The following is a 57,671-nucleotide window of genomic DNA, read 5'->3' on the forward strand; positions in this document are numbered from 1 at the left end:
CACAATTTAAAGCACCTGTCGTAGGTTCAGGCGGTACTTCAGGTGGTTTGAAACAATTTTGTAATGGTGTAGGCGATAACACAATTGATGTTGCAAACGCATCTCGTAAAATTAAAGGTACTGAATTGGCTGCATGTAAAAAAGCAGGCGTTAACCAAATCTTAGAAATTAAAGTTGGATATGACGGTATCGTATTTGCTTCAAATGCGAAAAAAGCGGCATTCAAACTTCGCCCACAGCACGTATTTGCTGCACTTGCTGCTGAATTACCTTCAAACGGTAAAATGGTTGCAAACCCATATACACGTTGGAACCAAATTGATCCAACTCTTCCTAACGAAGCAATTACATTGGTCATTCCAGCGTCAAATCACGGTACTCGTGAAGTATTCCAAGAGAAAATGGTAGATGCTGGCTGTGAAACTTACCAAGCATTTGCGAAGCTAGATAAAGATGCAAAGAAAAAGGCATGTTCTACATTCCGTAAAGATGGTCGTGTGATTGAAATCGCAGGCGACTATACAGAGACATTGGCACGCTTAAAAACTTCACCTAACGCTGTAGGTGTATTCGGTCTAGGTTTCTATGACCAAAACCGTGACAAGTTACGTGTAGCAACAGTGAATAATGTAGCGCCATCTGAGAAAACAATTCTGAATGGTTCTTACCCTGTATCACGTCCATTGTTCTTCTACGTGAAAGGTGAACATCTTAAATCCATCAAAGGCTTGAAAGAATTTACAGAATTCTTTGTAAGCAAAAAAGTATCTGGTAAAGGTTCTAAGCTAGAAAAAGCAGGCTTAATTTCAATGTCTGATAAAGAACGCGCTGCAGTTCTTGCAAACTTTAAAGCGGGTAAAGCTGTTAAATAAAGTATGGAAATAGCCAATGGCAGGGTCGACCTGCCATTGGTTTTTTTGCAAAGAAACAGTTTTTTCAAAATGTGTAATTGAAGAAACAGTGGAGATTACATGAATCTGCTACTTATTGGTGTGTTGCTCGCAATTATTGCAATCGCTTATCAAATTGGACTGACCAAAAGTCGCAAACTTGCAGGTAAAGGCAATAACTCAGCAATGTTGCATTCACGACCGGGTTATTATGGTGTTTTGGTCGCTTTATGGTGTGGGATTCCCGCTTTTTTAATCTTGATTGTTTGGAATTTAGTTGAACCAAGTATTTTTCAACACGTTATTTTAAATAATGTCCCAGAAAATATTCGTTTAGGTTTAGATCCTGCAAGCACAAGCGTAATGGTTGACCGCGTTCAAGCGATTGCTTCTGGTTTTGGAGTAAGTGATACGCCAGCTGCATATGAACTTGCAGCAGCAGAACAGTTAAAGAAAATTGAAAGCATCGGCTCATATGCAAAATTGGCCGTTGTGATTTGTGCGGCATTGATTGGTTTAGTCCTGGCTAAACGCCGCATCGCAGAAAAATATCGTGCACGTAACCAAGTCGAAAAAGTTATTAATATCGCATTGGCACTGTGTTCGGGGGTCGCAATCCTGACAACAGTTGGCATTGTGATGTCGATGTTCAGTGAAGCTATGCGTTTCTTTAGTTTTGTCAGTCCACTCGATTTCTTCTTGGGCACTGAATGGAACCCAGGTTTTAGTACATCAGGGAATGCCGAAGGTAGTTATGGTTTGCTGCCACTTCTTTGGGGCACACTCATGGTTAGTGGTATTGCACTACTGGTTGCTGTTCCAGTTGGTCTGATGATTGCGATTTATTTGGCTGAATATGCAAAGCCAAGTTTCCGTGCTTGGGCAAAACCTGCCATAGAAGTTCTCGCAGGTATTCCAACCATCGTTTATGGTGTATTTGCCTTAATGATTATTGGACCCTTTGCAAAACAGCTTGGCGCATATATTGGACTCGATATTAATGCAACCAGTGCTCTAACAGCAGGCTTTGTGATGGGGATTATGATTATCCCATTCGTTTCATCATTATCTGATGACATCATTACTCAAGTTCCTCGCGCGCTTCGTGACGGTTCACTCGGTTTGGGTGCAACAAAATCAGAAACTATTCGCCAAGTAGTGATACCTGCAGCTTTGCCGGGCATTATCGGTGCATTCTTATTGGCAGCATCTCGTGCAATTGGTGAAACCATGATTGTGGTACTTGCAGCAGGGAACAGTCCTTTACTACACATTAATCCGCTCGAAGCAGTGTCTACAGTCACCATTACCATCGTAAACCAATTAACAGGTGATACAGACTTTGCGAGTCCTCAAGCATTGGTTGCTTTTGCACTCGGTTTAACACTGTTTGTGATTACCTTAGGGCTGAATATTGTTGCACTGTATATTGTGCGTAAATACCGTGAGCAATACGAATGAGTACGACGAATACATCAAACATGAATCAAAAATTTGATTCACATGCAGCCGCTGAGCTTCGTGAAAAACGTAAGAAAATCATTGAAAACTCTTTGGCGAAAAGACATCGTAAAGAAAAGACCTTCCGTGTCTTGGGCTTTAGTGCAGTAGTGACTGGTTTATTTTTCGTCGTGCTATTGTTTGGCAGTATTTTAGCCAAAGGTTTACCTGCATTTTGGCAAAGCTCAATGACGGTACCTGTGTTTTTTGATCCAAACATTGTCAAAGTTGGTGCGAAACCAATTCAAAAAGAAGGTGAATCACCTGCACAGTTCCAAGAGCGTTACATTGCTTGGCAAACTGAAATGGGCATGGTGGATTGGGATGCGCTCATCGTAAATGGCATCATAGCAAAAGATCCAGCGATTGCCTCACAACGTGATGATCTCAACAGTTTATATACAAGTTCAGAAGCTTATCGCTTACGTGACATGGTAATGGCAGATCCGTCATTGATTGGTCAAAAACAAGATTTTAAAATCCTTGCAGATGCTAATGTCGATGTCTGGTTGGCTGGTAATATTGACCGCAGCTTGCCTGATGAACAGCAACAATTGAGCCCAGAAGTACGCCAAATTGCAGATAAACTTAAAGCTGATGGTGTTATTACTAACTCATTTAATACGGAAATATTTAAGAATCCAGACTCTCGTAGCTCACCTGCAACTTCAGGTTTAGCTGGGGCGTTTATGGGGTCGTTATTTATGATGCTGATCGTGATCATTATTTCGATTCCAATTGGTGTAGCATCTGCAATTTACTTAGAAGAGTTTGCACCTAAAAACTGGATTACCGATGTTGTCGAAGTCAATATTAACAATCTAGCAGCGGTTCCTTCGATTGTCTTTGGTTTGCTTGGTGCAGCGATCTTTATTGGTTGGATGCATATGCCACTTTCGGCTCCTGTGGTTGGTGGTTTAGTCTTAAGTTTGATGACTTTGCCAACGGTCATTATTACCACACGTGCTTCACTAAAAGCTGTTCCTCCATCGATCCGCCAAGCCGCTTTAGGTTTGGGTGCATCACGTTTACAAACTGTATTTCACCACGTCTTGCCACTGGCATTACCAGGTATCTTAACTGGTGCCATTATTGGTGTTGCGCAAGCCCTAGGTGAAACTGCTCCATTATTATTGATTGGTATGAGTGCCTTTGTAGCAAGTGTACCAGCCACTCCTTTAGATCAATCCACTGCATTACCTGTACAAATTTTCCTTTGGCAAGGTAATGAGCTACGTAACTTCTTTGAAGGACGTACCGCAGCAGCAATCATTGTACTTCTTGCTCTCATGATCGGCTTAAACAGTTTAGCCATCTGGTTACGTAAGAAATTTGAAGTACGCTGGTAATTGAGGGCATTATATGAATAGCGTCGTTACAACTGAAAAGAATTCCTTATATCAGGATAAGTCCGTGAATCCAGAACAAACACAATTTACCTCTGCTCAGGGCAGCCAAAAACAAACCAATACTGCGTTTGTGTCACAATTCGATACGCAATCTAGCGCGAAAAAAGATGCGAAATCGAGCAATGTGAAAATCAGTACCAATGATGTGCATGTGTACTATGGCGAATCTGAAGCGATCAAAGGCATTGATCTGAACATTTATGAAAATGAAGTGATCGCCTTTATTGGACCGTCTGGTTGTGGTAAGTCAACTTTCCTGCGTACGCTCAACCGTATGAATGACACGATTGATTCTTGTCGTGTGACAGGACAAGTGCTCATGGATAATCAAGACATCTATGATCCAAATCTTGATGTGGTATTACTGCGTGCTCAAGTTGGCATGGTATTCCAAAAACCAAACCCATTTCCAAAGTCAATTTTTGACAATGTCGCTTATGGTCCTAAACTGCATGGATTGGCGCGTGATAAATACGACATGGAGGAAATAGTTGAAAATAGCCTGCGTAAAGCGGGGCTTTGGGATGAAGTGAAAGACCGTTTGAACCAACCGGGTACGGGGCTTTCAGGTGGTCAGCAGCAACGTCTATGTATTGCGCGAACCATTGCAGTTAGTCCTGAAGTGATTTTGATGGATGAACCTTGTTCAGCACTCGATCCGATTGCAACTGCAAAAGTAGAAGAACTCATCACTGAACTCTCAGCGCAATATACCATTGCGATTGTGACACACTCGATGCAACAAGCAGCACGTGTATCTGACCGTACCGCATATTTCCATTTGGGAGATTTGATTGAAGTGAATTCCACTGAAAAAGTCTTTACCCAACCGGATCATCAATTGACTGAAGCGTATATTACCGGGCGTTTTGGCTAATCTAGTCTGTCTAAAAAAGAGCCGAAAGGCTCTTTTTTATGAAGTCAATAATTAGGTCAAAAAGTCTTGATAAAAATAAAATGCTCAATTTGGCTCAATGAGAATTATTTTCAAAAAATAGATTGAATTTTTGTGATGCAACCCACATGTTATACAACATAAATATGAATTAAATGAGTTTCAATTTTATGCTATTTCATAATCCCAAGTTGCCTGCGGAAATTCGTGTAAGTCACTTAAATGCACGTATTAATGAACAACGAAAAAAAATTGCGCAAACCACTGCATCTAAACTTGAGCTGCTGCAACTAAGCCAACAATTATCAAAAGAAGCGCGCGCACGTAAAAAGAATAACCAAAAAATTTATGTGATCGATTTTAATGGTGATACCGCTGCATCGGCGGTGACAAGCCTTCGTGAAGAAATTACCCTAATCTTAGCGACAGCAAAAGCTGGGCGCGACCGCGTGGTTTTACGTTTAGAGAGCCCAGGCGGGATGGTGCATGGCTATGGTTTAGCTGCTGCACAATTGGTACGTTTACGTGATGCTGGATTTAACTTAACCATTTGCGTGGACAAAGTTGCTGCAAGTGGTGGCTATATGATGGCCTGCATTGCAAATGAAATTGTTTCAGCTCCATTTGCAGTTGTGGGATCGATTGGCGTGGTTGCACAAGTGCCAAACTTTAACCGTTTATTGAAAGAAAAACATATCGATTTTGAACTGTATACAGCAGGTCAGTTCAAACGTACCGTCACTATGTTTGGTGAAAATACGGCTGAAGGTAAAGCCAAATTTGAAGAAGAGTTACAGCAAACGCATAACTTGTTTAAACACTTTGTTGAAAAATACCGTCCTCAGCTTAATGTCGATAAAGTTGCAACAGGTGAGCACTGGTATGGTCAAGATGCCATTGATCTTAATCTAGTCGATAAATTGCAAACGTCAGATGAATATCTGTTAAGTCTTATGCCACAACATGATGTATATATGATTGAAACCCGCAAAAAGCCAACACTTGGTGAGAAGTTGGGCTTACAAGCAGCACAAATTGCGGATTCATTGGTTCCTGCAGTCATGTCTAAAGTGATGGAGTCATTGAGCAAAGCCAATTCGAGTCTCGTGCAGTTGCGTGATCCTAAACTCTAAAATCGTTTTTGTTATGATGTCTTTAAAGCTCACTTCGGTGAGCTTTTTTTATTCTAAATGACACTACTTTGAAAATTGCAGCAAGCGCGGCTAATACACAGCAATCCTTTATAAATACTTAGATAATTTTGATTATCCAAACTTGGCTGAATCTAAAATATTAAAATGGATAGAACCATAGAAACCGCTGTTATTGGCGTAGAATTTAAGGTGGAAAATTAAATAAAAATAATTCTGATGAATTAACATCCAGAATGGTTTGTCTGTTCAGCACCAATTTGATAAGGTACTTAACTAATTATTTATTAGATGTTTATTACATAATAACACTGAGGGCGAAATGACAAAAATTGTCGTGATATCAAAGAAAGATCAAACGATTTTAAAAGAAACTCAGGCCACAAAAATACAAATATCTCAACCGTCCGTTATTCAGTTAGAACTTAAGCCAGCCGATATTCAGTCGATCCATAGGGTAGGTAATCAATGTGTGATTACCCTGAAAAATGGTCAAAAAATCGTGATTGATCATTTTTATACAGATGAATTTAGCTCTGATAATTCTTTGGTTTTACATAGTGGGCCAGAGCAATTTGAGCTAGTCGAAATGGATGTCGATGGCAAAACGGTGAGTTATCGTTCAGTGAATGAATTTGCGCAGCCTTTATCTGCATCGACACAGTTAAATCAGGCGACAACACCTGCTCAAGCTACGGAAGTTGCAAGTGAAGATGATGGTTCGCCATCTCTACTTAAAGCAGGATTGGCGATCTTAGGTGCAGAAGCGGTATATCTTCTAGCATTTGACAAAGAAGATGATAAATCCTCTAGCAATGACAAAACAGCGCCAAGTACGCCAACTGGAAGTTTTGATAGTGACGGAAAAGTCGTGTCCGGTAAGGCGGAAGTGGGTGCAACGGTTTATATCGTAGATGCGAAAGGCAATACGATTGGTCAATCTAAAGCAGATGCCGATGGCAACTATAAAATTACTTTAGATGACGCGATTACAGACGGCAATCGCGTGATTTTGTACGCTAAAGACAAGGCTGGAAATAGTTCTCAATCAATGATTTTAACGGGTAGCAAAGATACTATTGCTCCAGATGCTGCAAATGCACAAGTAGATGAAAGCGGTAAGTTTATCTCCGGTTTAGCGGAAGCGGGTTCAAAAGTAAATGTTTATGCTGCAGATGGCACAACGCTTTTAGGTGGGCCTGTGACTGCGGCAAGTGATGGCAATTTCTCCATTGCATTAAGTGATACTTTACAAGCAGGTGAGACGGCTAAAGTCATTGTAGAAGATAAAGCAGGCAACAAATCTGAAGCGCAGTCAGTTGAGATGGGCAAAGATACGCTTCGACCTGATCAACCTAAGATTGAAGTGAATAAAGCCGGAACTGAACTGGTTGGTACTGCCGAAGCCAATAGCACCATTCAAATATTAGATGCAAATTTACAAGTCATCGCCACCACTACGGTAGATGCCAATGGTCAATTTAAACTAACATTGTCCCCAGCACTGTCGGATAGTAATAAGACAACCATTATTGTGGTTGATGCGGCAGGCAATCAATCGATATCGTTAAATGTCACTGCCGGAACGGATAATACGGCACCCGTTGCACCAACAGCAACAATCAATACAGATGGTACAGAAGTGTCAGGAAGCGCTGAAATTGGTGCCAAAATTACTATTAAAAACAGTGCGGGAAATACACTTGGTACCGCAACTGTTGGTGACGATGGTCGCTATACTGTAAAATTAAGCAGCGCAATAACAGATAATAATATTGTTCAAGTGACTGCGACAGATGCCGCTGGCAATAGCTCAAAGAGCACGCAAGTGATTGGTACAAAGGACACCATTGCGCCATCCGCGCCGACATTGACGACTGTGTATGATGATCGCGAGACGACAAAGCTCACCATTAAACAGGGGGAGAGCACTCAAGATTCAACCCCAAGTTTTGAAGGCAAAGGTGAGGCAAATGCCACGATCACCATTTATAAAAATGGCGTCGCAGTGGCAACGGTCAAAGCAGATACCAGTGGAAAATGGTTGTATACACCAGAATCTGACTTAGCGGCAGGTAAGTATAGCTATAGTTTTACCCAAACGGATCTAGCTGGAAATACCAGTGCCAAAAGCTCAGCATTTGATTTTACCGTCGAAGCGATGACAGTTGCTAAAGCGAGTTTATTCTTGATCTCAGAAGAACAGGCTTCGAATGAATTACATGATCAAGCATCGCAGTTAGTAGATGATAATACTGTGTTTGATGTACTTGCGCAGCACAGTGTGTCGGGCTTTGGCTTAAACGAAATAAGCTCTTTTATTTCTGATGATCAAATCGATTTGAACAGCTTATTGAACAATCAAGAGCCAAACAATACTCTTGATGTAATATCAGATGATTCATCTTATTTAAATGCGTCCATCAATACGGTATCGGGTGGGACAGCAGTTTCGAATGCAGCGTTCCAAACAGCATGGGGCACATTAGATCCTTTAGATCAATCCTTAAATGTGCTACCACTCTATTAATTATTAATACATCCATTCATGAATATAGCGATAAAAAAGCACTCGGATGAGTGCTTTTTTATTTAAGATTTTTTCAGATTGAAATATAAAAGGCCGCCAGTGATCATCGCACCAAATGTTGCAAGCAGCATATCTTTATGCGCATCCCAAATATCACCTTGTTGCCCATTGTAATTTTCAGCGTCCTCTGGTGATAAGCCAATGGCAATCAGCCATTCGATCCATTCATAAAATAAACTGGTCGCCATGACGAATTGTATAACCAATAAAAAGAGTGTTCCGGCTTTTAATTGCGGTAGCCATATTTGAAATATGCGATAAAAGAACGGGTAGAGCAGCAAACCATAGGCAAGATGTACAAGCCGATCATACATATTCCGCGTCCATCCCATGCTTTGGTCAAGGTTGAAACCGAATAGAGCTTGTGTCCATTCAGCATAAGGCACATAAGAATATAAATAATGGGCACCTATGACATGAATCAGTAAAAAGCCAAGATACAGGCAAACTGTTGCGAAACTCAGTCCTATTTTATAGAGGAAAACGAGCAACACGATCAGCATAAACGCTGTGCCGATTTGATGGAGGATATACGCTTCCATTTCTAAAGGTTGGATACTGGCGATCACAATGGCAAGAGTTAATAATGCAAAAGCTAAGATGTGCTTAAGTTTTAATTTGAAATCAATCATGAAAAGACAAAGCTCAAAATTTTTATCGGTGTGCAGTGGTTATAATTCGCGGCAAGTATAGCCATAATGCGATGAAAAGTGTTTGTTAGACGGCGCTAGAATTTGTGCATTATTTTTTCAAATGTCATCAGTTCGCTACTAGGGATAAGTATTTTCAAAAAGATTGTATTAAACTCAGATGAATATCGATGTTTAAGTATTTGGAAGTAACTATGGCCGTTGTTGAGGCATTTATTGCGACTCAAAATTGTTATTTTAACTATGAGTTTGAAGAACTTAATTTAACAGATGATTTTCCAGAAGAGCTCTCTGTGTCTTTGCGCGGCATGATGTTTCGGCATGAGATTCAATATCTCGATGCCACATATTATGTTTATTATTCAGATGTTTTAACAGGCTGTGAATTACAACGGATGAAAGATGATTGGGCGAAATATTGCCCTGCAGAATAAAATTACGTTTAAATTTTCTATCTCCTTGCGGAGCATGCTCCTTATCTCAAAGAGAGAAGAAGTATTATAAATAAAAAACGAGGCATGATGCCTCGTTTTTTTGATCTATCTAAAATTAGATTTTAGAAATCAGATCTTTGAAATTAATTCAGCAATTTGTTTTGCTTGAGTTGCTGCATTACCTGTATATGTTGCAGGTGTCATTTCAGCAAGACGTGCACGGTCAGCAGCTGGAACAGCTTCTAACTCGTTACCATTTACGAAATCAACCATCATTTCGCGAGTCATTGCTTGACCACGAGTGAGGGCTTTAAGTTTTTCGTATGGTTTTTCAACTGCATAACGACGCATAACAGTTTGAATTGGTTCAGCAAGAACTTCTTGAGCATGGTCAAGGTCTTCAAGAATACGTTGAGCATTCAATTCAAGTTTGCCAATACCTTTAGAGCAAGCTTCAAATGCAATCAAACTTTGTGCAAAACCAACACCCATGTTACGAAGCACAGTTGAGTCAGTTAAGTCACGCTGCCAACGAGATACAGGAAGTTTTTCACCAAGGTGAGCCAATACCGCATTCGCAATACCCAAGTTACCTTCAGAGTTTTCGAAGTCAATTGGATTAACTTTATGTGGCATTGTTGAAGAACCAACTTCGCCTTCTTTCAAACGTTGTTTGAAGAAACCAAGTGAGATATAGCCCCAAACGTCACGGTTAAAGTCGATCAAAATCGTATTGAAACGACGTAGCGCATCAAAAAGTTCCGCCATGTAGTCATGTGGTTCGATTTGAGTGGTGTACGGGTTAAATTTTAAGCCTAAAGATTCAACAAATGCTTGTGAATGCGCAGGCCAGTTAATTTCAGGGTAAGCAGAGTAGTGCGCGTTGTAGTTACCTACTGCACCATTGATTTTACCAAGTAATTCAACTTGTTTAAATTGTTTGATTTGACGTGCAAGGCGGTAAGCCACGTTCGCCATTTCTTTACCCAAAGTTGTTGGGCTTGCAGTTTGACCGTGTGTACGAGACAACATTGGTTGTTCAGCGTGTTGTTCAGCCAAAGCAACGATTGAATCGATGATTTGCTGCATTGCTGCAACTAAAACTTCACGGCCATTTTTAAGCATTAAAGCGTGAGACAAGTTGTTGATGTCTTCTGATGTACATGCAAAGTGAATAAATTCGCCTGCATTTTTAAGCTCATCGATATGTGCGATTTGCTCTTTTAAGAAGTACTCAACTGCTTTTACGTCATGGTTTGTTGTACGTTCAATTTCTTTAATACGGTTTGCATTGTCTTCAGAGAAATTTGCAACGATTGCGTCAAGTGCAGCATTCGTTTCAGCACTGAATGCAGGAACTTCGGTGATTTCAGGACGGTTTGCAAGCGCTTGTAACCAACGCACTTCAACAGTCACACGAGCATGGATTAAACCAAACTCAGAGAGGAAGGGACGTAGAGCATCACATTTGCTTGCGTAACGTCCATCTAATGGAGAAAGTGCGGTTAAAGCGTTCATAGCGATTCCTTAAATTTTGGAATTAAACGTAAAACAAAAAGCCCGTACTGCATCAGTTAAACCACCTGATACTGTAAACGGGCAAGATCTTGAATATCTTGTAGTAGCTTGCGCTTACTGAAAATCATACCCCATGAGCTACCACCGAGCTGACGCCATAAATGTGCCATTTGTAAGCCGGTAAATAAGGTGGCGCGAATGCGATTGGTATGAGAGGTGTCTTTAAATGCTTCGGCATTACCACGAACCATAATACGTGGATTAATTTGGCCAGCAGTTTCAATATAGGTTTGCGCTAAATTGGCAATGATACTTGGATGTAAATAATTATTATCGAAAAAGGAAAGCTGTCTTAGAATTTTTTGTTGGGATTGTTTGATGATTTCGACAAATTTAGGATTGCTATAGACTTTCTTTTCTAACTGCAATAACGCCATCGCATACGTCATGGGTAGCTTGGTATTGGCAAGTTTAGGAAGTCTAGATTTGGGAGAAGTATTGAAGGGCTGAGTAATGCTACTTTCTAAGGTTTTTAATCCCAGTGAAATATCCGCCAAACCACTAAAAAAATCGAGCGTCTGACTAGACTGATTCGACTTAGGACGGATATTTAAACTGGCTTTAATGAGATGTTCAAAATAAAAGTTACCGCTTTCCCCGATACTCTGCTGCCCAGTCAATGCAGTCATATGCGTAAGCTGTGTAGCTTGAAAAACAGCAGCTAACGCCAATGCGCGATTTTGGCGAGTATTCAGAGTCTGAGGCTGTTGAAACGGTAACTCTGTCATCCGAAACAATCCTTATGAAATAAAATCCGGTTTAGGGGCATTGGTATGATGAATCACACCACCCCCTAAACAAACTTCACCGGTGTAGAACACCACACTTTGACCCGGTGTAACAGCACGTTGTGGCTCATCGAATTCGACACGCACACCATTTGGCGCTGTAGAGTCTTTAAATAATGTACAGTCTTGGTCAGGCTGACGATAACGAGTTTTCGCTGTGCAGCGGAAACCTGATTCAGGAATCTCTTGTTCACCAGCCACCCAATCAATCGCTTCAGACCATAAAATGGTGCTTTGCATGAGTGGATGTTCATGACCTTGACCAACGACTAGGCGGTTACCCTCAATGTCTTTGTGAAGTACAAACCAAGCGCCTTCTTCAGCACCTTTTAGACCACCAAGACCGATGCCACCACGTTGGCCGAGCGTATAGTACATTAAGCCGTGATGTTCACCAACCTCTTTACCCGTGTCTAAGACGATTTTTCCGGGTTGAGCAGGTAAATATTGCTTTAAGAAGTCATTAAATCGACGTTCGCCAATAAAGCAGATGCCAGTAGAGTCTTTTTTCTTCGCAGTGGCTAAACCAAGTTCTTCAGCGATTTTACGCACTTGTGGTTTTTCAATTTCACCTACAGGGAACAAAGTTTTGTTAATTTCACGACCATGCACTGCATGTAGGAAATAGGTTTGGTCTTTATTGTTGTCTAGGCCACGCAGTAGAGGTGCATACTCTTCACCACGTGAATTTTTTAGCGTTTCACCACGGCGGCAATAATGGCCTGTCGCAATAAAGTCAGCACCTAAGTTCACAGCATGGTCAAGAAATGCACGGAATTTAATTTCTTTATTGCAGAGAATATCTGGATTTGGTGTACGACCAGCGGCATATTCTTCTAAAAAATGCTCAAAGACACGGTCCCAATATTCCATCGCAAAGTTTGCGGTATGAAGTTTGATACCAATTTTGTCACAAACAGCTTGAGCATCGGCAAGATCTTCCATTGCCGTACAGTATTCCGTGCCGTCATCTTCTTCCCAGTTTTTCATGAAAAGACCTTCAACTTGATAACCTTGTTGAAGTAAAAGTGCTGCAGATACAGAAGAATCTACACCACCAGACATACCGACGATGACACGTTGTTGCATAGGATTAAGCATCCAAATTTGAAATTAAGGGAGAATTTTGGTGCTCGTAAATGAGCGATAAAGGAAATTTTTGACCTGAAAGAGCATCTTGTACAGCTTTGATGACTAATGGACTGCGCGCACGGGCAGACTCAATGAGTTCATCAAGCGTCATCCATACTGCACCGACAATACCTGTGTCTAACTGTGCATCGGAATGGTACTGAATGTCCTTAGCTAAGAAACAAAAACGGAAATAAGTACGATCAGGGAACATCGGAGGAGTATAAGTATACATGCCTAGAAGATTCGTGATTTCTACATCGTGACCTGTTTCTTCCATGGTTTCTCGAATGGCTGCTTCAATAATGGTTTCGCCAGCTTCAACATGACCTGCAGGTTGATTAAATACAGTATGAGTCACACCTTCTGTATGTTCTTCAACAAATAGGAATTTTCCGTCTTTTTCAACGACTGTCGCAACAGTGACGTGAGCAGTCCAAGCGGTCATAGAAAAGCACCATGGGGTAAAAACGCTATTCTACAAAATTTAGGGAGCGGTGGCTATGATGGGAGGTGAATTCTTTGGAGAGAGATATTTTTTAGCGTAGAAATTTATGGAACACTGTTTCATAAATGGGGTTGGAAACAATGAATCATAAAAAGCCCTGAACAGTTGATATAGGCTTTTTTTGTAATATGCATATGATTAATTTTAAAAAATAATTAATACATGCACTATTTCAATTGTTACTTTCAATTGCCATTTCATAAGAACCCTGAAATTGGAACTTCATTGTTTCATCTGTAGTCGAGTTAATGAATTTTTCCATTTGTTCTTTATACTCACCATGTCCTGATTTATACATAGCTAATAAATATCCCCATTTAGCATACGGATAGGCTGGATCATCTTTGGGGATAGTCTTTAATTCATTCCTTATACCTTCTGCTACTTTACTCTGACAAGATCGCAGGTCATTTTGCGGATATTTCAAAATTTGCATTAGTTCACAGTGCTTAAATAATTTAGCTTGAGTTGGTCTCTCATTGAGTTGTTTCTTATTTAATTCATAAGCCTCTTGATACATTTCTAAAGAGAGATAAATATTCATTTCTATTTTTTCTCGCTCATTTTGAGCTTGGATTTTTTTTACATCTAATAAAATATTTTTTAATTTTTCTTTAGATTTAGGGTTATGAATGTCTATATCATTCATTAATGTTCTGTATTTTTGGATGATAATATCATCTGATAGGGATATTTTTTGTTCTTCTACAACTTCATTTTTCTTTGGAATCTCTTGTGCATTAGAGCATCCAGTTATAGTGAAAACTGTACTAAAAAGAATAGTTAAAATTAGATATTTTTTCATGAAATACGTCTAGCAGCCGAAGTTAATGTGAATGTATGTGTTGTAAATCTTGGATTTGGATAAATTATTCAGCCATCTAATTTGGCTTCATATCCCATTTGCATTTCAACTTTAATTAAAGATGAAATTTTCTTGATTAAACTGACTTTTTACAATTTTTTTATTACAGACTTCATTTTCTATTTTTAAGTTTTTTTCTAATAAATTTAGAACACTTGCATTTCTCTAAATATTTTCATTAGTTGCTACAATAGCAAGTAATGCTAGACCTACCTGAGTTTTCATTTTTTTACATAAAAATCTTATGCAAAATCTATTTTATTTATAATTCCCCGACACCTTCACATAATTCTGCGCTGAATAAGGCAAGAACGCTTTTTCTTTATCTGTTAAAGGTCGAACTTTCTTAACGGGACTGCCCACATATAAATAACCACTTTCTAAAACTTTATTGGGTGGGACAAGTGAACCAGCACCAATCATCACATCATCTTCAACAATTACATCATCTAAAATAATCGTACCTATACCGACTAAAACACGATTACCAATAGTACAGCCATGCAATTTTACATGATGACCAATTGTGACATCTTCACCAATAATCAGTGGAGAACCCTCAGGCTTATCGGCTTTTTTATGACTCACATGCAACATTGAGTGATCTTGCACATTAGAGTTTTTACCAATACGAATATGGTTTACATCACCACGAATCACAGCAAATGGCCAAACAGAGACATTTTCAGCCAATACAACATCGCCAATCACCACTGACATTTCATCGATATAGCAAGAGTCAGCAATACGTGGAACAGTGTCTAAATAAGGGCGAATGTTTTGGCTCATAGGAAAGTCATCTACAGGTTTTTAGGCAGTATAAAATAAAAAAGCACCTAGACCGAAATCTAGATGCTTTCACTTTAGTCTTAATATCGAGTTTTCATCAAACTTAGAATAAGTTGCTAAAGAATTGTTTGATGTGATCAATCATTTTTGCAAAGAAACCAGCTTCTTCTACATTTTGTAGAGCAACAAGTGGTTTTTCAGCAATGACTTTGCCATTAAGCGTTGCAACGTATTTACCGACCACTTGACCTTGTTTTAAAGGAGCAGTTAATTTTGGTTGAACAACCAATTGAGTTTTAATGGCGTTCGCTTCGCCTTTAGGCATCGTCACGTTAAAGTTTTCAGCTAGACCTACTTGAACTTGATTGTCTTTACCGTACCAAACTTTTGCTTTTGCAAGCACTTGTTTAGCAGGTTGAACTTTTACAGTTTCAAAGTTTGCATAACCCCAAGCTAAAATTTCACGTGTTTGAGATGCACGTTCGTTCATGCTTGGCGCACCAAAGATCACTGAAATTAAACGTAAAGGACCACGTTTAGCTGAAGTCGTTAAGCAGTAGCCCGCTTCTTCAGTATGGCCAGTTTTTAAACCATCTACACTTGGGTCAGTATAAAGCAGGGCATTACGGTTGCCTTGCTTAATGCCATTGAACGTAAATTCTTTTTCAGAATAGATCGGATAGTATTTTGAACTGTCATGAATGATATGTTGCGCAAGAGTCGCCATATCTTTGGCAGTCGAGAAATGTCCTTCAGCTGGCATACCTGTCGCATTGATGAATTGAGTATTCACCATGCCAATACGTTTCGCTTCTTGGTTCATCATGTGGGCAAAGGTGCCTTCATTGCCAGCAATATGTTCTGCCATAGCTTTAGAAGCATCGTTACCCGACTGAATGATAATGCCACGTAACATTTCTAATGCAGTTGCAGTACCGTTGAGCGGAACGTACATACATGACTCAGTGCTGCTGCCGCGACACCAAGCCGACTCATTCATACGTACTTTTTCATTTTCAGTTAGTTCACCGCTTAATAACTTTTGCTCAATGATGTAACTGGTCATCATTTTTGTCATTGAAGCAGGAGCTAATTTTTCGTTTTCATTTTTAGAAGCAAGGATTTGCCCTGTCTCATAGTCCATCAGCACATAAGATTTATTATTTAATTCAGGTGGTGCAGAAAGGACAGTTGCCGCGAATGAAAAACTAGGTGCAAGTAGTAATGCGGCAAGGGCGGTTTTTCGGGTCATTCTGGGTGGTTCCAATAACTTAGGTATAAGCACAAAGAGCCTAGCATTTTAGGACAAAGCTAGGCGGACTGCTATGGGGTGCAAGCGCTTATTTTAAAAGTATTGTAACCAATTGGTATTATTTGCTGTAAGCAGTCAATTCTTTGCAAATCGCACCATTTTTCTTATCGCCAGCTTTCTTCGCATCAGACTGTGCTTCTTTTAAAGCATCTTTAAAACTTTTTTGTTTGCTGAGTTGCTGTAAAGCATTTACTGGGTTCTTTTCATTCGGCATATATTCTTTAGCTAATTTTGCATAACCCGCTTCAAACTTTGGTTGATCTTTGTCATTCACCAGTTTTGGGCAGACTTCAGATAGTACATAGATAGCTGCAAGTTCTTGACTGGTCACTTGAGGTGTAGGGGTAACTTCAATTTTTTCATCTGCGGCATGTGCAGACATGGTAGTGAAAGCAAAAGTAGAAAGGCTAAGGGCACAAAGAGATTTTACAAAGGAGTTTTTCATTTAAATAACCTGTTAAATAACCTAAAAGATATCAAATAGCTAAAATTTATTTGCCTAGCTTAATCGTATTTCTGGTAGAGATCAGTAGAAAATTGTATTGAAGCTGTTTAGAAATCAATACATTGTGAAAGAAAAAAGGATGAGGCTATAAGGCTTCATCCTTTTTTTGGCAGGTGATGCAATAAGGACTAACCTATTTAGAGGACGTCCAAAGCTCAATGATCAATTAACCTTCATAACTTAAAACGTCATCACAAACTGATTTTTGCTCAGCTTTATCAGTTTCTTTAGCAGCTTGACGCGCTTCTTCAAGAACTGATTTATATTCGCTGTCAGACTGTAATTTTTCTAATGTCATTGATTTATCAGAATAATCAGCAAGATATGTTTTAGTGAGTGCTTGAATGTTGGCATCAAATTTTGCATTTTGACCAATAATCGCAGGGCATACTTCTAACATGACTTGTGCAGATGCAATATCTTCTTTTACGATGGTATTGGCTTCTTCTTGAGTGAAGTCATTGTCTGCGACCACAGTTTGAGTCATGCAAGCTGCTAGAGCAAAGCTCAATAAACCACGAAGTGCTACGGTTTTATTCATTTTGTACACACACATTTATGCTGGATGTTGAAATGTAAATATATATAATTATTCATATATTTCAATAAAATGTTCTTGTGAGTCATTTTTAATTTTTTAGTAATGGAAATTTAGTTGTGAATATTTTAATTGCCAATGATGATGGCGTTTTTGCTCCCGGTATCCAAGCTTTAGCACATGCATTGCGTCCTCTCGGTCGTGTGGTGATTGTGGCGCCTGAAAGCGAACGCAGCGGTTTTTCAAGTGCTTTAACTTTAGATCGACCATTACGACCTGTCGAAATTGCACCGAATATGTGGGCGGTAAATGGTACACCTGCGGACTGTGTGTATTTATCAATGAATGGTCTGTTTGATTTTGAATTTGATCTAGTGGTGAGTGGAATCAATAGTGGCGCAAATCTAGGTGATGATGTGCTGTATTCAGGGACAGTGGGTGCGGCATTTGAAGGCCGTTTAATGAAACAACCTGCGCTAGCCGTGTCTTTGGCTGGGCCAAATGTGCGTAGTTATAATAACCCAGAAGATTATGCAGTCGCCGCGCAATGGGTGCATGATTTTATCGCCAATGGACTACCCGCGCTACCTGCACGACATATTTTTAATATTAATATTCCAGATGTTGCTGAACTTCAAGGCACCAAAGTGACCTATCAAGGAAGACGTTTACAGTCCAAACCGATTACCAGTCATGTAGACCCGCGTGGTCGTCAAGTCTATTGGATTGGATTGGCAGGCGAGGCAGTGGCAGAGCCTAAGAAAGGCTTAACCGATATCGAGTCAGATTTTTTTGCCGTGGCAAATGGTTATGTCAGTGTAACGCCTATACAAATGGATGCTACAAACTATGAGATTTTGAATAACTTACACGCAGAGTTATCTAAAATTTAAGTATTAGTGTTATAACTTTGTGAAAATGGTTATGCCGCAACTTTTTTAGAGTGGATTTTTGCTAATCTTAGCCCATTCATAATGACTATATTTGAATTATTAGTGAGGAAGATGATGTCCCTGGTGTCACAATATCGCGTTATTACCGCTCCTGCAGCATTATTTAAGACCCTTGTTTTATCTGCTGCTGTGGTTACAACTTTGGTCATGACTGGCTGTGCGTCAAAACCACAAATTAATAATGCGACCCGTTATGCGACTGCTCCGGATTATTATACAGTTCGTTCGGGAGATACTTTAAGTGGCATCGCAGCTCGCTATGGCTTGAGCTATGTCAGCATCGCAGAAATGAACGATATTGCCCAGCCTTATCGCATCTATGTTGGACAATCCATTCGCCTTAAAAATAGTGGCTCTCGTCGTACGACGTCTACACAAGCCATGACTCAAGCGGCACCAATTCAACGCCAAACGATTGCAATGCCAACGCAAACAGCGCCCGTGACTCAAGCTTCAACCACTCCATCGACAGTGACGCGAACTACAGTTCCAACGCCAGTGGTCAGTTCTTCAAGTTTACGTTGGGTGAGTCCAGTATCGCGTCCTACGGTATTACAAGGCTATAACTTAGCATCGAATGTGAAAGGAACACGTTACGCAGGTAATACAGGTGATCCTATTTTTGCAGCAGCTGATGGTCAAGTGGTCTATGCCGCCGATGGTCTTAAAGAGTACGGCAATTTAATTTTGGTGAAGCATATTAATGGCTATATCACTGCATATGCACATAACAGTAAAATGAATGTCAAAAGTGGCGATACTGTGAAAGCAGGGCAGCAAATTGGTGAGATGGGTTCATCGGGTACCAACCGCACGATGCTTGAGTTCCAAGTGCGTTTAGATGGTAAACCAATCAATCCAACTTCTGTTTTACCAAATAATTAAATATATAATGCAAAAGCAAAATATCCCCGTATAATACAATGAGTTGCTTTTATCGAAAGATGAAGCTTCTCATAAGTTTATGAGGGAAATTTATGTTAGATCAACTTCGAGCAATGGGTGTCTTTGCTTGCGTTGTGGAAAAAAATTCGTTTAGCGGTGCTGCTCGTGAGTTAGGTATTACCACGAGTGCCGTGAGTCAGCAAATCCGCTCACTAGAGCAGGATATGGAAGTCATTCTTTTACATCGTTCAACACGTAAGTTAAGTTTGACAGAAGCTGGACAAGCTTTTTTTCATAGTTGCCAAGAGATGCTATCTGCCGCAGAGCGCGGCAAAATTCGTATCAATGAACTTCGTGACGACTTAGTCGGTGAATTACGTATTGCATCAACACCAGAACTTTGTGCGAATCATGTGATTCCTGCATTGTCACATTGGATGTCGGCACATCGCGGTTTATCCGTTCATCTAGAAGCAGATAATCAATATATCGACTTAATTGATGGCCGCATTGATATTGCGCTACGAATGAGTTCAAAAATTGATGATCAACAGTTTCATGTGGTGCCATTGGCACATGTTGAACAAGTTCTCGTTGCAGCACCAAGCTATATCAACCAAACCAGTTTAATTACACGACCAGAAGATTTACAAAATCATGATATGGTTCAAATAAATTTGGTTAGAAACTTTCAGCATTTTGCATTTGAAAATGCAGTGACTAAAGAGCAGGTTGAATTGGATGTGCACTCCCGATTTACAACAAATAATGTATTTGCTGCAAAAGCAATGTGTCAACAAGGACATGGCATTGCAAGAATATTATATCTAGATACGCAAAAAGACTTATTAAACGGTTCTCTTGTTGAAGTTTTACCAGAATGGCGCTTACCATCATTCACTCTATATGCGGTGATGTCTAAACGTGATCAACAGCCTACCAAGATTCATCGTTGCCTAGATGCATTAAAATTGTATTTCAGTCAATTACCAGGCGGACGTGTATACCAAGAAGCCTCATAAAAACAAAAAAGGTTTAAAAAGATATAAAAAAAGCCGCAATCAGCGGCTTTTTTTACCTTCGGCACAAATTACGCTAGAAAGTTTTTCACCATTTTAACAATGCGTTCAATCAAGATATCCGCTTGTTTTTTATTGATGTTCAGCGTAGGTAATAAACGAATCACAGAGCCTGCTGTTACGTTAATAATCAAGTGATGCTCATCACGTGCAATATTCACAAGTTCGCCACATGCTTTTGGTAATTCAATGCCGACCATTAAACCAAAACCACGAACAGTCACGTTTTGCTCTGCAAGTTGCTCTGTGAATTGCTCAACAAGATACGCACCCATATTTGCAGCATTTTCAACAAGGTTTTCCTTTTGAATGGTATCAATCACGGTATAAACCACACGTGAACCTAATGCTGTACCGCTATAAGTTGAACCGTGGTTACCCGCTGTTAAAACGCCTACACCACGACCTTGAGTCATGACTGCGCCAATAGGGAAACCATTACCTAGACCTTTAGCTGTAGTTAGCACATCAGGAACAATATTGGTGTGTTGATACGCAAAGTATTTACCAGTACGGCCGTTACCTGTTTGCACTTCATCAAGCATCATTAACCAGTTGTGTTGGTTACAGATACGACGAATATCTTCTAAATAGCTAAAACCTTGAGGTGCAGTATTTACACCACCTTCACCTTGGATCGGCTCAACCAAAATCGCTACGATGTCAGGGTGGTGAATTGCAGCTTCTTCAATTGCTTCGATATCACCAAAAGGTACACGAATAAAACCTTCAACCAATGGGCCAAAGCCTTCTTGAACTTTTTTGTTACCTGTCGCAGATAACGTTGCCATGGTACGACCATGGAATGAATGATCAGCAACAATAATTTTAGGGTTTGCAACACCTTGCATATGACCAAATTTACGTGCAATTTTGATTGCACCTTCATTTGATTCTGCACCACTATTTGAGAAGAAAACTTCTTCCATACCCGCAACTTCAGCTAATTTTTGCGCAGCAGCCGTTTGCCAAGGCACTTCAAATAAGTTACTGGTATGAATGAGGGTCGCTGCCTGTTCAGCAATTGCAGCTGTAATTGCAGGATGTGAGTGACCTAAACCACAAACAGCGATCCCTGTCAGTGCGTCTAAGTATTCTGTGCCATCTGCGGTATACAGGTGAGCACCTTGACCTCGGACAAAGCTGATCGGTTGGCGGCCAAATACTGGCATCAAGTGCGATGGTTGATCAGTTTGTACTGGGGCAAGGGTAATGTTATTCATGACTAACTCTAATTTGTCAGGTGATTGAAATAATATAGAGGAGACGCCATATATATATGAGCATCAAGAGGTCTATATAAGCAAAATATGACTCACTTGAAAAGCTGAAATGTAAATAAAACGTGAAATATTGCTTTAGTCATATTGTTTTACTCAGTTTTGGGTATAATGCGAAGCAGATTTATTGAGGATATATCAATGACTGAACAAGCACGCGATACAGAAGCGTTAATTCGTGACCAAATTGCTAAACACGCAGTTCTACTTTACATGAAAGGCACTCCACAGTTTCCACAGTGTGGTTTCTCTGCGCGTGCAGTAGAAGCGCTCAGTCAAATTGGTCGTCCGTTTGCTTATGTAAATATTCTTGAAAATCAAGATATTCGCGCAACTCTTCCACAAATTGCAAACTGGCCGACTTTCCCACAATTATGGATCAATGGTGAGTTGATCGGTGGTAGCGACATTATGCTTGATATGTTCCAAAAAGGTGAATTACAACCTTTAGTTGAACAATATAGCCCAGCTCCTGAAGCTTAATTGGATGTGTATTTGATGATTTTGATCATTGGATACAGATAAAAATAGCGCCTTAAAGGCGCTTTTTTTATGACTTATTTATCAAAAAAGTCGTGGTTTATGCGTTTTTCCACCATTTCAAAGGCATTTAAAGTGCAATGAATGGTGGAAAAATCAACAAATGAATAATCTAATCGAACATTTATGACGGATTGTCTTCAGTCGGACTTTCTTCAACACGTTGCTCGTTTTCAGCAGTCCCATTTTTAGCAGTACTGTCTTGAGCTTCAGACTTCTTTGCCTTTTTATCTTTATTCTTTTTAGACTTCTTCTTTTTTTTCTTTTTCTTTGGCTCTTCTTCCTCAAACTCAGCGCCATCTTCAATCGCTTGCCAGTACTCAAGTTGCTCCATGACAGCAGCATAGATTGAGCCTTTGCTATAACGACCTTTTTTATCAAGAGTGCCTACTGGACGCGCCATCAAAATTTCTAATGCTTGGTCAATGGTATCTATGGCGTGAATATGGAATTGACCTTGTTGCACAGCTTCAATCACATCTTTGCGTAACATTAAGTGCTGCATATTTTGGCGTGGAATAATCACACCTTGCTTGCCTGTTAACCCTTGTAATTTACATGCATCATAGAAGCCTTCAATCTTGGCATTTACACCCCCAATCGGTTGAACTTGACCCAATTGGTTCATGGAGCCAGTGATTGCCCAAGATTGATCGATTGGTAATTGGCTAATAGCGGAAATGAGTGCTGAAAGCTCTGCAACAGTTGCGCTGTCGCCATCCACTTGACCATAGCTTTGCTCAAAGGCAAGGGCAGCAGAAAAATGTAAAATTTGTTCACGACCAAAGTGTGCCTTTAAGAAACTCGACATCAGCAGGACGCCTTTGGCATGTAAAGAACCACCGAGTTCTACACTACGCTCGATATCTAAAATATCGCCGCCGCCTTGATAAACCGAAGCCGTTAAACGTGACGGTAAACCAAATTCAACATCAGCATATTGAATCACAGAGAGGGCGTTAATCTGCCCGAATCGATGACCTTTGGTTTCGATTAACTGTGTACCGCGAGTGAGATCTTGCCAATATAATTCACGTAAGTAGCCTAGACGGTATTTACGATGATCAAGAGCGGTGTTGATATGTGTTTCTGTCACCATTTTATCGCCAGCAAGTGCTGCATGATGATGTGCTTCACGAATCAAATCACCTAAGGTGAGGGCATGTAATGACAAAGAGCTTTGATCTTCAGCTTGACGACTTGAATCAGTTAACAGTGCAGCAAGTGCTGTACGGTCAAACGGCAGAAGTTTGTCTGTTTGCACATAGTCAGCAATTAGCTGCATATATGCCTGCTCATTAATGTCATTACGTTGTAATGTATCGGTAAAATCGGCACGAATTTTAAAGACACTGCCAAGTTCAGGTTCGAGTTCTAAAATATCGTAATAAATATCAGGTTCAGCAAGCAGGATCACTTTGATATTTAAATCAATGGCTTCTGGCTCAATCGAAATACTGCCTGTTAGCGTGAGCATGTGTTCAAGTGAAGACAGCTTTAAATGTCCTGATTTTAATGCACGTTTTAGACCTTGCCATGCATAAGGCTGCTCTAAAAGTTGTTCAGCTTCCAAGATGAGGAATCCACCATTGGCCTTATGCAATGCACCAGGACGGATTAACGTAAAGTCTGTGGTGATGGTGCCATTTTGGGTCAGTTGTTCAACATGACCTAGCAAATTGTAATGGGTTGGGAAATCTTCAAAAATAACTGGCGCACCAGCATTTGGTTTGTGTGTGGCGATGATGTTAGCTTGGTAGCGAGATGGCACTCGATTAAATAGGCCAGGTGTAAAGTCATCTTCTTCTTGCTCAAGCACAAACTCAACATTTTGAATGATGTCATCTGCATATTGCTTCAGATAATCTTCCAAGCCTTCAACCATGCTAAATTTATTTTGAATTACATCAATACGCGGCATGACGACTTGTTTAGCAATTTCACGGTTTAAAACCTGAACTTTATCGCGTGCGTCATCTTCAAGATCACCAAGATGTAGACCAAGACGTTCAAGTTTTTTATCCATATAACGGACGTTTGACGCAATTTCAGCACGTTGTTTGCTGCTTAAAGCATTGATGTCTTCTTTCGACATTTCCTGGTATTTGTTATCGACCAAATGCATCGGAACGAAACAATGATCATCATCCTGAGAAATCAGTTTAAGATCGAGCTCTTCACCTTCTCGGGTTAATTCAACTAAAGCAAGATGTTGTTCATCACCAGCATGTTGGCGAATCATTTCAATGCGATTGTGATAGGTTTCTGCGGTGAAGCGACGTTCAAGCTGTTTTAATATAGTTTGCCAACTTTGATGTAATAACGCTTGGAATTTTGTCGCTTGACCAGAAGGAAGTTTTAGCGCAATCGGTTCACGCGGAAACTTAAAATTATTGACATAGACCCAGTCTGAAGGCGTTGGCATATTTTTAGCGTGTTGTTGTAATAAGCGCTTAATCATGGTGCGCTTACCTAAGCCTGCGGTACCTACAGCAAAAATGTTATAGCCTGAATAGGGTAATGCAATGCCAGCCTCGACCGAAGCTCGGGCACGATCTTGTCCTAAAAAGTCATTAAGTGGTTTGATCCGCTTGGTAGACGTTGGTATTTTTTTTAGCTCAGGTGTATGCGTCAGCTGAAGTGGCTGCAACTGGGTTTTAGTTAAAGTATTCTGTATTTCGGGTTGATCAAAAGCGCTCTTTAGTGTCGTTACTGTTTCTGCTAAGTTTTTTGTGTTGGTTTCATTAATGGTAGTTGATAAAGAAGAGTGAATTTGTTCAAGTCGCTGGGTCACTGTTGAATCCAAAAAACTAAAGAATAGAGATATGTAATTAAGGTATACAGGTTTAATGCCAAAGATCAAGCAACAGCATGCGAAATATCGATAAAATAAAACAATGATTTCATAAATGTTGTTGAAACCGTTGTCATTAAGCGCTTGAATAGCAACATTCGATTTTGACAAAAATAACTGAGTCATGACAACACAAGCTTCAGGATGGAAATCTGCTTTTACTGCATTTTTAGACCGACGTGCGCTGATTATGCTTTTTCTTGGCTTTTCGGCCGGTATCCCAATTTTACTGATCTTTTCCAGTTTATCGCTTTGGTTAGGTGAAGCAGGAATTGATAAAAGTGCAGTGACTTTTTTTAGTTGGGCAGCGCTTGGCTATTCGTTTAAGTTTGTTTGGGCGCCATTAATTGATGAGTTACCTGTGCCATTTTTAACCAAACAACTCGGACGTCGCCGTGCATGGTTATTGATCGCTCAGGTTCTCATTATCTGTGCAATTTGTATCATGGCATTTTCAGATCCTGCTTTAGGACAAAGCTATATTTACCAAATGGCCGCTGGCGCTGTATTGCTAGGTTTTTCTGCCGCAACGCAAGACATTGTGATTGATGCTTATCGTATTGAGTTGGCAGAAACTGAAATGCAGACCGTTTTAGCTTCGACTTATAATGCAGGTTATCGTATCGGCATGATCGTGGCAGGTGCAGGGGCGTTATTTTTGGCGGCATATTTAGGCACGGCCAAAGGTAACTATATTTATGAAGCTTGGAAATATACTTATCTTGCAATGGCTGCTGTGATGGTTATTGGTATTATTACAACTTTATCGATACGTGAGCCGCAAGTTGACCGTGTACAAAAGCATTATAAACGGACTGACTATTATCGTTTAGTCGCGGTATTCTTTGCTGCGGTGGTTGCCTTTGTCTTGAGTTATATCTATTCAGGTGTAGCGGTTGAAAGCTTGAAAGAGCAGTGGCAAATTTCGGACTCATTTGCATTGTTCTGTTTAGAGGCTGTGCGCTTTATTTGTTCAGCGGTGGTTGCTTTTGGTGTCGGTTCTGTTTTAGTGAAATCAGGTGCTGTAAATAAGCAGATGGCATTTGAAACTTGGGTTAATCCAGTTGCAGATTTCTTTAAGCGCTATGGTCTAAAACTGGCTTTAGTACTGTTGTTACTTATTGGTTTTTACCGTATTTCCGATATTATCGCCGGCGTCATTTCTAATGTGTTTTATCAAGATTTAAACTTCACCAAAGAGCAGATTGCTGAAGCTGTAAAAGTCTATGGTGTGATTTTTAGCTTGGTTGGCGGCTTCCTTGGCGGTTTGCTAGCGCAGCGCATGAACATTATGAAATTGATGTTTGTTGGTGCGATTTTAGCAAGTTCAACAAACTTGATTTTTATCGGTCTGGTCAAATCAGGTCAGCCATTAAGCGATGTCACTGTAAATGTAGCAGGGCAGCACTATACAGCGACGCCGGATGACACGGGAGCTTGGGCAGTTCAAATTCCAAAAGCAGTCTTGGCGGCTGATCAAAATATTCAGGTCAGTGCGGATTATCAGTCTAAGAATCAACATCCAGTACAGGTGAGTTTGCCGTATTTGAATAATGCTTTTTCAAACTTAGCAATGATGTTGCTGCCAGTGACTTCAGATAACACGATTTCAGCTCAAGAGACTGCAAATAGTATTGTGGTCCGTGGACAATACTTGGCAGGCGAGTTAAAAGAAAATCAAAAAATTCAAATTATTTTGGATGCTAAACCATTCGACGCGAAGCTTGATAAAACTGGTGTTTTTAGTGCTGCAATTCCAGGTCAAGCGCTCGAAACAGCAAATCAAAAAACATTAACGGCTCAACTACTAGAAAATGATGTAGTGAAAAAGAGTGTCGATTTAACATATCAAGTGAATACATCAGCCAATATGTCAGGTGTACTTGGTGTTGATATTCAACCGATTAATTTGGCAAGTGCTGAACAGAATGTGGACATCAAAGGTAAGGTCATTAAGCCTTATAGTTCGCTGTGGCTATATTTCGCGATTATTGTCGATAACTTGGCGTCAGGACTTGCAGGCGCGGCGTTTATCGCATTTTTATCGAGTTTAACCAGTGTTTCTTTCACAGCCGTTCAATATGCTATCTTTAGTTCATTAATGACCTTAACCCCTAAAATTTTAGGCGGTTACTCTGGTACGATTGTGACCAATATCGGTTATCCAAACTTTTTCTTGATGACGACTTTAATTGGTATTCCGATTTTAATTTTAGTGGTTTGGGTCGCCAAACTATTGAGGGAACATGAACAAAAATCCAATTCATAATTCAATTTAACTTGAAAAAGCCTATTCAGTTTGAGTGGGCTTTTTTATTCTAAGCTACTAAATAGCCTAAGCATATCTGCGGTTTTAGACAAGGATATTTGAAATAAGCGGGTATATGCGTTCTAGACTTAAATTGAACTTTGTATGTTAAATCCCTATAGTATTCAAACATAATGATAGATTTAGGAAACTCGATTATGCGCATGCTGCATACCATGTTACGTGTAGGCAATTTAGAGCGTTCATTGGCGTTCTATACTGAAGTACTCGGTATGACTTTGCTTCGTAAGCGTGATTATGAAGAAGGTCGTTTTACTTTGGCATTTGTGGGCTATGGTGATGAAGAAAATCATACTGTACTCGAATTAACGCATAACTGGGATACAGATAGTTATGAGTTGGGAAATGCGTATGGCCATATCGCTATTGCTGTAGATGACGCTTACAAGGCTTGTGAAGAAATTAAAGCACGTGGCGGAAACGTGGTACGCGAAGCAGGGCCAATGAAAGGTGGTGTGACCGTCATTGCCTTTGTTGAAGATCCAGATGGCTATAAAATTGAGTTGATCCAACAAGACTCAAATGCACGAAATAATTAATCTGCAATTATTCATTTAAAGTCATATGTAATTCTGAATATTCTTATTTATAAATTTTTTTGCGTTGAGCTCACTATCAACGTTTAAAATAATGAATATATCGGAGAAAAGCTGGCTTTATTTATATGGCCCAGTAAGATGAAATTTACTCAATGGTAAATTTAGCTTATTGGGCATTTTTGTGCCGATCAGCTTTAAAGGGAAATTTGTACAGGATGTTGTTATGCTAAAAATGTTGGCTTTGGATCGTTTTACCATTCTACTTTTTGTAATGGTCATACTTGCGACTTTTTTGCCTGTCAGTGGTCAAGCTGCAGAACTTTTTGGCTATATTACAACGGCTGCAATTGCCATTTTATTTTTTCTACATGGTGCAAAGTTATCTCGTGAGGCTGTGGTTGAAGGCATAATGCACTGGAAGTTACATGCTTTAGTTTTTGGTTTTACCTTTGCATTATTTCCATTATTGGGTTTAATGGCGAAACCAATTCTCGTGCCGATGTTAGGGCAAGAGTTGTATTGGGGCTTTTTGTTTATGTGCTTTTTACCCTCGACAGTACAGTCTTCTATTGCATTTACTTCAGTAGCACAGGGTAATGTTGCTGGCGCAGTCTGTAGTGCATCATTTTCAAATATTATTGGGATGTTTATTACCCCAGTGATGGTGGCCTATTTTATTCTCGGCCAGTCACAACATAACTACGATCCGACGGCATCTATTATCCAAATTACCCTGTTATTACTGATTCCCTTCATTTTAGGGCAGCTCCTCCGTCCTTGGGTGTTTCCTTATATGAAGAAAATGCCAAAAATTGTGAAGGTATTTGATCAGGGCTCAATTTTGATGGTGGTCTATGGCGCATTCAGCAGTGCGGTGGTGGCAGGGCTATGGCATCAAGTGAGTGGTATGACCTTATTCCTGTTGATTGTGGCGTGCTCTGTCTTGTTAACAATCATTATGTTATTGGCGCTATATGTACCACGTTGGTTGGGCTTTAGCCGAGCTGATCAAAAGACGATTTTCTTTTGTGGTTCTAAAAAAACTTTGGCGAGCGGCGTGCCCATGGCACAAATTTTATTTATTGGGCAGCCGATGGGGATGATAGTTTTACCAATTATGATCTTTCATCAAATTCAGTTGATGGTCTGTGGTGTGATTGCCAACCTTTGGGCAAAACAAAGCCGTGGGCAAGAATAAGGGTGAGATGAATACGTCCTTTTAAAATACCTTATATAGATGAAAAAAATCATGAAAATTAAACAAGGTGTCTTTATTTTATTCTTGGGTATGAACACTGTCGTTCATGCCCAAGAGGATTTATCCGTAAATAGTAACCGTGATGTCATTGAAAAAATGCCCCTCATCAGCCTGCAGCCCATGTTGGATTTTTGTCGTGATCGACAACCACAGTTGAATACGGAATTAGATCAGGCTTATCAAGCTGCAAAGCTTAAATTAATTGCTGCGGTTCAGGCTGTCCGTTTTAATGGTGTAGAGCCATTAAAAGCTAAAGATGTTGATCAGCCAGTCGATGCACAATTTAAACAACAGCTTCAAGGCATGTTAGAGGGCATGAGCAGATCATTACAGTCAGTAAATGCAGCGACGTTTTGTCCTGCATTTATTGAAAAATTAAACCATTTTGATCAAGCCCAATTTCAGCGTACAGTCGAATTACAATATCAGAAATATTTAGAGCAGGCTCAACCTATAAAGAGTAGAGCGATTCAGCCTTGAATATCTATTTATTAACAATAAAAAATCAGCTATAATTTGCCCCAACTTGTTGTGCTTAGCTCTGACGGTATCCGTCTCGGTGGGCCAAAAGAATGGTCTGTTATGGTGTTGGTCTGCTTTTTTAAGCCTTCCTTGTAGTGATGCAAGAGTGATCAATTGCGATGACAGCTAAACCTTCTTAAATCTTAGGAGTAATCGACGATGCGCGCCGATATTCACCCAAAATATGAAACTTTAGTTGCTACATGTTCATGCGGTAACGTAATTGAAACTCGTTCAGCTCTTGGTAAAGAAACTATTTACCTAGACGTATGTTCTGCTTGCCACCCATTCTACACTGGTAAACAGAAAAGCGTTGACACTGGCGGTCGTATCGACAAATTCAAACAACGTTTTGCTGGTATGTCACGTTCTATCAAACGTTAATATCCAAAACGAAAAAACGGGCTTTATGCCCGTTTTTTTTGTGCCGATAAAAAGATAAACCTTAAATCGGCAATGTTCAGAACCTTATTGGTCCTGAACATCGATGAGATGGTCGAGTTTCTTCTGGAAATAATCACCTTGAATAAAACGAGCTTCTACATTCCAAGCATTGGCAAACAGTGTCATGTCATTTAATTCACGTAGCATGATTTCAACAGTTTTGATTTCATGATAAGTGGTAATTTTTTCTTGCAGCTCTTGGCATGACTTGTCGTTTGCAAGCATTTGGGTCAAGCTTGAATCTAGTGTTAAGCAGTGAACATCCATTTGACGTAATAATGATTCACTAAACATCGAATGACCAAAATTACGTAAAGCCAGTTCGGCACCATTTTTACGAAGTTCAACAAATGCTTTTTGAGCCGCATCAATATTGAGCTGAATGTCTTCTTCTGCAAATTGTAAAATCAGTGGATTCTTCAATTTACTACGAATAATCGTAATGAGTTTTGAAATAAACTCAGGGAAGGTGCGGTCGTTATATAGCACTTCCTTGTTCAGGTTAACGATTAATTTAGCTTCAGGGAACTGAGTAATAAAGTTGTGTAGCTGTTTACACGATTCAACCAAGATCCAACGATCCAATTTAATGGATAGCTCTGAGTCTTCAGCCAATTCACGTAGTTGGGCGATATCTTTCCATTTATTTTCAAAAATAAAGCCGCTGGTTACTTCATAAGTATAAAGATGTGAATCTTCTTTATCATACAGTTGCTGATATTTAAGATGAATTTCACCGCGTTCTAAGCAGTTGCGAAGGGCCTTGATAACAGGAGCTTCATCACTAACGACAATCGGCGCAATTTGTGCTTCTGGTGTACCAAAATCCAAACTTGGTATGTCAATTTCTAATGGAATAGTTAAATCGATTTCAGGTGCTTGTTGGTTGGTTGGTAGCGCAGTATTAAAGGCTTTCGCAATAAAGGTATCAAAATGTGCTTCATCACGAATATCGCTGTCTAAAACACTGTATCCTATGCGTAAATTTAATGGATAAGTTTCATTGTTTACACTGAGTAATTGAGGTTTGCTCAGGGTATTAAGACCAATCAATTTAGACTCAAGTTTGAGCTGATTATCCGCTTGGAATAAGGCAACGATTGCACCATTATCTAAACTAAATAATGGAGCATGAGTCTGATCTTTCAAGAAATCTTTAATATTGGTGAAATAGCTCTTATAAGTATTCCAATCTTTTTGAAAAATCGCATCAGAACAAGAAGCCAATGTAAATAGAACTAATGCATTTACATTAGCAGGTTGCTGAGCAATGGTACGGTTGAGTTGTTGAAATGCTTTTGGTTTTTGTGGGCTAGCTTCAACTTGAGCATTGCTTACAGCATTGCTGCTTTGACTGCCAATTTCAATTGCGAGCTGTAAAGCATCTTCTTCAGCTGCGGCAATAAATTCGAGTTTTAGTGGGTTTTGCCCAACCACTGCTATATTTTGTGAAACGAGATCAAAACGTCCTAAATCGAGCTGCCCTTGGCTAATTTTTTTAAAGCGTTGCTTAAAGTCGTTGAGGTCAGTAGGTTGTAATAGATCGAGTAAAGGCAGACCAATTACATCATCTTCATTTTTTAGACCAAATAAAGTGAGATATTCAGCATTGGCTTGAATGTGAATGCCTTCTTGAATCACGGCAACCGCTTTACGACTATCTTCAACTAAAGACTGGGTTTGGATTTGAGCTGTTTCGAGCTCTTCCATTAAATGTTGCTGCGATTGTTGTAGGCGACTAAAGGATAAAGCACGGATTAAACCAAAATAGAAACTCTCAGGTTCAGCAATATCGACAATGTCATAAATCCCTTTTTTGACTAAACTTGCATATTGTTCTGCTTGATAGTCCTCGGGTTTAAGTAAAATAATCGGTAAATTCGGTTGGCTCGATAGTTGAACTAAACTTAAAGCTTGTTCATATTTTAAATCATAAGCACGTCCAAAAATGATCAAGTCCCAATTGAGATTCAGCTGTTTTTCGAAATTTTGTAAATCATCAAGTAATATGGCATGAACTTGATGTTCGCTGTCTGTCAATAAATCACGTATCTGGTTAAAACGTATTTGATTATCATCAATAATGAGTAATCGAGTTTCCGTACGTTTTAGTTTTTTGGATAGTAATGGATTTCTCACTTTAATGCTTCCCATAAGTCGTTATTTTTGATCTCATTGCTCTGTTTCGCAATATAGTCTTTAACGACATTTTCTTGCTCTTCATTCAATAATTCATATTCAAAGCGAATAAAGCTTTGTGTCACCAACTGCGCTTTGGTGAGATAGACTTTGATGTCTTCTTTGCCTAAGCGAAGGTGGATCGTTTGTTTCTCTCGGAAGAGATTTGCCCCAGGTAAAATTAAGGTCGTAGACACTTGATCAAGTTGTGTGGTCTGTACCAATAAAGCAGGTTGATGATTTGTTGTATTGCGGTCGGTACGAATATGGGCTGAACATGGATACAAATCTTGAGCCAGTACTTCGAGACCCAATTCCAAACTTTTTTCAGTCGATTGTTTGATCCAACGAACAACACCGCCACGCCATTGGCTTTGAGCATTTTCTTGGATCAAAATAAATTCGCCGGTTTTTAAATTAGCAGGGGTAGGACCAGTCCATTTAATGCGATAACCATTCACACTAATATCTAAAACGTCAGCGGTATGAATCTGTTTTGCTTCACGATCTAGCGCTTTCGCATTGGTCATGCCTGTTGGCATATTTGAATCATGCGAATTGACAAAAGACGCTTCATTGTGGAATTGATAATTGCCTTCTAAATCTAAAGTTTCGTGGAAGTTTTTACCTTTAGAGAGATAGAAATGCGCCACCATTAAGCTAAAGCAAATATTAATTTGCGCAGAATATTCATAACGCTCATGACGACGTTCAGTTTTGTTGGTCAAAATATTATGAATATGGAAATATAGCGCTGGAGTTAAAAATAACTTTTCATTTTTAGATAAATAATTGGCATTTCTAGTTTGCGTTTCGGTCAAATGATCGAGCAAGTTTTGCGTTGAAATGTATACATTGGCTTGATAAGACCGATCTTGTTTTGAGTTATAAATCGGTGGGTGATCTTTTTTCGTGTCTACAATATAGCGTGAAAGCGTGGTTTCTTTCGGTAGGATTTGAACCAATTTTGCCCAGTCAAAGCTACATAAATACAAACCTTGGATTTCAGCAGGGCGAATCTGATGATTATTGAAAATATCTAATAAGATTAATTGTGCATAAGCTTGAGCAATATTTGCAATTTGATGTTGAGTACCCAGCAACTGATTGACATTACTTTGATAGAAATCGTGTTCAATGGCACATTCAATCAGTTGATGTGCCGCAATCCATTGACCTGCAGTCGGTGTGGCATACAACATATTTTGTTGATACAACAACAGTGTCAGTTGTTGCAACGCATAGTAGATTGATGCAATTCGAGCGGTTTGTAAGCTTTTTTTATGGCCGAATGAAAAAATCGAAAACTTTTGTTGATTGAGCTGCTGATTACATCGTTTGGCAATATCAATATAGATTTTGGCAAAGTGACTACGTAAAAGCATCGCCAATTCAATGATTTGATCATTACGATCCGTGGTAATGAGGCTTTGATTGGTAAAGTGTTTTTCTAAGCTTGTGAGCACACTTTCCATAGTTGGATGTAAAATTTGAACCAAATCAAAACGTAACATCTCTTGGCATTTCAGCTCGGAGATTTCAAGTAAGGCATTGAATAAAGCTTTAGATGAGGTACCCAATTGTAAAATTGAAATACCGTTTAACCACTCTTGCAGACCTTTAGCATTGGTCGGACAAAAGCTTAATTTATCCAGCTTTAATTCAGTCGGATTGTAAAACGTATCTGAAGTATGCGTGGTCATCTTTATTATTTAACTCAAAAAGTTGAAGCCCCAAAAAGCGGTGTCTTGTTTTTTTCGCCCGCTATTTCCCGTACAAGTTTAGGAACCAAATAACCAGGTAGGTTCTCTAAAACTTTTTTATAAATTAAATCAATATCCTGAGCTGGTGTATCAAAATGATGAGCACCTTTTACTTTATCCAGAACATGCAAATAATATGGCATTACACCTGCGTCGAATAAGCGGTAACTCAAATCGACCAATACTTCTGCAGAATCATTAACCCCTTTTAATAAGACTGCTTGGTTCAGCACGGTGATTCCTTGTTTGACAAGCTGTTGAAGCTGGCTGCACGTGAAGTCATCTAGCTCAGATGGATGATTTGAGTGTACCACTAGAATAATGCGTAGCCTACTGTTTTTTAAAATAGAAACCAGCTCTTCATCGACACGGTTGGGGATTACGATAGGAACTCGTGAATGAATTCTCAAAAATTTAATTTGTGGCAAAGTCGATAAACGTTCAATCCACACTTGAAGTTTACGATTTGATAGTGTGAGCGGGTCTCCACCACTTAAAATCACTTCATTAATATCGGGTTGTTGTTCAATATATCCTTTAATGTTTGGCCAATCGTCATTTTTAGGCAGGTTTTCTTGGTATGGAAAATGCCGGCGGAAACAATAACGGCAATGGACCGCGCAGGCACCGGTTAAAGTCAGTAAAAAACGAGACTTGTACTTATGTAATACGCCTGGCTGTTGGTTAGCCTGCTCTTCACCTAAAGGGTCGGTGACAAAACCGGCGTGTTCTTCAAGTTCCAAATGATGCGGTAGGACTTGCAGTAAAAGCGGATCGAGCGGATTACCTTTTTGCATTTTTTCAACAAAAGCGCGCGGCACACGTAGGCGAAACTCATCTGCTGCGAACTGAGCACCCGATAATAACTGATCATGGGAAAGTTCTAATACATCGAGTAATTCTTGAGGATTTGTTATCAAATCACTCAATTGGGTTTGCCAGTTTTGCTCTTGAAATAAATAGTTTATCATGCCGATTGTTTAAAAAATGCAGAAAGGTGAGTAGGGAATATTGCTGAAATTAATGAGTCGAACTTTGATGTTTAAGCTGAAAAAATTCCGATAAAGTTTAGAACGGATGAAGCCTACGAAACATTTATTAAGTTTCAGTAAACAGCAATTTTACCTGTTTGTGGGCATTGTATAAACAAAGTTCTTTAATGTCTGAGTGTAAGTTAAGCAGCTTGACCCCTTTAATGGGGATTTTTTCGTTGCGACATGGTGCATTGGTCATTTAGAATACGCAATATCACATTAATGTGCATGTGGCAGCCAATGTTACAGTCAGTACTTGCTAAATGACATGTTACAGCCCATAGCATCTATAGATTAAAGTTAGTAAGTTTGGAGTGAGCCAGTCATGGCCTATTATTCTACGAATGATTTCAAGTCAGGCCTTAAGGTCATGCTTGACGGTAACCCATGTTCAATCATGGAAAACGAATACGTAAAACCAGGTAAAGGCCAAGCTTTTAACCGCGTAAAATTACGTAACCTTAAAACTGGTAAAGTTTTAGAAAAAACTTTCAAATCTGGTGATTCACTAGAAGCTGCTGACATCCAAGAAGTTGAAATGAACTACTTGTATAACGACGGTGAAATGTGGAATTTCATGGACCCAGAATCTTTCGAACAAATCGCTGCTGATAAAGTTGCTATGGGCGACGCGGCTAAATGGTTGAAAGATGACTCAAATGAACTTTGCACAATCATGCTTTGGAACGGTGTTCCTTTAACTGTGAGCGCGCCAAACTTCGTTGTATTAAAAATCGTTGAAACTGATCCAGGTGTACGTGGTGATACTTCAGGCGGTGGCGGTAAACCGGCTAAGCTTGAAACTGGTGCAGTTGTACGTGTTCCATTATTCGTACAGCAAGAAGAAAGCGTTCGTGTAGACACTCGTACTGGTGACTATTTAGAACGTGCATAATGGTTTAAAAATAGACTATTATCGAAAGGGATGAAGTGATTCATCCCTTTTTTTATACCTATTGGTTTAAATTTTTATTCCAAAGTATTAGATGAAAAAACCTATAACAGGAGTAGAGTTTCAAGGGAAGAAACAGCAGTACCTCGAACAAGAAAAATCAAGCTGATTTATTTCAACATTTATGAGGGATTGAGATGGAAAACATTCAACCGAAGTCAGGAATGGCTTCAAAGATTATCTGGCTGTTTGTAGCCATTCTAGGTGCCGTTTCATTCGGCATACTAGCACTCAGTCGAGGCGAGCATGTCAATGCAGTTTGGCTGATCCTTGCAGCAATCTGTGTGTATAGCATTGCATATCGTTTTTATAGTTTATTTATTGCCAATAAAGTCTTTGAACTGAATGAGCGACGTTTAACGCCTGCCCATCGCTTAGCTGACGGTTTGGATTATGTGCCGACCAATAAAAGTGTTCTATTTGGTCACCACTTTGCCGCGATTGCAGGTGCAGGTCCTTTAGTCGGACCAATCCTTGCTGCACAAATGGGTTATTTGCCGGGAACAATTTGGCTCTTAGTGGGTGTTGTTCTCGCCGGTGCGGTTCAAGACTTTTTAGTCTTATTCATCTCAACGCGTCGTGATGGTCGTTCACTCGGTGAAATGGCAAAACAAGAACTGGGTTCTTTTGCCGGAATCATCGTGATGCTTGGCGCACTTGGTGTGATGATCATCATTCTTGCGGTACTTGCTTTGGTGGTTGTAAAAGCGTTGACCAATAGTCCGTGGGGTGTCTTCAGTATCGCTGCCACTGTACCGATTGCGATTTTCATGGGTATATATATGCGATTTATCCGTCCGGGTAAAATTGCAGAAGTGTCGATCATTGGTTTTGTACTGATGATGGCTGGGATTATCTATGGTGGCGACATTGCACAGCATCCGTACTGGGGGCCATTCTTTACACTTTCAGGTACTGAACTAACTTGGTGGTTGATTGGTTATGGTTTCGTGGCATCAGTATTACCTGTTTGGTTACTGCTTGCACCACGTGATTACCTATCTACCTTCTTGAAAATTGGTGTTATTGCAGGTTTAGCAATCGGGATCATGTTTGCTTTACCTGAGATGAAAATGCCAGCGGTAACGCATTTTATTGATGGTACAGGTCCTGTATTTGCAGGCTCAATGTTCCCATTCTTGTTTATTACCATTGCCTGTGGTGCAATTTCAGGTTTCCATGCGCTCGTTTCTTCAGGAACGACACCGAAGCTTGTGAATAATGAAAAAGATATTCGCATGATCGGTTATGGCGGCATGTTGATGGAGTCTTTTGTTGCGATTATGGCTTTGGTCTGTGCAACGATTCTTGAGCCTGGTGTGTATTTTGCGATTAATGCGCCAGCAGCTGTGATTGGTACAACGGTTGAGTCCGCTGCAGAAGCAGTTCGTACATTAGGCTTCGTGGTCACACCTGAAGCATTGACCTTACTTGCACAAGAAGTGGGTGAAAATTCGATTCTGTCTCGTACAGGTGGTGCACCAACATTTGCGATTGGTATGGCGCATATCATTACGGAAATTTTTAATAACCGTTCAATGATGGCGTTCTGGTATCACTTTGCGATTTTATTCGAAGCACTTTTCATTTTAACGGCAGTTGATGCGGGTACACGTGCATGTCGTTTCATGGTGCAAGATACTGTGGGTATCGTGATTCCTGCGGTTAAAAACTCACATAACTTCTTCGGAAATCTGTTAGGTACAGCGGTGGCTGTTGCAGGTTGGGGCTTCTTCGTTTACCAAGGCGTGGTTGATCCACTCGGCGGTATTAATAGTTTATGGCCGCTATTTGGTATTGGTAACCAAATTCTTGCTGCGATGGCATTGATCTTGGGTACAGTGATTTTATTCAAGATGAAAAAACAAAAGTATGTTTGGGTGACAATTATCCCAACATTATTCTTGTTTATTACTTCAATGACCGCTGGTTGGCAGAAGATTTTCCACGAAAATCCAAAGATTGGTTTCTTGGCTCAGGCAGATCGTTTTAATGCAGCAATTGCGAAGAATGAATTGTTGGCACCTGCAAAAACCATGGCTGAAATGCATACGGTTGCATTGTCGAATCAAATCAATGCCGGTCTGTGTGCATTCTTTATGATTGTGGCATTTGTGATGTTATTTGCAGCGATTGGTGTGGTGCGTCGTGCCTTGGCAAATCCAAATCCATCGGTGAATGAAGCAGAAGCAATTTACCGTGGCCCAGCTGAAATTAATCCGTCAAATTCAGCACATTAATAGGGGAATATGAATGAACCTGAAGTTTGCAAAAAGTGGAAAAACGGTGATTTATAAAATCATTAAAATGACCATTATGTCGCAGAAGGATTTAATTCTGAACCCGAAAAATTGGTCACGTATTGCGACGTTGTGGCAACGTTTACAGCAAAGTTTCCGCCTGATGGTGGGTGTGCCAGATTACCAAAACTATTTGGAACATATGGCAAAACATCATCCTGATTTGGAAGCGATGGATGCAAAAACATTTTATCGTCACTGTGTAGATGCACGTTATCCATCAGCTGGTGGTGACATGAAGAAGTGTCCTTGCTAATGCAGTGACTCGAGCTAAAAATCTAAGAAAAAAGCGTTCTTCGGGACGCTTTTTTTATTGCTGATTTGTGAGCAGTCGAAGCGAAAACAACCCTTTTGTATACTCAATAAATATCAAGCGTATGTATTAAAAGTAATGAACTGGGTATAGCTTGGAGATAAACACTGTATTTTTAAATAAAACACTGTATTTTAGTCATTCATTTAACTTTTTTATTGGGGAATAAAAGGTGTTTTGGGGATCAGAGAAAAGCCAACAAAATAATACATCAACGCTTTTAAGTGAACAGAGCCTTGCCCCTTTTTACCCGAAAATAAATACTTTCCTCGAACAAATTAACCAAATTATTTTGGATAAAAATCAGCAAACCAAATTGGCTTTAGCTTGTCTATTGGCAGGCGGGCATGTGCTATTTGAAGACTTACCTGGTTTAGGAAAAACGACATTATCTAGCGCCTTGTCACATTTGGCGGGATTAAAGTTTCAACGGATTCAATTTACCAATGACATGCTGGCCAGCGATGTGATTGGGGTAAATATGTTTAATCAAAAAGAACATCATTTTGAGTTTAAATCTGGGCCGATTTTTACCCAAATTTTATTGGCAGATGAAATCAACCGTTGTAGTCCTAAGACCCAAAGTGCTTTATTGGAAGCCATGGAAGAGGGGTATGTGACGGTTGATGGTGTGCGCTATGCTTTGCCTCAACCATTTTGGGTGATTGCGACACAAAACCCTTTATTTCAAAGTGGTACTTATGCCTTACCTGAGTCCCAGTTGGACCGGTTTTTAATGCGTTTGTCTTTAGGTTATCCATCGCGTCAGGCAGAGAAATTATTGCTCCAACAAACTTCACGCCATGATCTGATTGCGGCATTAGCACATATCTTTAATGAAGCAGAAATTTTACAACTACAAGGCTTTGTCGAGCAGATACATCTGAGTGATCGTTTGATGGATTACATTTTGGATCTTGCTGCTGAAACACGTAAAGGGAGACATGGTCTTTCTACTCGTGGTGTTTTAGCCTTAAAGAAAGCTGCGCAAGCCTATGCGCTGATTGAGCAGCGAAATTATGTGAATCCTGACGATGTGCAAGCGGTGTTTGCAGCTGTGGTATCTCATCGAATTGGGTTGTCAGATCTTGAAGCCTTTAAGCTTTTAGAACAAGTTTCGATTCAATAAAGGAGTTGAACCTTGGCTTCGATGTGGCAGCAATGGATTGAACGTCGATTTAAAATTGATCAGCACAAGCAGCTGACTCAAAAAGACGTCTTGATCTTTATCTATCAGCAAGGCTACTTGTATTTGGTGTTAATTTTCATCACCTTTATTGCAGGTGTGAATTATGCCAATAATTTGATTCTAGGCTTTTGCTTTTTAATTAGTGCTGTACTGTGTATTAGTTTCTATATTACTTTTAAGCAGCTTCATGCGTTACAGATTCAAATAAATGTTGTTGATACACCGCAAGCAGGTGAATTACTTTCGGTCGATATTTACTTTAAACAAGATGCTGAACAGGCTAGATATTTGTGGATTAAAACGGAAAATCAGCTACATAAATTATTTTTCAATACGCAACAGCATTGCTTTCAATTAAATTTTACAACCAGCCAACGCGGTGTTTTTCAGATTCCACCTATACAAATTTATAGTGTTTATCCCTTTGGTTTGGTTCGGGCCTGGACGTATTTGTACGTACAGCAACCAGTGTGGGTTGCACCTCAAGCCAGTTGGCATTCCGTTGAAAATAAGCAACAACAGCAAAACTTTGAACCTGATCTTGATGAATTTCGCGAATTACGGAGTTTTCAGACGGGGGATTCACTTCATGCGGTGTCTTGGAAACAAGCAGCACGAGGACAAGGTTTATATGTGAAAGTCTTTGAACAATATGAAGATCTAAAGAAATTGGAGATTCATTATCACCATATGCCAACTCAAAGTCATGAAGAAAAACTTAGCCTTATGATGGGTTTGGTCGAGCAGGCTGAGCAAAATCACGATCAATATGCACTGTATTTACCTAATTCTGAGTTGTCCTCAGGCAATGGGCCACTGCATTTTTCCGAAGCTAAACGGTTATTGGCGCAGGCTTGATTTATGATTGAAAATACCATAAGCCGCTCCATACTACTCACTTTAGCTTTGGTGCTCATTGCGCAAATGCTTTATATACCAGTGGTGACATCATTAGTATTTTTAGTCATTTGGCTTATTTTATTACACAATACCCGCGCCAGTAAAAAACCATTTTCTAAAATTTTAACCTATGTGCTGACATTGATAGCTTTATTCAGCATTTACATAAGTCATAAAACCTTTATTGGTGTTGATGCAGGGGTTACAGTACTTAGTACATTTTTATTTGCTAAATCTTTAGAAACAAAAACACGTCGTGATGTAATTATTTTATTTAACTTTGCGATGTTTGTGATTGCCAGTAGTTTTTTGTTTAGCCAGTCTTTTGCCATGGCATTGGTCATTTTGTTGGCGTTGTTGAGCTGCTTTATTGGATTATACCGTTTACAGACCTTTGGTTTTAGCCAAAACTCAGGCGGTGAAATACAAGCGATTAAACAAGATATTGGGCATGTGGGTAAATTTATTGCCTTAGCTGTTCCATTCTTTATTTTACTGTTTCTCTTTTTTCCACGCCTGCCGCCGCTATGGCATATTCCTATTCCTGAAAATAAAGCCACAACAGGAATCAGTGACAGCATGTCTCCCGGCGATATTGCTGAGTTATCACAGTCGAGTAGTTTGGCTTTTCGTATAATCGGTGATATTCAAGCCTTGCCACCTCGTACAGAGCTGTATTGGCGGGCGATGGCATTAGATGAATATGATGGTTCTAAATGGACCAGTCATTTTTTTAACCAGAACGTTATACAGCTGAATCCAGACGATTTAAAACCCAAGCGGACATTGAATTATCAATATTTGGCTGCCGACCCAACTGTGATGTGGATTATGTCGTTGGAGCAATCCGTTCCCAATGAAGCACGTTTTGCTTTAGGTCAAGATGGTCGAATTACACCCTACCGATTAACAGCACGTACACAGCCGATTCAACTAAAATGGTTAGGAAGTGCAGAGCCGCCACAAATAAAAAATGTATCTTTACTTGAAAAAATAAACACTCGCTATGTTGAACACTTGGATGTTCAATCACAACAATTGGCCCAAACTTTATGGCAGCGAAGTCATCAAAATCCTGAGCGTTATATTGCCGAAGTTTTGCAATGGTATAGACAAAATCGTTTTGCATATACCTTAAGCCCAGGTGTATTGGGGCAAAATCGGATAGATGATTTTTTATTTGGATCAAGACAGGGCTTTTGCGAACATTTTGCTTCGAGCTTTGCAATGTTGATGCGCTATGTGGGTGTTCCATCGCGTATTGTTGTGGGATATCAAGGTGGTCAATTAGCACCAGATGGAAAAAGTTGGGAAGTTCGTCAACTTGATGCACATGCGTGGACAGAGGTTTATGTCAATCAACATTGGCGTCGTATTGATCCGACGGCCATGATCGCACCGCAGCGTATCGATGGTGGGATGCAGGATTATATGGAACAAGATCGGACAATTTTTGGGAGACAGCAGTCGACTTGGGCCTATCAACAATTTTCGATGTTGAAAAAAGTCCGTGTATGGAGTGATTATGCGAGTTACCAATGGCAGAGTAAAGTGGTGGGTTACAATGCAGAATCACAGCAACAATGGTTTAAAAAGCTCGGTACAAATTCTGCTTATGCAGGTGTTTTAATTCTTATTTTGAGTATTGGTGGCATTGTAGCATTATATTTTATATGGATTTTGTGGAAAAAAAGAAAAAGCCTAAGCTCTCTTGAAAGAGAAATTGCCAAGTTTGCTAAGAATTTACCCTTGAGCCAGCAAAAAGTGGCTTCAGAAAGTTTTAGGCATTGGTTACAACGTTTGGCTGAAAATGTACCTGAACAGGAAAGGGCGGCATTTGAACAAGTTATTACGTTATTTGAGCAGGAAATTTATGTAGGTACCGCGCTAAGTTCTCATGATATTCAATATTTTAAGGCTTTGCTTAAAACTTGTACGCAAAGTTTAAAAAAGTCAGAAAAGGGCTTGTCATAAAAAATAAAAATGAATATGATTCTACGCATTCTAGGTTTATAGCTCAGTTGGTTAGAGCGCTACGTTGACATCGTAGAGGTCACCAGTTCGAATCTGGTTAAACCTACCAAATTCAAAAAGCAGAATCAAAATGATTCTGCTTTTTTTTATCTGAAATTATTAGGGTCTGTTGACATTTACTGTTCATAATTAACCCTATAAAGGTAGCCATAAAAATATACAGGCTAAAGCAACAGAACTTTGATAATTCCTTTTGAGCTTGTCATATCGAGTAGCTATTCCTCTAAATTCCTTTAATCTGCAAAACATATTTTCAACTAAATGCCTGATTTTATATAAATACCAGTCCATATGGTCATTGTTCGATTTGCTATTCGTTTTCCTTGGTATATTCGCTTTGGTCCTTGTTTTCCTGATCTGTTCACGCAGTGGTTCTGAATCATAGCCTTTATCTGCGCATACCACTTTTGTCTCTTTTAAATCTAATGTTGATATTAAATCATGTGCAACTTTAACATCATGTGTGGTTCCATCGGTAATCATGAAATCAATAGGATTGCCATGTGCAGCAACAATTCGGGGCATGAGGCTAGTAATTTGAATAATCTAAGTAACTTACCGCTGCTTGACCAACGATTAAAACGTTTGAAAATAGAGTTTGAATGACCAAAACAAGAAGGAATATCTCGCCACGGACAGCCTGTTCTAATTCTATAGAGAATAGCTTCAATAAAATTGCGTAAATTTGAGTTGTAGTGAATGGATAAATTACGCAGAATAACTTTCAACTTTTGCCAGTGTTGATCTGTCAGCATGGTACGAGGCATAGCGAATAGTAAAATTGGGTTTGGCGATTTGATTTTACTACTTCGCTATTTTTTTAAGCTAAAAGTGTCAACACACCCTAATTAAAGTGTTATCAAGAATATAGTTAAATCAAATCTGCTTATATGAAAGGTGTTCATCATGAGTCGTTACCAAACTTAATTTTCTTTTATAGACTCATATGGACTGAGTCGTAAAATCATCATGAGATGGAATTGGGTGTAAATGCATCTATGTGCAAATACATCAATTTGGATATTGGTTGATTAAGTGATTAAGCCAAACTTCTTTGGCTCATATTTCTGCATTTATGACTATATAGTAGTGCTTCATACAATGTATGCTATAGCGGATTATTTGAAACAAAAAAGCCGCATTCTATGCGGCTCTTAATTGAACAAATAAATTATGCATCTTCAGTTTCTAAAATTTCGAAGTCATGGGTAATTTCTACACCACCATCCATCAGCATTTTACTAGCAGAACAGTATTTTTCAGCAGAAAGTTCAACCGCTTTTGCAACTTGCTTTTCCTTCACGCCATGACCAGTGACTACAAAGTGCAAATGAATTTTAGTGAATACAGCAGGAATAGTGTCGGCACGTTCTGCATTTAATTCACAACGAACATCAGTAATGTCTTGGCGTGCTTTCTTTAAAATCGTCACAATATCGAAAGATGCACAACCACCAAGTCCTGTTAAAATCAGTTCCATTGGGCGCGGACCACGGTTTTCACCGCCATATTCTTGTGATCCATCCATCATAACAGTGTGACCACTTTGAGTTTTTGCTTCAAAAGCAACATTCTCTAGCCAATGAACACTAGTTTGCATTGCAAGTCCCTAAAAAAAGCTATAAATTTACGCAGTACCTGTACACTAACATAAATTGAGTTGATAAGGAATTTCAACTCTTACGTGTGACAAGTTCACTTTAGGTCTTGTGCGATCTATAAATTATCCATATTCGGAAACTGTTAGCATGACTTCAAACTTTTCACAACTTAGCACAGATGCGCTATCTCCGGGGCAGTTACCTGAGTCGGTGAAGGCATTATTAAAACGTGCATATATTAATCGTTACCCAAAACGTACAACAATCATTGATGCGGGCTCAGAATCTAAATCTTTGTATTTAATTCTTAAGGGTTCAGTATCTATCATTTTACGCGAAGATGATGAGCGTGAAATTGTGGTTGCGTACTTAAATGCGGGTGACTTTTTTGGGGAAATGGGGCTATTCGAAGCAAATGCACAGCGTACTGCAGAAGTGCGTACGCGAGATGTATGTGAAATTGCTGAGATTACCTATGAAAACTTTCATGAATTAAGTAAACAATACCCAGACTTAAGTTATGCGGTATTTGCACAGCTTGTACGCCGTCTTAAAAATACGACGCGTAAAGTAACTGACCTTGCGTTTATTGACGTATCAGGTCGAATTGCACGTTGCTTAATTGATTTATCTTCACAACCAGAGGCAATGATTTTGCCGAATGGTCGTCAGATTCGTATTACTCGTCAAGAGATTGGTCGTATCGTGGGTTGTTCCCGTGAAATGGTTGGTCGTGTTCTAAAAACACTTGAAGAGCAAGGCATGATCGAAACTGATGGTAAAGCGATTCTAATTTTTGATGCATCGCTTGAAGAGAAAAGCCAATTGGCTTCTGACGATTTCGACGACGAAGAATAATCAGTCTTCCGAATCTAAAAAAAGCAAACTCAGGGGTTTGCTTTTTTTATGTCCATTCATTTCTCACTATTATAGCGGAAGCAACCTTTCTCACATTTTTTGACAAATAAACAGAAAATTATGATTTAAACAAAGCCGATATCTTATGTAAGCTACTTCGTGACTTATATATTGATATTTAAAATAAAGAGGGAATTTGCGGCATGCAATTTAAACCATTGGCACATACAGGCATATTAGTTCCAGAAATTTGTTTAGGCACCATGACGTTTGGTGAACAAAACACCCAAGCAGAAGCTTTCGAGCAACTGGATTATGCTTTAGAGCGTGGTCTTAACTTTTGGGATACTGCAGAAATGTATCCTGTCCCGCCGAAACCTGAAACCCAAGGTTCGACTGAAACTATTATAGGTAACTGGATTGCGGCTCGCGGTGGCCGCGATAAAATAATCTTAGCTTCAAAAATTGCAGGACCGTCACAAGGCGGTAGTCATATTCGTGACGGGCAAACTAAATTTATTGCTTCGGAAATTGAGTCTGCACTGGATCATTCTCTTCAGCGCTTACAAACAGATTATCTTGACTTATACCAGTTGCATTGGCCGCAACGTCCAACCAACTTTTTCGGTAAATTGGGTTATGGCAATGCCGAAGCAAACAGTACGCAAACTATTACCAATTTAGAAGAAACATTAGTTGCTTTAAGTCATGAGGTGAAAAAAGGTCGAATTCGCTCAATTGGACTATCTAATGAAACGCCATGGGGAACGTTGAAATTCCTACAACTTGCAGAAAAGCATGGTTTAGAAAAAATTGTCAGTGTGCAAAATCCATATAGTTTGTTGAATCGTACTTATGAAATCGGTTTATCTGAAATTGCACATTACGAAGGCGTGGGCTTATTGGCATATTCACCTTTAGCATTTGGTTATCTAACAGGTAAATTCCGTCATGGTGCACGTCCTGCCAATGCTCGAGTGACACTATTTTCACGCTTTAGCCGCTATTCAAATGCGGAGAGTGAATGGGCAACAGAACAATATGCACAATTGGCTGAACAGCATGGTTTAACGTTGACACAGTTAGCACTTGCATTTATTAAGCAGCAATTCTTTGTCACCAGTACAATTATTGGTGCGACGAATCTAGATCAGTTGAAAGAAAATATTGATGCTTTTGATGTGAATTTATCAGAAGATATTTTAAAAGGGATTGAAGATATTCATCGCCAGCAGCCAAATCCTGCACCTTAAGCTGAACTTTTCAGTGGATTATGTAAAAGCCTGCATGTAAATGTGGGCTTTTTTGACATTTACGTGATTTAAGCTAGTGGAAAATCATTGAATTTTATTGTCAGAAAGTCAGTTGAGTTGACAAGAAAATTGCCTAAAAATACATATGTATTTAAACAACATAATAAAGTACTAAATTCTTCAATAATTGACTTGAAAAGTATTCAATTTATACCAATATTATAATTGAGATTTATCTTTATCTTAAAATTAACTCATTGAAAAATATTTAAAAAATGTATTTGAAATTTTAAATATGACTCCCATATATGCTTCAAGTACAGAATTTGTTGTGAGGAATAACAAGAATGCGATTCGAAAAATTCACAAACCGTTTGCAGCAAGCATTATCCGATGCCCAATCTTTAGCAATGGGGAAAGACCATACAGCCATTGAAGGAATCCATATTCTTTCGACATTGCTTGAAGAGCCGTCGAACCAAAACTTGTTACAACAGGCAGGTGCTAATCTTCCTGAGTTAAAAACCAAACTTCAGCAAGCCCTACAGGATACCGCCACTATTGCGACGCCTACAGGGGACATCAACCTAAATCCTGAAGCAGTCAAGGCGCTGAATTTAGCCGACAGTTTTGCTCAAAAAGCTGGAGATGAGTTTCTTTCTACAGATTGGGTGATTCTCGGTTTAGCTGAAACGGGTAAAACCAAAACCTTATTAAATAGTGTAGGCGTAACGACAGATAAATTACGCAAAGCGATTGAACAAATACGAGGCGGTGAACAAGTCATGAGTAATAACCACGAAGATCAACGTGATTCACTCAACAAATATACCTTAGACCTCAATGCACGTGCATTAGAAGGTAAGCTAGATCCGGTTATTGGTCGTGACGAAGAGATTCGCCGTACCATTCAGGTATTATCACGTCGTAGCAAAAACAACCCGGTATTGATTGGTGAGCCTGGTGTGGGTAAAACAGCAATCGTTGAGGGCTTAGCACAGCGTATCGTCAATGGCGAAGTTCCTGAAAGTCTGAAAGGTAAACGTGTACTTTCACTTGACTTAGGTTCATTGCTTGCAGGTGCAAAATACCGTGGTGAATTTGAAGAACGTCTTAAAGCAGTTCTAAAAGATTTAGCCAAATATGATGGCGAGATTATTCTTTTCATTGACGAATTACATACGCTTGTTGGCGCAGGTAAAGGCGATGGTGCAATGGATGCTGGTAACATGCTTAAACCTGCATTAGCGCGTGGTGAGCTACGCTGTGTAGGTGCGACAACACTTGATGAATATCGTCAATATATCGAAAAAGATGCGGCTCTAGAACGTCGTTTCCAAAAAGTGATCGTTGATGAACCGAGTGTGGAAGACACCATTGCGATTTTACGTGGTCTAAAAGACAAATATGCAACCCATCATGGTGTGCAAATTTTAGACTCTGCGATCATTGCTGCGGCAAAAATGTCGCATCGTTACATAACAGACCGTCAGTTGCCAGACAAAGCCATTGATTTGATTGATGAAGCTGCATCACGTATCAAAATGGAAATTGACTCAAAACCTGAGCCATTAGACCGTTTAGATCGTCGCCTAATTCAATTGAAAATGCAGTTAGAAGCAGTGAAAAAAGATGCAGATTCAGTCTCTAAAGCTGAAGTTGAGCACCTAGAGAAACAAATTGCTGAAGTTCAAAAAGAATATAGTGATTTGGAAGAAGTGTGGATTGCGGAAAAACGTTTGGTTGACGGCACGAATCAGGCTCAAATCGAGCTAGATAAAGCACGTACTGCCTTTGAAAAAGCACAACGTGAAGGTGATTTAGCAGAAGCTAGCCGTTTGCAATATGGTGTTATTCCTGAGTTGCAAAAACGCTTGAATGAAGAAGAAGTTGCCGAGGTGAACGAAGAGCCAAAACTGATTCGTACCAAAGTCACTGAAAATGAAATCGCTGAAGTGGTAAGTGCGGCTACAGGTATTCCTGTTGCGAAAATGCTGCAAGGTGAACGTGAAAAACTCTTACACATGGAGGAGTTCTTACATAACCGTGTAGTTGGTCAAGATGAAGCTGTCGTAGCAGTGTCGAATGCGGTGCGTCGTTCTCGTGCAGGATTATCCGATCCAAACCGCCCAAGTGGTTCATTCTTATTCCTTGGGCCTACAGGTGTAGGTAAAACTGAGTTAACCAAAGCTTTAGGTAATTTCTTATTTGACAGTGATGATGCGATTATTCGTATCGACATGTCAGAGTTTATGGAAAAGCATTCGGTGAGCCGTTTAGTAGGTGCGCCTCCGGGCTATGTGGGTTATGAAGAAGGTGGTGTGTTAACCGAGGCTGTTCGTCGTAAACCTTATAGTGTAGTGTTGTTTGATGAGGTTGAAAAAGCACATCCAGATGTCTTTAACATCTTACTTCAAGTGTTGGATGATGGTCGATTAACAGACTCACAAGGCCGTGTGATTGATTTCAAAAACACCGTGATCGTGATGACCTCGAACTTAGGTTCAACCGATGTTCGTGAATTAGGTGAAAACCCGTCGAAAGACGAAGTTCGCGCTGTGGTTATGGCTGCGGTATCTGAACATTTCCGACCTGAATTTGTGAACCGTATTGATGAGTTGGTGGTTTTCCACTCTTTACAAAAAGCGCAAATTCGTGGTATTGCGGATATTCAGTTGGATCGCTTACGTTCACGTTTGGCAGATAAAGACATGAGTCTGGCGGTTGAAGATAGTGCCTTTGAATTACTTATCGATGCTGGTTTTGACCCTGTGTATGGCGCACGTCCTCTGAAACGTGCTATCCAACAACAAGTTGAAAATACATTGGCACAGAAAATCTTATCAGGTGCTTTCCAACCGGGCGATACGATTGTCGTTCAAGCGGAAGGAGATCACCTAACTTTTGAAAAGTTAAAACTCAACTAAAAAGCACAAATCTGCTACATCCAGTTGTAAAAACAGAAACCCGGTTTAGGCCGGGTTTTTTAATTTTACGCTTGTCGTAATTTTCGTTTAAATACGTAAAGTTCATTGCATTTCATCATTTTCACCCACTAATATGACGTCCGCACACATCCAACGAGATGACCGTGTTCTGTAAAACAAAAACAATATCGCTCGTTCATCATGAATGAATGGCAACAGGGAATTATGATTATGATGGAATTTAAACTGCTTAGGCAGATCAAAAAAGAACCTTATAGTTTATATAAACGTACAGATGACATCACTGTTCAAGAACTCAAACGCATGTATGGTATTTACCAAAAATATTATGCCAATACCCGTTATGAAATTTTTGAACGCGACTTCTTAGAAAAAACCGGTGTTTTTTTCATTATTGAACCGAAAAATAATCAAATTGTCGGATTCTCGACGGTTATGGAGCGTGACTTTATTGTTGATGGTAAAGCCCGACATGCTTTTTTCAGTGGTGATACCATTATTGAGAAAGAGTATTGGGGGAATCGTGCATTAACTCGAGCAATGTTCCGTTATATTATTAGTTTTAAATTTCGTCATCCAAGAACCCCTGTATATTGGATTTTGATCTCTAAAGGCTTTAAAACTTATCTGCTCTTAGCCAATAACTACTACAGCTACTATCCACATTATGGTGAGAAAAATGCTCATCTCAAAGACTTTGTCGAATCGTACTGTAAAGAATATTTCTCAGAATACTATAACCATGAAACAGGTCTGCTGAATTTTGGCGAAGACTATCAGCCACTCAAAGCAGATGTTGCGCCAATCACCCATGAGATGCGCGAAAACAATACCAAGATTGCTTTCTTTGAAGATAAGAACCCAACGTGGGTCGATGGAACTGAACTACCGTGCATTGGTGAATTACGTTGGAGCGATTTATACCGTTATGTAAATCGATTCTTAACCAAGACCACCAGTGTAAGTAAACATGACAGCAAGTTACGTTATAAGTCACGTACATTGCATATTGCGACAGGTTCAGACTCGAAGGTGGCCTAATGGGATTGCTTCTCACTACAGCACATCAAGTTTTGAATATTGCCTGCCGTAAAGCATTTCAGCGCTATACACAGCAGGCAAATCAGCTGGAAAATGTGCAACGTAAAAAATTAAGCCATTTTTTAAAGCAGCACATTTCGCAAAATCTAAGCTATGAGCAATTTTCCAAAAAATATCCGCTTTCGCGTTATAGCAATTGGAAAAGCCAAATTGAACAATCCAGACAAAGTGGCAAAAATTGTTTGGGGCCTGAAAAAATTATCCGTTTCCAACCGACCAGTGGGTCGAGTGAAGCAATTAAATTCATTCCCTATACTCAGGCTTTTTTAGATGAGCTAGATGAAGCTATTGGGTTATGGCTCACTAATTTATATCGCACTCATCCACAACTGAAAAACTCAACGCATTATTGGTCGGTTTCATGGTTGCCTGAAAGCCAGAGAAAGCTTTTAGAAAATAGTAATTTGAATGATGACAGTGCGCTGCTTAATCTGTCGAAGCGAGTGTTGAGTAAAATTACCCAGTCGGTACCGACTGAAATTGCGATGGCGAATTCAGCCGAAGATGCCATGTTTGCAACCGCGGTGTATCTCGTTGCAGATAAGCATTTAGGCATGATTTCGGTATGGAGTCCTACATTTGCTTTGCAATTGTTGGATATCATTCATGAACATCAAGCTGAAATTGTGCAGGTCTTAAAAACTGGACAATGGCAACGTGAGGGTTTGAGTTTTCTGCAAGTTCCTAAATCTTGTCAACAATGCTATCGCTTACAAGACTTGGATTTGACCCAAGCAACGGCGTGGAAAAAACTGTGGCCTAAACTCAGTCTGGTTTCGAGTTGGGATACTGCGAGCGCAGAGCAGTGGGCAGTACAACTCCAGCAACGAATTGCAGGTGTGGCATTTGAAGGTAAAGGTTTATGGGCAACTGAAGGCGTAGTGACGATTCCATTTGCAAACCGTTTTACCTTAAGTTATCAGTCACATTTTTATGAATTTATTTTGCAAGACAGCCAAAAAGTGGTGCCATCGTGGCAACTGAAAGTAGGTGATATTGTTAGTCCTGTGATCACGACAGGTTCAGGATTAATTCGTTATGTGATTGATGATGAATTAGAAGTCACAGACTTTTATCAGCAAGTGCCATGCTTCAAATTTTTAGGTCGCAAAATGACGGTAGATTTGGTCGGAGAAAAGCTCGACCACAATGCTGCAGTTAAAGTGCTTGCAGAGTTTAAACAAGCGGATTATTTGCCGATTAGTATCTTGGGTATCGAACAATGTTCGGTTAAAAAACCACACTATATTTTGCTTAGTGAAGGTAATGTAGATAAACAACCATCCGCTCATGCACTAGACCGTTTGCTTAAACATAATTTTCATTATGAATTGGCACGCGATCTAGGGCAGTTGGATGAACCTGAAGTGGTACATGTACAAGATGCTTGGGACTACTACAAAACACTAGCCATGAACAATGGCATGATTGAAGGGAATATTAAGCCTGAGCCACTTAAGAAAATGAAAACAAAAATAATTGAGTATTGAGATGGATATCGATGTGTTAGATGCACCGTTCGATGAAACGGCGCTATATCATTCAAAGAATGAGACTAAGTTTGCGGTTCGAAATGCGACTGTCGAAGATGATGAGCAACTAATGAAAATTAGTGCTGAGAGTGTGCCAAGTAATGGCATTACCTTATCTTATGAGCGTCACCCGAGTTATTTAGCTGCTAGCTATGCACAGTATAATCGACCAGATTTAAAAGTGGTTGTCCCTGTGGACGATCCATCTATCGTGATTGCGATGATGAATTTGGGGTGGCGTTATTGTTATATCAATGGTCAGCCTGACCTAATACGTTATGTTGCCGATTTAAGAATGAATCCGGCGTATCGTGGTGCCAAAGTCATGCGATTATTAATGGACTATGTCCATGATGAAATCCCCCAAGATACGATTTTTGAAAGTGTAGTTTTAAACGCCAATATTGTCGCAGCTAGTATTTTACATCATGAAAGATCAGGTTTTCCGTTGCCATTTTTTTATGATGAAATTCGAACCTTTACTGTTTCACAGGCAATGAGACCAAAAACTTTCAATCAATATCAATTTAAAATGCTGACTGCTGAACGTGTAGATGAAGCGAATGATTTCATTTTAAAAATGAAAGACCATTATAATTTTTTACTTAGCTATGATTTTAATGCGTTGGTTGATGGTCAAAATCCATTTTGGGCAGGCTTAAATCTGGACGATTTTTATTTGATTTATGATCAGCATAATCTGTTGGTTGGACTCTACGGATTATGGAATCAAAAGAGTTTCAAACAAACTCGTGTGATCGACTATTCACGTCCATTAAAGTTGATGAAGCCTTTTTATAATGCCTATGCGAGTGTGCGTGGTGTATTATCACTGCCAAAAATTCAGGGAACTTTCGATTATTTAATGCTGCATAGTCCACTATGTCATCCTGAACATCTAGAAGTATTTGCAAGTTTGATTTTTCATGCCAAGCAACAGACCAAGCGACGTGGCAAAGAAACCTATTGCATCACTTTGGCAGAGAAGGACCCGCGTATAGGATGGATGAAAAATACCACCTCTCACGTGTTAAAAGCCAAGCACTATTTTCATAGTTTTAAAGGCAATCCATATGCCGCATTTGATCGTAAACGTATAAGTTATTTTGAAGCTGGGCGTATATAGTTGAAGTGATAGCCATCAAAAAATCAATTAAAACTGTCAAATCAATCATTTAATATCATTTTAATTGTGTACTTATGTAACTGAGTTCTTCAGTATACTGCGCAAAGAATAATCAGAATGAGAAAGACATGTCAAAATTGATGTGGGGAATTGGCAGTTTAGCGGTGCTTTCAGCAGCTGTGGTGGGAGGGAATTTATATGCAGATAAATCTCTTGCCCAATTTTATACACAGAATAATTGGTCAGCAGCTGTACAAGATGTTGATGTGAAGTACAGCAATTATCAAATGGGCTTGATGGGCGGAACGGTCGATTGGGTATTAACGCTGAAAACAGACCCGTGTAAACCCAAAGAAGTGATCGTATTGAAGGGTACCGATCAGATTCAACGTGGGTTGAAAGGTCATAACATCAACTCGAACTTTAAGATTGTTCAACAACAAAGTACGTCCGAATATGCCAAGCTTTTTGGTACGGACTTAACGGCAAAAACTTTGGTCAATTGGATTGGTCAAAGTAAAACAGATCTACAGATTCCTGCATTTAAAACGACTGCACAAGGTGCAACGGTACAAGCTGATGCCAGCCAATTGCAAATTCGGATCAGTAGTCTACCGGGGCAAGCCACTAAGGTATCTGAGCTTTCAATCCATTTACCTGTGGTTCGGTTGAGTGAAGGTCCAATGCAAACCATGGTGCAAAATTTTTCGATGAAGACCAATCAAGGTTTAAATCAGAAAAATCTTGAAAATGGTTTTGTTGAAATCCAAGCGGCTTCTATCAAACGTTTAGATCAAAAGTTCTCAGGCGGCATGCGTGGTATGCAATTGCGTTGGGAGACCGAACTAAATAAACATGATGTGGACTTTGAAGGCTACTTAAAAGCTGATGAGATGGATTTCCCAGGTTCACCGGTCACTAAAGATTTCGCACTGAATTTGGCATTGCATAAAGTTAATCTAGATAAAGTTCGTGCATTTAGTGAACTTTTGCATCAGGTGGAAAATTCATGTGATGCAGTGGGTGAATCAAGTGAAGAAATGACTCAAGCTTTCTTAGCTATCGCAAGCCAAGGTTTTGATTTTGAATCTAAAGATAACTCGATCAGTATTGGTGGAGGTAAAGCCTCTGCAAATGTCGTGGGGAAAGTCATGCCGGGTCACCATGCCTCAATGGAGTCTTTTATTAAAATGGTGCCGAGCTTGCTGGATTTTCAAGCAGACTTAAGTTTTGATAAAAATATAATGACTGCAATCATGAATAACTTTTTACAATTACAGGGCAAAAGTTTGTCAGGACAGGAAGCCGAAGCCATGTTTGCTGGTTTTGAAACATCAGGGCAAGGCAAGCGCGATGGCAATAACATGGTCATGAGTATGCAATATAAGTTCGGTCAAAAGCTTTTTGGTCAAGCTATACAAAAGAAATAAGCAACCAGTAGTGAGTAGTTAAGTTTAAAAAATATAAAACCGTCATAGATTGGCGGTTTTGTATTTTTGGCTACAGAATTATGATTTTCAGTTTATCGGAACACAGCGGCCTAGCCATTGTTGAACAGTTGAAAAGTTGCTAGCGTCAATGGGCAACTAGCCAATCAAAACAACAATAGGAAAGACACCATGTCACACGATTATTTTTTTAGACGGAAACTTGTTCATTCATCCATGCCTAAATGTTCTTGGGTAAAACAAAGTCTTGTTAGTAGCATTTTTTTAATTGCTGTTCAGTCTATAGCTTTTGCGGGTACTTCAATTTCCGATCAACGTTTGTCGAATGAAATGCAAGGTAAAAAACAGTTTAGTGAAGAAACCTTAGATATTATTGAGAGTGAAGCAGCTAAACCCAAAGAAGAGCAGCAGAAAAATTCAAATCATAAATCTAATCGTAATAATAAGATCATTCAAGAAACCCAGCTTGAAGGCTCAACCATGAGTGATTATTTGCTTCAAAAGAAAAGGGCAGCGGATCAGGTCGGGTTAATACAATCTCCAGAAGTGGCACCGATTAACCGTATTGTGCTGCAAGAGCGACATGAAAATATTCGAGTAACGTATCCAGATGGAGTTGTGGTTGAAATGAAGCACTGACGTGCTTCATTTCATAGATCAGGAATTTCTAAAGTTAAACTTTAGATTTGTGGATGGGTGATTTTCCATGCACGGTGAATTTTGCTGTTACGTTTAAAGTCTAGACCAATGGTTTCATTGCTGATTTCTTCAACGTCAAACATTGCCATGATCACATCGTCCATCTCAAAACCACGGTAGTTGTTTGAGAAGTAAAGCGTACCGTCAGTGGTTAAACGGTTCATGGCACGTTTCAGTAAAGACATATGGTCGCGCTGGACATCAAAAGTACCATAGAACTTTTTAGAGTTTGAGAAGGTTGGTGGGTCAATAAAGATCAGGTCATATTGCTCGTGACCTTCTTTTAACCATTCAAAACAATCGCTAGAGAAGAACTGATGTTGTTCATCTGCATGATCTACAGTCAAACCATTCAGTACAAAGTTCTCTTTAGACCAGTTTAGGTAGGTATTTGACAAATCGACACTGGTCGTACTTGCTGCGCCGCCAAGCGCTGCATGTAAGCTTGCTGTAGAGGTATAGCTGTATAAGTTCAGGAAGTGTTTACCTTTGGCTTCTTTGGCAATCCGTAGACGCATTTGACGATGGTCAAGGAACAGGCCTGTATCGAGGTAGTCTGTTAAGTTCACCAAAATCTTTGCTTTGCCTTCTTGAACGATAAAACGTTTAGACGCGGTACTTTGTTTGGTGTATTGATTTTTACCTTCTTGGCGGGCACGTGTTTTAATAAAAATCGCATCACGACCTAAGCCTGTCACTGCACGAATCGCTTGAAGTGCTAAGTTAAAGCGTTTTTTGGCTTTTTCAGGGTCAATTTTTTTCGGTGGTGCATATTCTTGTACGTGTAAACGATCACCATACAAATCTACCGCGACATTAAAGTCAGGCAAATCGGCATCATATAAACGTAGGCAGAAAATATTTTCTTTAACTGCCCATTTTTTAAGATTCTGCATGTTTTTTTGCAGACGGTTAGTAAAGTCTTCTGCACCTTCAATTTTTTCAAATTGTTGCGGTTCCCAATGCTCGAGGAAAGGCTTTTGAACTGCCGCAGGTTTGACAGTACCAAAACGGACGTAAATCGGCAGCTTACCATTCATCAAACGTAAAATTTGCGGATCATTAAAGGCAAGGACATCGGCCTGTTCAACTTGTGCTGCAATAATCGCAGCAGGCTGATTTGGGAAGTTCTTTTGTAATAATGCCGATAGACCTAAATACAGTGCGCGGTTAGAGGCTTTATCACCTAAACGCTCGCCGTACGGAGGGTTAGTGACAACAAAGCTTTTCTTACCTGTTGCTTGGAAATCTGGCCAGTCTGCAAGTGTACGTTCTTCAATTTTAATTTGATCAAGTACAGATTCGAAACCTGCAGCGATAATATTTTGTTTGGTTGCTTTTACCGCTTCCCAGTCTGCATCAAATGCATAGAATTGTGGGAGAGGGTTTTCAAGTGCAGCTTTATGACGTTCAGCAGCTTCGCCTTTGATCGACATCCAAAGTTCATGGTCATGACCATTCCAACCATTAAAACCAAAACGACGAACAAGGCCTGGCGCGCGGTCAGTTAAAATCATTAAAGATTCAATGATAAATGTCCCTGAACCACACATTGGGTCCAAGATAATATCGGGTTGATGCTGTTTAAGTTTTGCTTTCTGTAAGATGGCAGCTGCTAGATTCTCTTTAATCGGCGCATCTGTCATGTAGCGACGGTAGCCGCGTTTATGCAAAGAGTCACCTGATAAATCTAAGCAATAAGTATGTTCAGTTTTGCCAGCTAATACATACAACGTAATTTCAGGTTGCTTAATGTCAATGCTAGGACGTTTGCCCACAGCTTCCATAAAGGAATCGACCACACCATCTTTGACACGTAAAGTTGCGAACTGAGAATTGACTTTAATGTCACGTTCGATGTGTAAACGAACGGCAAATGTACTTTGTGGTGCAAAAATAAGTGACCAATCAAAGTTTATTGCACCTTCGTAGAGCTCTTCAGCCACATCACGTGCATCATGCGTGAACTCTAATTCATGTGTATGAATCGGGGTGAGTACACGAGAAGCCAAACGTGACCACATGCAAATACGGTATGCATCTTCAAGTGTGCCTTTGAATACAAGACGACCCGGGAACTGTTCAATATTTTGAACACCTAAACCTTCAATTTCCTCGCGGAGTAAGGTTTCCAGTCCATCTGCACAGGTAACCCAATATGTAGAAAGACGCGGTTTCGAATTCATGTAAATTTCCAAAGGCAAAAAAGCAATCGCATATTTTAAC

General features: G+C 39.7%; 47 protein-coding genes, 1 tRNA gene and 1 pseudogene (1 of these 49 only partly in view). 31 read left to right on the forward strand and 18 right to left on the reverse strand.

Annotated elements, in window-relative coordinates:
• From MST18_RS05940 to MST18_RS05965, 6 genes are all read left to right on the forward strand, one after another.
• Positions 1 to 872, forward strand: the 3' portion of a protein-coding gene (locus MST18_RS05940) for a substrate-binding domain-containing protein (protein ID WP_180133097.1). 157 nt of this gene lie to the left of the window's left edge; the window shows 872 of its 1,029 coding nt (coding positions 158-1,029); its start codon lies beyond the left edge, outside the window; it ends in the stop codon at positions 870 to 872.
• Between the two features lie 99 nt (positions 873 to 971).
• The gene (gene pstC, locus MST18_RS05945; protein ID WP_180133098.1) at positions 972 to 2,351 is read left to right on the forward strand and encodes a phosphate ABC transporter permease subunit PstC; all 1,380 of its coding nucleotides are present in this window, start codon (positions 972 to 974) and stop codon (positions 2,349 to 2,351) included.
• Entirely contained in the window at positions 2,348 to 3,739 is a 1,392-nt protein-coding gene (gene pstA / locus MST18_RS05950; protein ID WP_180133099.1) for a phosphate ABC transporter permease PstA, read from the forward strand. Before pstC ends, pstA begins: the two co-directional genes overlap by 4 nt.
• Positions 3,740 to 3,752: 13 nt before the next feature.
• Positions 3,753 to 4,676, forward strand: a complete 924-nt coding sequence (pstB, locus tag MST18_RS05955; protein ID WP_218945842.1) for a phosphate ABC transporter ATP-binding protein PstB — start codon at positions 3,753 to 3,755, stop codon at positions 4,674 to 4,676.
• Positions 4,677 to 4,864: 188 nt separating this feature from the next.
• Entirely contained in the window at positions 4,865 to 5,827 is a 963-nt protein-coding gene (gene sohB, locus MST18_RS05960) for a protease SohB (RefSeq protein WP_078190186.1), read from the forward strand.
• Between the two features lie 340 nt (positions 5,828 to 6,167).
• Positions 6,168 to 8,375: an Ig-like domain-containing protein gene (locus tag MST18_RS05965; RefSeq protein WP_180133100.1), complete on the forward strand. Its 2,208-nt coding sequence runs from the start codon at positions 6,168 to 6,170 to the stop codon at positions 8,373 to 8,375.
• Between the two features lie 62 nt (positions 8,376 to 8,437).
• Here the strand turns inward: MST18_RS05965 and MST18_RS05970 are convergent, their stop codons facing one another.
• On the reverse strand, positions 8,438 to 9,067 hold the full coding sequence (locus MST18_RS05970) for a DUF2238 domain-containing protein (RefSeq protein ID WP_180133101.1): 630 nt from the start codon (positions 9,065 to 9,067) through the stop codon (positions 8,438 to 8,440).
• Positions 9,068 to 9,279: 212 nt separating this feature from the next.
• On the opposite strand from MST18_RS05970, the gene MST18_RS05975 reads away from it, so the two are divergent.
• Complete coding sequence (locus MST18_RS05975) at positions 9,280 to 9,519, forward strand: hypothetical protein (protein ID WP_180133102.1); 240 nt, start codon at positions 9,280 to 9,282, stop codon at positions 9,517 to 9,519.
• 129 nt (positions 9,520 to 9,648) lie between these two features.
• Here the strand turns inward: MST18_RS05975 and purB are convergent, their stop codons facing one another.
• From purB to MST18_RS06020, 9 genes are all read right to left on the reverse strand, one after another.
• Positions 9,649 to 11,037, reverse strand: a complete 1,389-nt coding sequence (gene purB, locus MST18_RS05980; protein WP_180133103.1) for an adenylosuccinate lyase — start codon at positions 11,035 to 11,037, stop codon at positions 9,649 to 9,651.
• Positions 11,038 to 11,093: 56 nt separating this feature from the next.
• On the reverse strand, positions 11,094 to 11,825 hold the full coding sequence (gene hflD / locus MST18_RS05985) for a high frequency lysogenization protein HflD (RefSeq protein ID WP_218952734.1): 732 nt from the start codon (positions 11,823 to 11,825) through the stop codon (positions 11,094 to 11,096).
• A gap of 12 nt (positions 11,826 to 11,837) precedes the next feature.
• Positions 11,838 to 12,974: a tRNA 2-thiouridine(34) synthase MnmA gene (mnmA, locus tag MST18_RS05990; RefSeq protein ID WP_180127220.1), complete on the reverse strand. Its 1,137-nt coding sequence runs from the start codon at positions 12,972 to 12,974 to the stop codon at positions 11,838 to 11,840.
• 4 nt (positions 12,975 to 12,978) lie between these two features.
• Entirely contained in the window at positions 12,979 to 13,464 is a 486-nt protein-coding gene (locus MST18_RS05995; RefSeq protein WP_180010414.1) for an NUDIX hydrolase, read from the reverse strand.
• 232 nt (positions 13,465 to 13,696) lie between these two features.
• Positions 13,697 to 14,329, reverse strand: coding sequence for a hypothetical protein (locus tag MST18_RS06000; RefSeq protein ID WP_180133105.1), 633 nt, complete (start codon positions 14,327 to 14,329; stop codon positions 13,697 to 13,699).
• A gap of 318 nt (positions 14,330 to 14,647) precedes the next feature.
• Positions 14,648 to 15,178 (reverse strand): gamma carbonic anhydrase family protein, encoded by a 531-nt coding sequence (locus MST18_RS06005; protein ID WP_111884219.1) that lies wholly within the window; start codon positions 15,176 to 15,178, stop codon positions 14,648 to 14,650.
• 103 nt (positions 15,179 to 15,281) lie between these two features.
• Positions 15,282 to 16,430: a D-alanyl-D-alanine carboxypeptidase PBP5/6 gene (dacC, locus tag MST18_RS06010; protein WP_111884220.1), complete on the reverse strand. Its 1,149-nt coding sequence runs from the start codon at positions 16,428 to 16,430 to the stop codon at positions 15,282 to 15,284.
• Positions 16,431 to 16,548: 118 nt separating this feature from the next.
• Positions 16,549 to 16,935, reverse strand: a complete 387-nt coding sequence (locus tag MST18_RS06015) for an MCR_0457 family protein (RefSeq protein ID WP_180107519.1) — start codon at positions 16,933 to 16,935, stop codon at positions 16,549 to 16,551.
• Between the two features lie 226 nt (positions 16,936 to 17,161).
• The gene (locus MST18_RS06020; RefSeq protein ID WP_111884222.1) at positions 17,162 to 17,536 is read right to left on the reverse strand and encodes an MCR_0457 family protein; all 375 of its coding nucleotides are present in this window, start codon (positions 17,534 to 17,536) and stop codon (positions 17,162 to 17,164) included.
• Between the two features lie 116 nt (positions 17,537 to 17,652).
• Between MST18_RS06020 and surE the strand changes: the two genes are divergently transcribed.
• From surE to MST18_RS06035, 3 genes are all read left to right on the forward strand, one after another.
• Positions 17,653 to 18,426 (forward strand): 5'/3'-nucleotidase SurE, encoded by a 774-nt coding sequence (gene surE, locus MST18_RS06025; protein ID WP_111884223.1) that lies wholly within the window; start codon positions 17,653 to 17,655, stop codon positions 18,424 to 18,426.
• 114 nt (positions 18,427 to 18,540) lie between these two features.
• Positions 18,541 to 19,371: a peptidoglycan DD-metalloendopeptidase family protein gene (locus tag MST18_RS06030; protein ID WP_078191836.1), complete on the forward strand. Its 831-nt coding sequence runs from the start codon at positions 18,541 to 18,543 to the stop codon at positions 19,369 to 19,371.
• A gap of 92 nt (positions 19,372 to 19,463) precedes the next feature.
• Positions 19,464 to 20,393: a LysR family transcriptional regulator gene (locus tag MST18_RS06035; protein ID WP_180133106.1), complete on the forward strand. Its 930-nt coding sequence runs from the start codon at positions 19,464 to 19,466 to the stop codon at positions 20,391 to 20,393.
• 68 nt (positions 20,394 to 20,461) lie between these two features.
• Here the strand turns inward: MST18_RS06035 and MST18_RS06040 are convergent, their stop codons facing one another.
• On the reverse strand, positions 20,462 to 21,673 hold the full coding sequence (locus MST18_RS06040) for an aspartate aminotransferase family protein (protein ID WP_180133107.1): 1,212 nt from the start codon (positions 21,671 to 21,673) through the stop codon (positions 20,462 to 20,464).
• A 198-nt stretch (positions 21,674 to 21,871) separates the two neighbouring features.
• On the opposite strand from MST18_RS06040, the gene grxD reads away from it, so the two are divergent.
• Positions 21,872 to 22,213: a Grx4 family monothiol glutaredoxin gene (gene grxD / locus MST18_RS06045; RefSeq protein ID WP_067762767.1), complete on the forward strand. Its 342-nt coding sequence runs from the start codon at positions 21,872 to 21,874 to the stop codon at positions 22,211 to 22,213.
• A 181-nt stretch (positions 22,214 to 22,394) separates the two neighbouring features.
• Here the strand turns inward: grxD and MST18_RS06050 are convergent, their stop codons facing one another.
• Positions 22,395 to 25,043, reverse strand: coding sequence for a Lon protease family protein (locus MST18_RS06050; RefSeq protein WP_373684471.1), 2,649 nt, complete (start codon positions 25,041 to 25,043; stop codon positions 22,395 to 22,397).
• A 205-nt stretch (positions 25,044 to 25,248) separates the two neighbouring features.
• Here MST18_RS06050 and MST18_RS06055 point away from each other — a divergent pair, with 205 nt between their 5' ends.
• From MST18_RS06055 to rpmE, 5 genes are all read left to right on the forward strand, one after another.
• Positions 25,249 to 27,393 carry an MFS transporter gene (locus tag MST18_RS06055; RefSeq protein ID WP_180133109.1) on the forward strand — a complete coding sequence of 715 codons (2,145 nt, stop codon included), beginning with the start codon at positions 25,249 to 25,251 and terminating at the stop codon, positions 27,391 to 27,393.
• 197 nt (positions 27,394 to 27,590) lie between these two features.
• Entirely contained in the window at positions 27,591 to 27,992 is a 402-nt protein-coding gene (gene gloA, locus MST18_RS06060; protein ID WP_078190168.1) for a lactoylglutathione lyase, read from the forward strand.
• Between the two features lie 223 nt (positions 27,993 to 28,215).
• Positions 28,216 to 29,190: a bile acid:sodium symporter family protein gene (locus tag MST18_RS06065; protein ID WP_111884228.1), complete on the forward strand. Its 975-nt coding sequence runs from the start codon at positions 28,216 to 28,218 to the stop codon at positions 29,188 to 29,190.
• 51 nt (positions 29,191 to 29,241) lie between these two features.
• On the forward strand, positions 29,242 to 29,730 hold the full coding sequence (locus MST18_RS06070; protein ID WP_180133110.1) for a hypothetical protein: 489 nt from the start codon (positions 29,242 to 29,244) through the stop codon (positions 29,728 to 29,730).
• Positions 29,731 to 29,931: 201 nt separating this feature from the next.
• The gene (gene rpmE, locus MST18_RS06075; protein ID WP_078190165.1) at positions 29,932 to 30,156 is read left to right on the forward strand and encodes a 50S ribosomal protein L31; all 225 of its coding nucleotides are present in this window, start codon (positions 29,932 to 29,934) and stop codon (positions 30,154 to 30,156) included.
• An 84-nt stretch (positions 30,157 to 30,240) separates the two neighbouring features.
• Here the strand turns inward: rpmE and MST18_RS06080 are convergent, their stop codons facing one another.
• From MST18_RS06080 to epmB, 3 genes are read right to left on the reverse strand one after another with little or no spacing between them, the layout of a single operon-like run.
• The gene (locus tag MST18_RS06080; RefSeq protein ID WP_180133111.1) at positions 30,241 to 32,370 is read right to left on the reverse strand and encodes an EAL domain-containing protein; all 2,130 of its coding nucleotides are present in this window, start codon (positions 32,368 to 32,370) and stop codon (positions 30,241 to 30,243) included.
• Complete coding sequence (locus tag MST18_RS06085; protein ID WP_180133112.1) at positions 32,352 to 34,097, reverse strand: GTPase; 1,746 nt, start codon at positions 34,095 to 34,097, stop codon at positions 32,352 to 32,354. Before MST18_RS06085 ends, MST18_RS06080 begins: the two co-directional genes overlap by 19 nt.
• 14 nt (positions 34,098 to 34,111) lie before the next feature.
• The gene (epmB, locus tag MST18_RS06090) at positions 34,112 to 35,128 is read right to left on the reverse strand and encodes an EF-P beta-lysylation protein EpmB (protein WP_180076959.1); all 1,017 of its coding nucleotides are present in this window, start codon (positions 35,126 to 35,128) and stop codon (positions 34,112 to 34,114) included.
• A gap of 388 nt (positions 35,129 to 35,516) precedes the next feature.
• On the opposite strand from epmB, the gene efp reads away from it, so the two are divergent.
• The 7 genes from efp to MST18_RS06125 all read left to right on the forward strand — a co-directional run bounded on the left by efp (position 35,517) and on the right by MST18_RS06125 (position 42,928).
• Positions 35,517 to 36,086, forward strand: coding sequence for an elongation factor P (gene efp, locus MST18_RS06095; protein ID WP_067762759.1), 570 nt, complete (start codon positions 35,517 to 35,519; stop codon positions 36,084 to 36,086).
• 194 nt (positions 36,087 to 36,280) lie between these two features.
• Positions 36,281 to 38,383: a carbon starvation CstA family protein gene (locus MST18_RS06100; RefSeq protein ID WP_180133113.1), complete on the forward strand. Its 2,103-nt coding sequence runs from the start codon at positions 36,281 to 36,283 to the stop codon at positions 38,381 to 38,383.
• Between the two features lie 13 nt (positions 38,384 to 38,396).
• Positions 38,397 to 38,699: a YbdD/YjiX family protein gene (locus MST18_RS06105; RefSeq protein ID WP_078190160.1), complete on the forward strand. Its 303-nt coding sequence runs from the start codon at positions 38,397 to 38,399 to the stop codon at positions 38,697 to 38,699.
• 229 nt (positions 38,700 to 38,928) lie between these two features.
• Entirely contained in the window at positions 38,929 to 39,885 is a 957-nt protein-coding gene (locus MST18_RS06110; protein WP_180076961.1) for a MoxR family ATPase, read from the forward strand.
• Between the two features lie 12 nt (positions 39,886 to 39,897).
• Positions 39,898 to 40,803: a DUF58 domain-containing protein gene (locus MST18_RS06115; protein WP_180133114.1), complete on the forward strand. Its 906-nt coding sequence runs from the start codon at positions 39,898 to 39,900 to the stop codon at positions 40,801 to 40,803.
• Between the two features lie 3 nt (positions 40,804 to 40,806).
• Complete coding sequence (locus MST18_RS06120; protein WP_180133115.1) at positions 40,807 to 42,819, forward strand: DUF3488 and transglutaminase-like domain-containing protein; 2,013 nt, start codon at positions 40,807 to 40,809, stop codon at positions 42,817 to 42,819.
• 32 nt (positions 42,820 to 42,851) lie between these two features.
• A tRNA-Val gene (locus MST18_RS06125) sits at positions 42,852 to 42,928 on the forward strand.
• 67 nt (positions 42,929 to 42,995) lie between these two features.
• Here MST18_RS06125 and MST18_RS06130 read toward each other — a convergent pair.
• Positions 42,996 to 43,646: pseudogene (locus MST18_RS06130) on the reverse strand (IS5 family transposase); the annotation flags it as partial.
• A 404-nt stretch (positions 43,647 to 44,050) separates the two neighbouring features.
• The gene (locus tag MST18_RS06135) at positions 44,051 to 44,479 is read right to left on the reverse strand and encodes an OsmC family protein (protein ID WP_078191820.1); all 429 of its coding nucleotides are present in this window, start codon (positions 44,477 to 44,479) and stop codon (positions 44,051 to 44,053) included.
• A gap of 148 nt (positions 44,480 to 44,627) precedes the next feature.
• Between MST18_RS06135 and crp the strand changes: the two genes are divergently transcribed.
• The 8 genes from crp (at position 44,628) to MST18_RS06175 (ending at position 55,385) form a co-directional block, all read left to right on the forward strand.
• Positions 44,628 to 45,338, forward strand: coding sequence for a cAMP-activated global transcriptional regulator CRP (gene crp, locus MST18_RS06140; RefSeq protein ID WP_078191819.1), 711 nt, complete (start codon positions 44,628 to 44,630; stop codon positions 45,336 to 45,338).
• Positions 45,339 to 45,541: 203 nt separating this feature from the next.
• Positions 45,542 to 46,591 carry an NADP(H)-dependent aldo-keto reductase gene (locus MST18_RS06145; RefSeq protein WP_180101875.1) on the forward strand — a complete coding sequence of 350 codons (1,050 nt, stop codon included), beginning with the start codon at positions 45,542 to 45,544 and terminating at the stop codon, positions 46,589 to 46,591.
• Positions 46,592 to 46,938: 347 nt separating this feature from the next.
• The gene (clpB, locus tag MST18_RS06150) at positions 46,939 to 49,518 is read left to right on the forward strand and encodes an ATP-dependent chaperone ClpB (protein WP_180035308.1); all 2,580 of its coding nucleotides are present in this window, start codon (positions 46,939 to 46,941) and stop codon (positions 49,516 to 49,518) included.
• Positions 49,519 to 49,743: 225 nt separating this feature from the next.
• Positions 49,744 to 50,580 carry a hypothetical protein gene (locus MST18_RS06155; RefSeq protein WP_306441826.1) on the forward strand — a complete coding sequence of 279 codons (837 nt, stop codon included), beginning with the start codon at positions 49,744 to 49,746 and terminating at the stop codon, positions 50,578 to 50,580.
• The gene (locus tag MST18_RS06160; protein WP_180023473.1) at positions 50,580 to 52,130 is read left to right on the forward strand and encodes a GH3 auxin-responsive promoter family protein; all 1,551 of its coding nucleotides are present in this window, start codon (positions 50,580 to 50,582) and stop codon (positions 52,128 to 52,130) included. Before MST18_RS06155 ends, MST18_RS06160 begins: the two co-directional genes overlap by 1 nt.
• 1 nt (position 52,131) lies before the next feature.
• Positions 52,132 to 53,298, forward strand: coding sequence for a GNAT family N-acetyltransferase (locus tag MST18_RS06165; RefSeq protein WP_180133116.1), 1,167 nt, complete (start codon positions 52,132 to 52,134; stop codon positions 53,296 to 53,298).
• Positions 53,299 to 53,426: 128 nt separating this feature from the next.
• Positions 53,427 to 54,728 (forward strand): DUF945 family protein, encoded by a 1,302-nt coding sequence (locus tag MST18_RS06170; protein ID WP_180133117.1) that lies wholly within the window; start codon positions 53,427 to 53,429, stop codon positions 54,726 to 54,728.
• Positions 54,729 to 54,917: 189 nt separating this feature from the next.
• Positions 54,918 to 55,385, forward strand: coding sequence for a hypothetical protein (locus MST18_RS06175; protein WP_180133118.1), 468 nt, complete (start codon positions 54,918 to 54,920; stop codon positions 55,383 to 55,385).
• Positions 55,386 to 55,426: 41 nt separating this feature from the next.
• Here MST18_RS06175 and rlmKL read toward each other — a convergent pair whose 3' ends face one another.
• A complete protein-coding gene (gene rlmKL / locus MST18_RS06180; RefSeq protein ID WP_180133119.1) occupies positions 55,427 to 57,631 on the reverse strand; it encodes a bifunctional 23S rRNA (guanine(2069)-N(7))-methyltransferase RlmK/23S rRNA (guanine(2445)-N(2))-methyltransferase RlmL in 2,205 nt (734 codons plus the stop codon).
• Positions 57,632 to 57,671 lie beyond the last annotated feature (40 nt).

Origin of the sequence: Acinetobacter sp. YH12068_T (assembly GCF_024606005.1) — a bacterium.
Taxonomy (GTDB): domain Bacteria; phylum Pseudomonadota; class Gammaproteobacteria; order Pseudomonadales; family Moraxellaceae; genus Acinetobacter; species Acinetobacter amyesii.

Coding starts and splice junctions, on each gene's coding strand:
- pstB (WP_218945842.1), top strand. CDS start 3,753: ATGAATAGCGTCGTTACAACTGAAAAGAATTCCTTATATCAGGATAAG.
- crp (WP_078191819.1), top strand. CDS start 44,628: ATGACTTCAAACTTTTCACAACTTAGCACAGATGCGCTATCTCCGGGG.
- pstC (WP_180133098.1), top strand. CDS start 972: ATGAATCTGCTACTTATTGGTGTGTTGCTCGCAATTATTGCAATCGCT.
- MST18_RS06005 (WP_111884219.1), bottom strand. CDS start 15,178: ATGAGCCAAAACATTCGCCCTTATTTAGACACTGTTCCACGTATTGCT.
- MST18_RS05975 (WP_180133102.1), top strand. CDS start 9,280: ATGGCCGTTGTTGAGGCATTTATTGCGACTCAAAATTGTTATTTTAAC.
- MST18_RS06055 (WP_180133109.1), top strand. CDS start 25,249: ATGACAACACAAGCTTCAGGATGGAAATCTGCTTTTACTGCATTTTTA.
- MST18_RS06040 (WP_180133107.1), bottom strand. CDS start 21,673: ATGAATAACATTACCCTTGCCCCAGTACAAACTGATCAACCATCGCAC.
- MST18_RS06070 (WP_180133110.1), top strand. CDS start 29,242: ATGAAAATTAAACAAGGTGTCTTTATTTTATTCTTGGGTATGAACACT.
- mnmA (WP_180127220.1), bottom strand. CDS start 12,974: ATGCAACAACGTGTCATCGTCGGTATGTCTGGTGGTGTAGATTCTTCT.
- MST18_RS06000 (WP_180133105.1), bottom strand. CDS start 14,329: ATGAAAAAATATCTAATTTTAACTATTCTTTTTAGTACAGTTTTCACT.
- gloA (WP_078190168.1), top strand. CDS start 27,591: ATGCGCATGCTGCATACCATGTTACGTGTAGGCAATTTAGAGCGTTCA.
- hflD (WP_218952734.1), bottom strand. CDS start 11,825: ATGACAGAGTTACCGTTTCAACAGCCTCAGACTCTGAATACTCGCCAA.
- epmB (WP_180076959.1), bottom strand. CDS start 35,128: ATGATAAACTATTTATTTCAAGAGCAAAACTGGCAAACCCAATTGAGT.
- dacC (WP_111884220.1), bottom strand. CDS start 16,430: ATGACCCGAAAAACCGCCCTTGCCGCATTACTACTTGCACCTAGTTTT.
- MST18_RS05965 (WP_180133100.1), top strand. CDS start 6,168: ATGACAAAAATTGTCGTGATATCAAAGAAAGATCAAACGATTTTAAAA.
- purB (WP_180133103.1), bottom strand. CDS start 11,037: ATGAACGCTTTAACCGCACTTTCTCCATTAGATGGACGTTACGCAAGC.
- MST18_RS06020 (WP_111884222.1), bottom strand. CDS start 17,536: ATGAATAAAACCGTAGCACTTCGTGGTTTATTGAGCTTTGCTCTAGCA.
- MST18_RS06105 (WP_078190160.1), top strand. CDS start 38,397: ATGAACCTGAAGTTTGCAAAAAGTGGAAAAACGGTGATTTATAAAATC.
- MST18_RS06170 (WP_180133117.1), top strand. CDS start 53,427: ATGTCAAAATTGATGTGGGGAATTGGCAGTTTAGCGGTGCTTTCAGCA.
- pstA (WP_180133099.1), top strand. CDS start 2,348: ATGAGTACGACGAATACATCAAACATGAATCAAAAATTTGATTCACAT.
- MST18_RS05995 (WP_180010414.1), bottom strand. CDS start 13,464: ATGACCGCTTGGACTGCTCACGTCACTGTTGCGACAGTCGTTGAAAAA.
- MST18_RS06165 (WP_180133116.1), top strand. CDS start 52,132: ATGGATATCGATGTGTTAGATGCACCGTTCGATGAAACGGCGCTATAT.
- MST18_RS06175 (WP_180133118.1), top strand. CDS start 54,918: ATGTCACACGATTATTTTTTTAGACGGAAACTTGTTCATTCATCCATG.
- MST18_RS06135 (WP_078191820.1), bottom strand. CDS start 44,479: ATGCAAACTAGTGTTCATTGGCTAGAGAATGTTGCTTTTGAAGCAAAA.
- MST18_RS06160 (WP_180023473.1), top strand. CDS start 50,580: ATGGGATTGCTTCTCACTACAGCACATCAAGTTTTGAATATTGCCTGC.
- MST18_RS06085 (WP_180133112.1), bottom strand. CDS start 34,097: ATGACCACGCATACTTCAGATACGTTTTACAATCCGACTGAATTAAAG.
- clpB (WP_180035308.1), top strand. CDS start 46,939: ATGCGATTCGAAAAATTCACAAACCGTTTGCAGCAAGCATTATCCGAT.
- MST18_RS06155 (WP_306441826.1), top strand. CDS start 49,744: ATGATTATGATGGAATTTAAACTGCTTAGGCAGATCAAAAAAGAACCT.
- MST18_RS06100 (WP_180133113.1), top strand. CDS start 36,281: ATGGAAAACATTCAACCGAAGTCAGGAATGGCTTCAAAGATTATCTGG.
- MST18_RS06145 (WP_180101875.1), top strand. CDS start 45,542: ATGCAATTTAAACCATTGGCACATACAGGCATATTAGTTCCAGAAATT.
- MST18_RS05970 (WP_180133101.1), bottom strand. CDS start 9,067: ATGATTGATTTCAAATTAAAACTTAAGCACATCTTAGCTTTTGCATTA.
- grxD (WP_067762767.1), top strand. CDS start 21,872: ATGACTGAACAAGCACGCGATACAGAAGCGTTAATTCGTGACCAAATT.
- MST18_RS06080 (WP_180133111.1), bottom strand. CDS start 32,370: ATGGGAAGCATTAAAGTGAGAAATCCATTACTATCCAAAAAACTAAAA.
- MST18_RS06120 (WP_180133115.1), top strand. CDS start 40,807: ATGATTGAAAATACCATAAGCCGCTCCATACTACTCACTTTAGCTTTG.
- MST18_RS06065 (WP_111884228.1), top strand. CDS start 28,216: ATGCTAAAAATGTTGGCTTTGGATCGTTTTACCATTCTACTTTTTGTA.
- efp (WP_067762759.1), top strand. CDS start 35,517: ATGGCCTATTATTCTACGAATGATTTCAAGTCAGGCCTTAAGGTCATG.
- rpmE (WP_078190165.1), top strand. CDS start 29,932: ATGCGCGCCGATATTCACCCAAAATATGAAACTTTAGTTGCTACATGT.
- MST18_RS06030 (WP_078191836.1), top strand. CDS start 18,541: ATGTCCCTGGTGTCACAATATCGCGTTATTACCGCTCCTGCAGCATTA.
- sohB (WP_078190186.1), top strand. CDS start 4,865: ATGCTATTTCATAATCCCAAGTTGCCTGCGGAAATTCGTGTAAGTCAC.
- MST18_RS06035 (WP_180133106.1), top strand. CDS start 19,464: ATGTTAGATCAACTTCGAGCAATGGGTGTCTTTGCTTGCGTTGTGGAA.
- rlmKL (WP_180133119.1), bottom strand. CDS start 57,631: ATGAATTCGAAACCGCGTCTTTCTACATATTGGGTTACCTGTGCAGAT.
- MST18_RS06015 (WP_180107519.1), bottom strand. CDS start 16,935: ATGAAAAACTCCTTTGTAAAATCTCTTTGTGCCCTTAGCCTTTCTACT.